47 protein-coding genes, 2 pseudogenes and 1 riboswitch are annotated in these 48,731 nt (G+C 67.6%); of the genes and pseudogenes, 27 read left to right on the forward strand and 22 right to left on the reverse strand.

The genetic code is table 11. The features are described from left to right. The first annotated feature begins 6 nt into the window (after nt 1-6). The 5 genes from ABDV69_RS09980 (at nt 7) to ABDV69_RS10000 (ending at nt 4,461) form a co-directional block, all read left to right on the forward strand. Nucleotides 7-291, forward strand: a complete 285-nt coding sequence (locus tag ABDV69_RS09980) for a DUF1490 family protein (RefSeq protein ID WP_343573808.1) — start codon at nt 7-9, stop codon at nt 289-291. 62 nt (nt 292-353) lie between these two features. Further along, the gene (gene ctpC, locus ABDV69_RS09985) at nt 354-2,462 is read left to right on the forward strand and encodes a manganese-exporting P-type ATPase CtpC (RefSeq protein ID WP_343573809.1); all 2,109 of its coding nucleotides are present in this window, start codon (nt 354-356) and stop codon (nt 2,460-2,462) included. A gap of 39 nt (nt 2,463-2,501) precedes the next feature. After that, the gene (locus ABDV69_RS09990; protein WP_343573732.1) at nt 2,502-3,290 is read left to right on the forward strand and encodes a heavy metal-binding domain-containing protein; all 789 of its coding nucleotides are present in this window, start codon (nt 2,502-2,504) and stop codon (nt 3,288-3,290) included. After that, complete coding sequence (locus ABDV69_RS09995) at nt 3,290-3,664, forward strand: DUF5073 family protein (RefSeq protein ID WP_343573734.1); 375 nt, start codon at nt 3,290-3,292, stop codon at nt 3,662-3,664. Before ABDV69_RS09990 ends, ABDV69_RS09995 begins: the two co-directional genes overlap by 1 nt. A gap of 59 nt (nt 3,665-3,723) precedes the next feature. Continuing rightward, the gene (locus tag ABDV69_RS10000) at nt 3,724-4,461 is read left to right on the forward strand and encodes an IucA/IucC family C-terminal-domain containing protein (protein ID WP_343573735.1); all 738 of its coding nucleotides are present in this window, start codon (nt 3,724-3,726) and stop codon (nt 4,459-4,461) included. A 504-nt stretch (nt 4,462-4,965) separates the two neighbouring features. Here the strand turns inward: ABDV69_RS10000 and ABDV69_RS10005 are convergent. After that, nucleotides 4,966-5,565 (reverse strand): cation transporter, encoded by a 600-nt coding sequence (locus ABDV69_RS10005; protein WP_343573810.1) that lies wholly within the window; start codon nt 5,563-5,565, stop codon nt 4,966-4,968. 231 nt (nt 5,566-5,796) lie between these two features. Here ABDV69_RS10005 and ABDV69_RS10010 point away from each other — a divergent pair, with 231 nt between their 5' ends. Then, nucleotides 5,797-6,696, forward strand: a complete 900-nt coding sequence (locus ABDV69_RS10010) for a class I SAM-dependent methyltransferase (protein ID WP_343573736.1) — start codon at nt 5,797-5,799, stop codon at nt 6,694-6,696. On the opposite strand, the gene ABDV69_RS10015 is transcribed toward ABDV69_RS10010, so the two are convergent. Beyond that, nucleotides 6,693-7,205, reverse strand: coding sequence for an N-acetyltransferase family protein (locus ABDV69_RS10015; protein WP_343573737.1), 513 nt, complete (start codon nt 7,203-7,205; stop codon nt 6,693-6,695). The two genes, ABDV69_RS10010 and ABDV69_RS10015, sit on opposite strands and share 4 nt — an antisense overlap. Nucleotides 7,206-7,212: 7 nt before the next feature. Next, complete coding sequence (locus ABDV69_RS10020) at nt 7,213-7,404, reverse strand: hypothetical protein (RefSeq protein ID WP_343573739.1); 192 nt, start codon at nt 7,402-7,404, stop codon at nt 7,213-7,215. Between the two features lie 31 nt (nt 7,405-7,435). Further along, a riboswitch (cobalamin riboswitch) is annotated at nt 7,436-7,626 on the forward strand. A 77-nt stretch (nt 7,627-7,703) separates the two neighbouring features. Here ABDV69_RS10020 and ABDV69_RS10025 point away from each other — a divergent pair. Both ABDV69_RS10025 and ABDV69_RS10030 read left to right on the forward strand, forming a co-directional pair. Continuing rightward, complete coding sequence (locus ABDV69_RS10025) at nt 7,704-9,389, forward strand: PPE family protein (RefSeq protein ID WP_343573740.1); 1,686 nt, start codon at nt 7,704-7,706, stop codon at nt 9,387-9,389. A 36-nt stretch (nt 9,390-9,425) separates the two neighbouring features. Then, on the forward strand, nt 9,426-10,205 hold the full coding sequence (locus tag ABDV69_RS10030; RefSeq protein ID WP_343573742.1) for a DUF2127 domain-containing protein: 780 nt from the start codon (nt 9,426-9,428) through the stop codon (nt 10,203-10,205). A 68-nt stretch (nt 10,206-10,273) separates the two neighbouring features. On the opposite strand, the gene ABDV69_RS10035 is transcribed toward ABDV69_RS10030, so the two are convergent. Genes ABDV69_RS10035 through ABDV69_RS10045 form a run of 3 tightly spaced genes read right to left on the reverse strand, consistent with a single transcriptional unit; the run spans nt 10,274 to nt 13,274 of the window. After that, complete coding sequence (locus ABDV69_RS10035; RefSeq protein WP_343573745.1) at nt 10,274-11,443, reverse strand: acyl-CoA dehydrogenase; 1,170 nt, start codon at nt 11,441-11,443, stop codon at nt 10,274-10,276. Nucleotides 11,444-11,479: 36 nt separating this feature from the next. Next, the gene (gene purE / locus ABDV69_RS10040) at nt 11,480-11,998 is read right to left on the reverse strand and encodes a 5-(carboxyamino)imidazole ribonucleotide mutase (RefSeq protein WP_343573747.1); all 519 of its coding nucleotides are present in this window, start codon (nt 11,996-11,998) and stop codon (nt 11,480-11,482) included. Between the two features lie 22 nt (nt 11,999-12,020). Next, entirely contained in the window at nt 12,021-13,274 is a 1,254-nt protein-coding gene (locus ABDV69_RS10045; RefSeq protein WP_343573812.1) for a 5-(carboxyamino)imidazole ribonucleotide synthase, read from the reverse strand. Between the two features lie 77 nt (nt 13,275-13,351). On the opposite strand from ABDV69_RS10045, the gene ABDV69_RS10050 reads away from it, so the two are divergent. Further along, nucleotides 13,352-14,008: a GtrA family protein gene (locus tag ABDV69_RS10050; protein WP_343573750.1), complete on the forward strand. Its 657-nt coding sequence runs from the start codon at nt 13,352-13,354 to the stop codon at nt 14,006-14,008. Here the strand turns inward: ABDV69_RS10050 and ABDV69_RS10055 are convergent. Together ABDV69_RS10055 and ABDV69_RS10060 are read right to left on the reverse strand one after the other, a co-directional pair. Then, a complete protein-coding gene (locus ABDV69_RS10055) occupies nt 13,963-14,493 on the reverse strand; it encodes a PH domain-containing protein (protein WP_343573752.1) in 531 nt (176 codons plus the stop codon). The genes ABDV69_RS10050 and ABDV69_RS10055 overlap by 46 nt on opposite strands. A 9-nt stretch (nt 14,494-14,502) precedes the next feature. After that, a complete protein-coding gene (locus tag ABDV69_RS10060; RefSeq protein ID WP_343573753.1) occupies nt 14,503-15,318 on the reverse strand; it encodes a biotin--[acetyl-CoA-carboxylase] ligase in 816 nt (271 codons plus the stop codon). 193 nt (nt 15,319-15,511) lie between these two features. Here ABDV69_RS10060 and ABDV69_RS10065 point away from each other — a divergent pair, with 193 nt between their 5' ends. The 8 genes from ABDV69_RS10065 to ABDV69_RS10100 all read left to right on the forward strand — a co-directional run bounded on the left by ABDV69_RS10065 (nt 15,512) and on the right by ABDV69_RS10100 (nt 22,377). Further along, a complete protein-coding gene (locus tag ABDV69_RS10065) occupies nt 15,512-17,152 on the forward strand; it encodes an acyl-CoA carboxylase subunit beta (RefSeq protein ID WP_343573755.1) in 1,641 nt (546 codons plus the stop codon). After that, on the forward strand, nt 17,149-17,391 hold the full coding sequence (locus ABDV69_RS10070; RefSeq protein WP_343573757.1) for an acyl-CoA carboxylase subunit epsilon: 243 nt from the start codon (nt 17,149-17,151) through the stop codon (nt 17,389-17,391). The genes ABDV69_RS10065 and ABDV69_RS10070 overlap by 4 nt, the downstream gene beginning before the upstream one ends. A gap of 62 nt (nt 17,392-17,453) precedes the next feature. After that, nucleotides 17,454-18,095, forward strand: a complete 642-nt coding sequence (locus ABDV69_RS10075) for a nucleoside triphosphate pyrophosphatase (RefSeq protein ID WP_343573758.1) — start codon at nt 17,454-17,456, stop codon at nt 18,093-18,095. Between the two features lie 37 nt (nt 18,096-18,132). Beyond that, nucleotides 18,133-19,023, forward strand: a complete 891-nt coding sequence (locus ABDV69_RS10080; protein ID WP_343573760.1) for a sulfurtransferase — start codon at nt 18,133-18,135, stop codon at nt 19,021-19,023. Then, a complete protein-coding gene (locus ABDV69_RS10085; protein WP_343573762.1) occupies nt 19,023-19,448 on the forward strand; it encodes a SufE family protein in 426 nt (141 codons plus the stop codon). The genes ABDV69_RS10080 and ABDV69_RS10085 overlap by 1 nt, the downstream gene beginning before the upstream one ends. A 103-nt stretch (nt 19,449-19,551) precedes the next feature. Continuing rightward, on the forward strand, nt 19,552-21,354 hold the full coding sequence (locus ABDV69_RS10090) for an acetyl/propionyl/methylcrotonyl-CoA carboxylase subunit alpha (RefSeq protein WP_343573765.1): 1,803 nt from the start codon (nt 19,552-19,554) through the stop codon (nt 21,352-21,354). Nucleotides 21,355-21,361: 7 nt separating this feature from the next. Further along, nucleotides 21,362-21,697 carry a hypothetical protein gene (locus ABDV69_RS10095; RefSeq protein ID WP_343573814.1) on the forward strand — a complete coding sequence of 112 codons (336 nt, stop codon included), beginning with the start codon at nt 21,362-21,364 and terminating at the stop codon, nt 21,695-21,697. Between the two features lie 224 nt (nt 21,698-21,921). Further along, nucleotides 21,922-22,377, forward strand: a complete 456-nt coding sequence (locus ABDV69_RS10100) for an STAS domain-containing protein (protein ID WP_343573768.1) — start codon at nt 21,922-21,924, stop codon at nt 22,375-22,377. Here the strand turns inward: ABDV69_RS10100 and ABDV69_RS10105 are convergent. From ABDV69_RS10105 to ABDV69_RS10115, 3 genes are all read right to left on the reverse strand, one after another. Then, a complete protein-coding gene (locus ABDV69_RS10105; protein WP_343573770.1) occupies nt 22,357-23,151 on the reverse strand; it encodes an RNA polymerase sigma factor SigF in 795 nt (264 codons plus the stop codon). The two genes, ABDV69_RS10100 and ABDV69_RS10105, sit on opposite strands and share 21 nt — an antisense overlap. Then, nucleotides 23,148-23,567, reverse strand: a complete 420-nt coding sequence (locus ABDV69_RS10110; protein ID WP_343573772.1) for an anti-sigma factor — start codon at nt 23,565-23,567, stop codon at nt 23,148-23,150. The genes ABDV69_RS10105 and ABDV69_RS10110 overlap by 4 nt, the downstream gene beginning before the upstream one ends. A gap of 222 nt (nt 23,568-23,789) precedes the next feature. Next, complete coding sequence (locus ABDV69_RS10115; RefSeq protein WP_343573774.1) at nt 23,790-24,173, reverse strand: hypothetical protein; 384 nt, start codon at nt 24,171-24,173, stop codon at nt 23,790-23,792. Nucleotides 24,174-24,433: 260 nt separating this feature from the next. Here ABDV69_RS10115 and ABDV69_RS10120 point away from each other — a divergent pair, with 260 nt between their 5' ends. The 4 genes from ABDV69_RS10120 (at nt 24,434) to ABDV69_RS10135 (ending at nt 30,886) form a co-directional block, all read left to right on the forward strand. After that, a complete protein-coding gene (locus tag ABDV69_RS10120; RefSeq protein ID WP_343573775.1) occupies nt 24,434-25,090 on the forward strand; it encodes a TetR/AcrR family transcriptional regulator in 657 nt (218 codons plus the stop codon). 54 nt (nt 25,091-25,144) lie between these two features. Beyond that, complete coding sequence (locus ABDV69_RS10125; protein WP_343573816.1) at nt 25,145-29,647, forward strand: ATP-dependent helicase; 4,503 nt, start codon at nt 25,145-25,147, stop codon at nt 29,645-29,647. 3 nt (nt 29,648-29,650) lie between these two features. Further along, entirely contained in the window at nt 29,651-30,406 is a 756-nt protein-coding gene (gene nei2, locus ABDV69_RS10130; protein ID WP_343573776.1) for an endonuclease VIII Nei2, read from the forward strand. A gap of 261 nt (nt 30,407-30,667) precedes the next feature. Then, the gene (locus tag ABDV69_RS10135) at nt 30,668-30,886 is read left to right on the forward strand and encodes a hypothetical protein (protein WP_343573777.1); all 219 of its coding nucleotides are present in this window, start codon (nt 30,668-30,670) and stop codon (nt 30,884-30,886) included. Here the strand turns inward: ABDV69_RS10135 and ABDV69_RS10140 are convergent. The 3 genes from ABDV69_RS10140 to ABDV69_RS10150 form a co-directional block, all read right to left on the reverse strand. Further along, nucleotides 30,883-31,752 (reverse strand): pseudouridine synthase, encoded by an 870-nt coding sequence (locus tag ABDV69_RS10140; protein ID WP_343573778.1) that lies wholly within the window; start codon nt 31,750-31,752, stop codon nt 30,883-30,885. The genes ABDV69_RS10135 and ABDV69_RS10140 overlap by 4 nt on opposite strands. Then, nucleotides 31,749-33,485: a glycerol-3-phosphate dehydrogenase/oxidase gene (locus ABDV69_RS10145; RefSeq protein WP_343573779.1), complete on the reverse strand. Its 1,737-nt coding sequence runs from the start codon at nt 33,483-33,485 to the stop codon at nt 31,749-31,751. The genes ABDV69_RS10140 and ABDV69_RS10145 overlap by 4 nt, the downstream gene beginning before the upstream one ends. Before the next feature lie 77 nt (nt 33,486-33,562). Then, the gene (locus ABDV69_RS10150) at nt 33,563-34,969 is read right to left on the reverse strand and encodes an NAD(P)H-quinone dehydrogenase (RefSeq protein WP_343573781.1); all 1,407 of its coding nucleotides are present in this window, start codon (nt 34,967-34,969) and stop codon (nt 33,563-33,565) included. Nucleotides 34,970-35,092: 123 nt separating this feature from the next. Between ABDV69_RS10150 and ABDV69_RS10155 the strand changes: the two genes are divergently transcribed. Continuing rightward, on the forward strand, nt 35,093-35,566 hold the full coding sequence (locus tag ABDV69_RS10155) for a gamma-glutamylcyclotransferase (protein WP_343573783.1): 474 nt from the start codon (nt 35,093-35,095) through the stop codon (nt 35,564-35,566). A 57-nt stretch (nt 35,567-35,623) separates the two neighbouring features. On the opposite strand, the gene ABDV69_RS10160 is transcribed toward ABDV69_RS10155, so the two are convergent. After that, nucleotides 35,624-36,796: a M20 family metallopeptidase gene (locus ABDV69_RS10160; RefSeq protein WP_343573784.1), complete on the reverse strand. Its 1,173-nt coding sequence runs from the start codon at nt 36,794-36,796 to the stop codon at nt 35,624-35,626. Continuing rightward, nucleotides 36,793-37,977, reverse strand: a complete 1,185-nt coding sequence (locus ABDV69_RS10165) for a M20 family metallopeptidase (RefSeq protein WP_343573786.1) — start codon at nt 37,975-37,977, stop codon at nt 36,793-36,795. Before ABDV69_RS10165 ends, ABDV69_RS10160 begins: the two co-directional genes overlap by 4 nt. A gap of 205 nt (nt 37,978-38,182) precedes the next feature. On the opposite strand from ABDV69_RS10165, the pseudogene ABDV69_RS10170 reads away from it, so the two are divergent. From ABDV69_RS10170 to ABDV69_RS10180, 3 genes and pseudogenes are all read left to right on the forward strand, one after another. After that, nucleotides 38,183-38,269: pseudogene (locus ABDV69_RS10170) on the forward strand (MarR family transcriptional regulator); the annotation flags it as partial. A 68-nt stretch (nt 38,270-38,337) separates the two neighbouring features. Beyond that, complete coding sequence (locus ABDV69_RS10175) at nt 38,338-39,117, forward strand: purine-nucleoside phosphorylase (RefSeq protein ID WP_343573788.1); 780 nt, start codon at nt 38,338-38,340, stop codon at nt 39,115-39,117. Nucleotides 39,118-39,188: 71 nt separating this feature from the next. Beyond that, nucleotides 39,189-40,760, forward strand: a complete 1,572-nt coding sequence (locus ABDV69_RS10180; RefSeq protein ID WP_343573790.1) for a phospho-sugar mutase — start codon at nt 39,189-39,191, stop codon at nt 40,758-40,760. Between the two features lies 1 nt (nt 40,761). Here ABDV69_RS10180 and upp read toward each other — a convergent pair whose 3' ends face one another. Together upp and ABDV69_RS10190 are read right to left on the reverse strand one after the other, a co-directional pair. Next, nucleotides 40,762-41,385: a uracil phosphoribosyltransferase gene (upp, locus tag ABDV69_RS10185; protein WP_343573792.1), complete on the reverse strand. Its 624-nt coding sequence runs from the start codon at nt 41,383-41,385 to the stop codon at nt 40,762-40,764. A gap of 70 nt (nt 41,386-41,455) precedes the next feature. Further along, a complete protein-coding gene (locus ABDV69_RS10190) occupies nt 41,456-42,838 on the reverse strand; it encodes a PE-PPE domain-containing protein (RefSeq protein ID WP_343573795.1) in 1,383 nt (460 codons plus the stop codon). 226 nt (nt 42,839-43,064) lie between these two features. On the opposite strand from ABDV69_RS10190, the gene ABDV69_RS10195 reads away from it, so the two are divergent. Beyond that, entirely contained in the window at nt 43,065-43,886 is an 822-nt protein-coding gene (locus ABDV69_RS10195; protein WP_343573819.1) for an alkaline phosphatase family protein, read from the forward strand. A 38-nt stretch (nt 43,887-43,924) separates the two neighbouring features. Continuing rightward, nucleotides 43,925-45,187: a primosomal protein gene (locus tag ABDV69_RS10200; RefSeq protein WP_343573798.1), complete on the forward strand. Its 1,263-nt coding sequence runs from the start codon at nt 43,925-43,927 to the stop codon at nt 45,185-45,187. Between the two features lie 61 nt (nt 45,188-45,248). On the opposite strand, the gene ABDV69_RS10205 is transcribed toward ABDV69_RS10200, so the two are convergent. The 4 genes and pseudogenes from ABDV69_RS10205 to ABDV69_RS10220 form a co-directional block, all read right to left on the reverse strand. Continuing rightward, nucleotides 45,249-46,076 carry an oxidoreductase gene (locus ABDV69_RS10205; RefSeq protein ID WP_343573801.1) on the reverse strand — a complete coding sequence of 276 codons (828 nt, stop codon included), beginning with the start codon at nt 46,074-46,076 and terminating at the stop codon, nt 45,249-45,251. Between the two features lies 1 nt (nt 46,077). After that, entirely contained in the window at nt 46,078-47,322 is a 1,245-nt protein-coding gene (locus ABDV69_RS10210) for a hypothetical protein (protein WP_343573804.1), read from the reverse strand. A gap of 8 nt (nt 47,323-47,330) precedes the next feature. After that, on the reverse strand, nt 47,331-48,512 hold the full coding sequence (locus tag ABDV69_RS10215) for a sulfotransferase (RefSeq protein WP_343573806.1): 1,182 nt from the start codon (nt 48,510-48,512) through the stop codon (nt 47,331-47,333). 4 nt (nt 48,513-48,516) lie between these two features. Then, nucleotides 48,517-48,731 (reverse strand): annotated as a pseudogene (locus ABDV69_RS10220) (nuclear transport factor 2 family protein); the annotation flags it as partial.

Raw genomic sequence — 48,731 nt, forward strand, 5'->3', positions numbered from 1 at the left:
TTTGCGATGGTTTTGTCAGGCCTAATTGGGAAGGCGGCCGGGACGGTGGTAACCGGCCTGGTCGGCGTCAGCGCCTACGAACTCGTTCGCAGGGGCCTGACCAAGGCCCCCGTCCACGAGGCCGCGGTGTCCGCGACCGAGTGGAGCCTGCGCGGCACCCGGCGCGCCGAGGAAGCCGCGGAATCCGCCCGGCTCAAGCTGGCCGACGTGGTGGCCGAGGCCCGCGAGCGCATCGGTGAGGAGGCACAGCCTCCGGCCATCGGCGACCTCGATCACGACCACGAGCACTGACCGCAGTGATTGATCGTCCGACACACTCGGATCTGCAGGTCATTTCCGACGCCGCCGGGCGCATGCGCGTCAAAGTGCCCTGGGTGCGCGCCAATTCGCGGCGCGCGGTCGCGGTGGAAGAGGCGGTGGACCGCCAGCACGGGGTGCGCGCCGTGCACGCCTATCCGCACACCGGCTCCGTCGTCGTCTGGTATTCGCCAAGGCGCTGCGACCGCACCGAAGTGCTCACGGCCATCGCCGAGGCCGAACACGTGGCCGCCGAGCTGATTCCGGCTCGCACGCCGCGATCCTCGGACATCCGCAACACCGAAGTACTACGTATGGCGATCGGCGGGGCCGCCCTGGCCCTGCTGGGCATCCGCCGCTACGGGTTCAACCGTCCCCCGCTGCTCGGTCCGTCCGGCCAGTTGGTCGCCACCGGCGCAACGCTATTCATGGGTTACCCGTTCCTGCGTGGCGCATTGCGCTCGCTGCGGTCTGGGCGCGCCGGCACCGATGCCCTGGTGACCGCGGCGACCGTCGCCAGTCTGGCACTTCGCGAGAACGTCGTCGCGCTCACCGTGCTGTGGCTGCTCAACATCGGTGAGTACCTGCAGGATTTGACGCTGCGACGGACCCGCCGCGCCATCTCGGATCTGCTGCGCGGCACCGCCGACACGGCGTGGGTCCTGATCACCGACGGTGATCAAAAAGGCACTGAAGTGCAGGTGCCGATCGACACCGTGCAGATCGGCGACGACGTGGTGGTCCATGACCACGTCGCGATACCGGTCGACGGCGACGTGGTCGACGGCGACGCCGTGGTCGACCAGTCGGCAATCACCGGCGAGACCCTCCCGGTCAGCATCGTGGCCGGATCGTCGGTGCACGCCGGTTCGGTGGTGCTGCGCGGGCGGTTGGTGATCCGCGCCCGCGCGGTCGGCAACCAGACAGCTATCGGGCGCATCATCTCCCGCGTCGAAGAAGCCCAGCACGACCGGGCGCCGATCCAGACCGTCGGCGAGAACTTCTCTGGTCGCTTCGTGCCGATCTCGTTTATCGTCTCCGCACTGACGCTGGCGCTGACTGGAGACGTGCGGCGGGCCATGACCATGCTGCTGATCGCCTGCCCCTGCGCGGTGGGCCTGTCGACCCCGACAGCGATCAGCGCCGCGATCGGCAACGGCGCGCGCCGCGGCATCCTGATCAAGGGCGGATCACACCTCGAGCAGGCCGGCCGGGTCGACGCGATCGTCTTCGACAAGACCGGAACCCTGACGGTAGGCCGCCCGGTCGTCACCAATATCATTGCACTGCACGATGACTGGCAGCCCGAACAGGTACTGGCCTACGCCGCGAGCTCTGAGCTGCACTCCCGGCACCCGTTGGCCGAGGCGGTGATCCGCTCCACTGAAGAACGTCGCATCATCATCCCGCCGCACGAGGAATGTGAGGTGCTGGTCGGACTGGGCATGCGGACCTGGGCCGACGGGCGGACGCTGCTGCTGGGCAGCCCGTCGCTGCTGCGCGCGGAGAACGTCGCTGTCTCCCAGGAAGCCTCCGACTGGGTCGACAAGCTGCGCCGCCAGGCCGAGACCCCGCTGCTGCTCGCTGTGGACGAGACTCTGGTCGGGCTGATCAGCCTGCGCGACGAGGTCCGTCCGGAAGCCCAGGAGGTGCTGAAACAGCTACGCACCAACGGCATCCGCCGCATCGTGATGCTCACCGGCGATCACCCCGACATCGCGGCCGTCGTCGCTGCCGAACTCGGCATCGACGAATGGCGCGCCGAGGTGATGCCCGAGGACAAGCTCGAAGTGGTGCGCCGACTCCAGGACGAGGGCTACATCGTCGGGATGGTCGGCGACGGCATCAACGACGCCCCGGCGCTGGCGGCGGCCAACATCGGCATCGCGATGGGTTTGGCCGGCACCGACGTCGCCGTCGAGACCGCTGACGTCGCGCTGGCCAACGACGACCTGCGGCGCCTGCTCGACGTCGGTGACCTGGGCGCCCGCGCGGTCGAGGTGATCCGGCAAAACTACGGCATGGCGATCGCCGTCAACGCCGCCGGCCTGCTGATCGGCGCGGGCGGCGCCCTGTCGCCGGTGCTCGCGGCAATCCTGCACAACGCGTCGTCGGTGGCCGTCGTCGCGAACAGTTCACGTTTGATTCGGTACCGCTTGGACTGAACGACGGCCCATCGGGCGTCGGCCTCGTACGATGTGCCCATGTCATCGACCCCACTCGACCCCGTTGCCAGCGAACGGCTCTCGCACGCCGACCGAGTCTTCACGTCGGACTTGTCCATCAACGAATTCGCGCTTTTGCACGGGGCCGGCTTCGAGCCGCTCGACCTAGTGATGGGCGTCTCGGTCTACCACGTCGGCTACCAATTCACTGGTATCCGGCAACAATCCGAGCTACCGGTGCTCACCGAGGCGACCTACCGGGCCCGCTGGAACGCGATGGCCCGCATGCAGGCCGAAGCCGACACCCTGGGCGCCGACGGTGTCGTCGGCGTTCGCCTGGAATGGCGCCAGCACGGCGCTGAGGCAGAGCATCTGGAGTTCATCGCGGTCGGCACCGCCGTGCGCTACACACCTAAACCCGGGTCGTTCAAGCGCAACAACGGTCAGGCATTCGCCAGTCACCTGAGCGGACAAGATCTGGCCACGCTGCTTCGATCGGGCTGGGCACCGGTGGCGTTCGTCATGGGCAACTGTGTCTTTCACATTGCCGCGCAAGGCTTTATGCAGACCTTGCGACAGATGGGCCGCAACACCGAGATGCCGCAGTGGACGCAGGGGAACTACGAAGCGCGCGAATTAGCGATGTCGCGCATGCAGGGTGAAGCCGAACGTGACGGCGCCAAAGGAGTCGTCGGGGTCCACTTCGCCATTCAGAACTACGCCTGGGGCTACCACACGGTGGAGTTCTACGCCGCCGGTACGGCCGTGCGCCGCAGCGGCACACCCGAAACCATCTCGCCGCAATTCGTGCTCGCCATGAACGACTGATGGCGGCTTTCGATGCCGAGAGGGTAAGCCGAACCGTCAGCCACGCATTGGCCGGACCGGGCGGAATCGGGTTGGTGGTCAACGTCTTTGCCGGGTTGCCGGGGGTTGCGCACACCGCCGCCCGTCGCGGGATGTTCAGGTCGCAGCCCGCACGAGTGCAGATCGGTGACTGGCGATACGAGGTGACGCCCGACGCCCGGTTGATGGCGGCCCACGTGGTGGGCGGCGTCGTGATCGGCGAGGAGGTGCTGCTGGCCGACGCGGTGGGGCCACACCTGGCCCGCTCCCTGGGCCAACTCGTCGCCCGCCACGGTCCAGCGGTCATCCCGACTATCGACGCGGCGGTGGAGGCGTTGAGCGCCGGCGCGGGCTGAACCGGGCGTGATGCGACAATCTCACACCTAAGGCGGTGACGACGTAGGGAGCCGGTGCGGTGGACTCTGTGTTCGGTTGCGCGGTAACACCGTCAGCTAATCCGGCCACCATCGAGGCGCTCGCCGAACTCCGCGATGTCAGCCCGTATTTCGCCCTGGGCACCGGACCGCTCAAGGACAGCTGGCGCCCGGTCGGACGGCTTTACGACGACACCGCACTGCTGGCCGAGACGGTCGACCGAGTCCAGGCCCGGATGGACGTCACCGAGTTGCGCGTCGCGGCCTCGACGTTCTTCTTGGGCTTCGCGGCGCGGCTGTGGTCGATCAGCGTGGGCAGCGTCGCCGGCTACGGAATGCTCGTCGACCTGCCGCCGGAGCGCCTGCTGTTTCGCGACGACGACGGCCGGATCGCGCTGCACCTCGAGCAGCCCGAAACTCGCCCGCGCAATGATCTCCCGGCCGCGCTGGCCGACATGGTGCTCGACCAGCATCTGACGCCGCTGGCGCTCGCGTTGCGCCGACTGGGCCCGATCTCGGAGAAATTGCTGCTGGGCAATACCGCGTCAGCACTGCTCGGCGCGGCGCGCGTGTTCGATCGCGACCGCGCGACGACGTCCGGGTGGGACCTGGCTCGCCGCATCTGCACTGATCCGCGATTGAGCGCGGCTGTCCGTATCGGCGATACCGACTATCGCCGCACCAGTTGCTGTTTGTATTACCGCACGCGTGATGGCGGCCTCTGCGGAGATTGCGCCCTTGACCGGGTGCCGGAAAGGAATCGCGATGATCGACTTTAGCCCTGCGGTCCAGACCACCGAAGACAATGGCCGGGAACAGGTTTGGGCCCTGCCGACCGATGAGGAAAGCCTTCTCGAACTCATCCGGCTGTGCTTCGAGGAGTACTGGGACGAAATATGGTTCGGCGTTCTGGTCGAGGGCGCGGCGTGGGAGGTCGCCGCCCCCAACCCGCCCCAGCGGATCTCCATGTACGACGGGTATGCGACCGTCGACTTCGGCCGCTGGCATTTTCACCTGTGCATCGGCGAGCACAAGGACAGCGGTCCCGAGCTCGGGCGGATCCGGCGGTGCTCGCGCGCCGAGCTGTATCGCCGCATCGGCAAGGACGGCTCACCGACCTCGTGGGGTGTGCGCCTGTTCAACGGACGCGACGATCAGTTGATGCCGCTGATGCTGCCCAGCCCGTTCCTGACCAACATCCAGCAGCTGCGCGCCGAGCCCGCCTTCGCTGCGCTGGAGCTGTGGGACCGCCTGCGGTCCAGCTTCCTCGGACTCGAGCATGGTCAGCAGCAGTCCTCGCCGCGCCACGATTTGACGCCCTGCCAGATCGCGGCGGCGGCGATGCCCAGCCCAATCGCCGGGTCGAACCACCAGATGCCCGGCCAGACCGCGGCGACAGCCAGACCGACCAGGACGGCCGCGGCCTGCGCACCGCACAGATAGTTCTGGGTGCCCTCGCCCGCGGTGGCCGCTGAGTGGAGCTGATCGGCCAGCGAATGCTTGGCCCGGCCCAGGATCGGCATCAGCACCAGCGAAGCGGCCGTCAACGTCATGCCGATCATCGAGGTCTCGGCGTCGTGCCGGTCGATGACATGATGGATGGATTCGGCGGCGATGTAGGGCGCGGTCAGCCAGAACGACCACGCGACCCCGATTTGCGCACGACGCTCGGCGGTTGCCGACGCGGTGCGCGCGCCGGAGAACCGCCAGGCGACCATTGCGCTGGCAAGCGCCTCCGGCAAGCTGCCCAAGGCCCACCCGGTCAGCGCAATCGAGCGGACCTCGAGGCCTTGCCACAGCCCGAGCACGCCCTCGGTGAACATCGCGGCCATGCTGACCCAGGCCAGCCGATACGCCCATTTCGCGCGGCGCTGCCACTGGATATCGTGGGCGCCACCCTGCCCGGGTCCGGGCGCGGCCGCGCAGCAGGCGTCGGCAACGAGCCCGGCCTGCTGGCTCGTCGGACGGGATTCGGTCACCCAGCAATGTTAATGCTGGACTCGACATAGAACTCGCCGCCCTCGTGGACATTGCCAGGCAGCGGTGTGGGGGCGCACCATCGCGGCGCAGCAGCACAAGGTATTTCCCAGCCTCGGAGCGCTACCCTGGCTGGCATGGCGCGCACCGAAAACGACACCTGGGATCTGGCAACGAGCGTGGGGGCCACCGCCACCATGGTGGCCGCGGGCAGGGGCCGAGCCACCCGAGCGGGGCTCATCGACGACCCGTTCGCCGAGCCGCTGGTGCGGGCGGTCGGCGTCGACTTCTTCACCCGCTGGGCCAACGGCGAGCTCAGCGCGGACGACGTCGACATCCCCGGCCATCCCTGGGGCATGCAGCCGATGACCGACCTGCTCGCGGTCCGCACCCGGCTGATCGACCACTTCCTCGACGACGCGACCACATCCGGTATCCGCCAGGTGGTGGTCCTGGCCTCCGGCCTCGATGCCCGGGGCTATCGACTGTCCTGGCCCGCCGAGACGGTGGTGTTCGAGATCGACCAGCAGCAGGTGACGGATTTCAAGACCGCGACGCTGTCCGCGACGGGAGCCGAGCCGACTGTCGATCTGCGCGCGGTGCCGATCGATCTGCGCGACGACTGGCCCGGGGCCCTGCGGCAGGCCGGCTTCCACGCAGACCGGCCTACCGCATGGGTTGCCGAGGGCCTGCTGGCTTTCCTGCCGCCGGAGGCTCAGGATCGCTTGCTGGACAACATCACTGAGCTCAGCGCAGCCGGCAGTCGACTGGTGGTGGAGATCTTCCTGAGCACTCCGGAGTCGCTGGACGCGATGCACGCGTCGTCGCAGAAGTGGTACCAGCACGGCCTGGACGCTCGCATCGACGACCTCTGGTACGGCGGCGAGCGTCATGACGTCGCGCCTTACCTGGATGCTCGCGGCTGGCAGACGACGCGGCACCGGTCCACCCAATTGCTGGCCGAGGCCGGCCTGCCGGTGCCGGAACGCAACGACGGCCGGACCGAAAACTACTACTGCACAGCGCAGCTCGGCTAGTCGTCGGACACGTCGGACAAGTTGCACTGCCACCAGCCGACGTCGTGCCAGGCGCCGTGTTTGTGGCCGGCCTCGCGCAGCCGGCCGACCGGTCGGAATCCGTGCCGCTCGTGCAGCCACACACTCGGCTCGTTGGGCAACGCGATCACCGCGATCGCACTGTGAAATCCCTGACGGCGCAGTCGATCGAGTAACTCGGCATAGAGCGCATCGCCGATGCCGCGGCGGTGCGTGGACGGGTCGACATAGATGGTGGATTCGACCGTCCACTGGTAGGCGGCGCGCTCATTCCACGGTCCCGCGTAGGCCGTGCCGACGACATCCTCGTCAATCGCGGCCACCAGCCAGGGGAACCGCCGGCGGCGCTGCGCCCACAGGTCGCGCACCTCGTCGATGCTCTGCGGCTCGGTCCGGAAATTGAAGACCGAGTGCTCGATGTAGTGGTTGACGATGTCGCGGACGCGCACCAGGTCTTCCTCGGTGGCCGACCGCACCTGCGGTGCGCTCAACGTCTCGTCACGATGCGGTCAGGCGGTCACCGTCGCTCACCGCATCGCGAGTGGCGTCGAGCGTCTCGTTCTGCGCGTCCAGCGCCGAGAAAGACGGATTATTTTGTTGCACAGGCCAATCCACCGCCTTGAGATCGATGCGCTTGCTCGGGGCTTCGAGCAGCAGGCCTGGCACGGCTTCAGTGGTGTTGCCCGTCATCCGGTCACCGTACATTTCGAACCGTTTGCCGGTACCGCGCTTAACCTGGTGTGGCAAAATTTCGCCGTTAGGCGATGACGACAGAGGAAGCCGGTGCGAATCCGGCGCGGTCCCGCCACTGTCATCGGGGAGCGACCCTCACCAGCCACGGCCGAAAGGTTGGAAGGCGAGGCAAGCAGCGATCCGAAAGCCAGGAGACTCACGTCGTCGCATCCTGCTACCCGGGGCGGTCGACCCCGGAAACGGAGTCCCCTCATGACGCTGCGTGCGTTGTTCTCGTCAATCTCCGGCGGCCTGCTGTGACCGCCCCCATCTGGATGGCGTCGCCTCCGGAGGTGCATTCGACCCTGCTGAGCAGCGGCCCAGGTCCTGGGTCGCTGCTGGCATCCGCGGCGGCGTGGACCGGTCTGAGCACCGAGTACACCGAGGTCGCCGATGAACTGACCGCCGTGTTGGATGCCGTGCAAGCCGGCGCCTGGGAGGGTCCGAGCGCCGAGTCCTACGCGGCCGCGCATGCGCCGTATCTGGCGTGGCTGCTCGAACAAAGCGCGAACAGTGCCGCGATGGCCGCCGAGCAGCAGACCGCGGCCGCCGCCTACACCGCCGCACTGGCCGCGATGCCCACCCTCGGCGAGCTGGCCGCCAACCACGCCATCCACGCGGTGTTGTCGGCGACGAATTTCTTTGGCATCAATACCATTCCGATCGCGCTCAACGAAGTCGACTACGCCCGGATATGGGTGCAGGCCGCCACCGTGATGAGCACCTACCAGGGCGTCGCGAGTGCGGCGGCCGCGGCGGCGCCGAAGTCCGAACCGGCGCCGACGATCGCGAAGTCCGCGGCAGCCGTCGACCCGTCGAATCCGCCCGCCTGGTTCACGGACTTGGAGAATTATCTACAGGGCCTGTTCCCGCAGCCCCCGTATCCCAGCACCGGTCCGCTATATCAGGAGATCTTGAACTTCTTCAACCAGATCGGCTTCACCGATTTCAACGATCCCATCGCAACGTATTTGCAGAGCCTGCCGACGTCGTGGTTCCCGCCCTACCCCCTGCCCGGGTATTACCTGGCCTACACCGGTGACCCGCTGAGCTATTTCACCCCCGAATCCATCGCCTACGTGTTGTCGGTGCCGCTTGACCCCGGGTCCTACGTCGCCTTCACCGGCATCGTGATCGTCGACGACTTGCTCGCGATCGTCTACACCGCCGCGGTCCAACCCCAGTACCTTTTCGTGGTCGCACCACTGGCATTCGTCGAGATCGTCGGGTCCACGATCGGCAACACCATCCAGGTGCTGCACTACGTACTGGATACGACGCTTGCCGTGGCGCTGCCGGCCCTGCTGCCGGTGGCGACCACTTCCCTGGTGCCGTTGGCGGCCGCGCCGGTCGGATTGGCCGGCCTGGCGGGCTTGGCGGGACTGGCCGGGCTGGCTCCAGCGACCGCACCGGTGCTGGCTCCGGCTTTCGCGATGGCCCCTACCCCACCGCCACCCGCTCCCCCGGTGCCGGCGCCCGCCCCGGTGACGCTGGCCCACGCCCCGGTCCCAGCGCCCGCGTCCCCTCCGCCGCCGCCCACACCGGCAGGGCCACCGGTGGTGACGGTGCCGGGATACATGTACCTGGTCGGCGATCTGGGCCTGGCAGCGCAGCAGGCGTCCAGTGTCGGCAAGCGCGCCAAGAACACTGCGGCCGACAGTGCCGAAGTACTGGCGGCTACAGCGCTTCCCGCCGATCGGCAACCGGCAACGCCGCGACGCCGGGCCAAGGCCACCATGATCGGCCGCGGCTACGAGTACATGGACCTGGAGCCGACGGCGATCGCCTCAGATCGCGCTGCCGGGCCCCTTGGGTTCGCCGGAAGCGCAGCCCGCGAGAGCGGTGCCGAGCCGGCCGGGTTGGCCACCCTGACGGGAGACCACTTCGGCGGCGACTCGACCGTGCCGATGCTGCCGACAACCTGGAACACGGATCTCGACTGAGGTCGGCCGCGAGCCACGCCGCTGTAGCGTGCATTCATGGTGGATTTTGCGCTGCGTTCGTGTGGATTGCGCGGACACGCGACATTTGCTCCCGATGAGCCGGAGCTGCGCGAGCGCCTGACGGTCGACACACCTGCCGGGGAAGCCTGGCGCTGCTTACGCTGCGAGACTTTCGTTGTCGGCCCCCCGCGCGACAGCGGCCCGGCGAACACCGCACCGGAAATCCCACGCGGACGGTTCCTGCGGGACCGCACCCTGATGCGCGCACTCGCAGTCGAACGTGCATTTCGCGCAGTCATTTTCCTGATGCTCTCAGCCGGTGTGCTCAAAGTCATGGGATCACGTGAACGCCTGCAGCAGGCCTTCGACAAAGACCTCCCGCTGTTGAGGCCACTGGCGAACCAAATCGGCTGGGACCCGGAGAGCTCGAAGATCTTTCACCAGGTCGCGCACGCCTTCTCGTTGTCGACGTCGACGCTGCAGTGGATCGCGATCGGCCTGGCCGGCTATGCGCTGATCGAACTCGTCGAGGCGGTCGGGCTGTGGTTGATGCAGCGGTGGGGCGAGTACTTCGCGGTGATTGCCACCAGCGTCTTCCTGCCCCTGGAAATCTACGAGCTAACCGAAAAGATCACCGCCCTGCGGGCTTTCGCCCTAATCGTCAACATCGTCGCGGTGGTGTGGCTGCTGTGGAGCAAACGGCTGTTCGGGCTGAACGGCGGCGCAAAGGCCTACCGCGAAGAACATGAAGCGGAGAGCCTGCTCGGTGTCGAGAGCGCGGGGCTGAGCGGAACCGCGGTCAGCGCAACGGCTTGACTACCCCGACGGCACTGCAGCCCGGTGCCGCAAGGCATGGGCGACGGGCCGCACGCGGCCGTCGGCGCTCAGCGCAGCAGCGCGCGTGACATGACCACGCGCTGAATCTGGTTGGTGCCCTCGTAGATCTGGGTGATCTTGGCGTCGCGCATGAAGCGCTCCACCGGGAAGTCGGTGGTGTAGCCGGCGCCACCGAACAATTGCACGGCGTCGGTGGTGACCTCCATCGCCACATCGGAGGCAAAGCACTTCGACGCCGCCGAGATGAAGCCCAGATTCGACTCGCCGCGCTCGGCGCGGGCGGCGGCGCTGTAGACCATCAGCCGCGCGGCCTCGACCTTCATCGCCATGTCGGCCAGCATGAACTGCACACCCTGGAAATCGCTGATCGACGTGCCGAACTGCTTGCGGTCCTTGGTATAGGCGATCGCGGCGTCGACGGCGCCCTGCGCGATACCCACAGCCTGCGCACCGATCGTCGGGCGGGTGTGGTCCAGCGTGGCCAGCGCGGTCTTGAAGCCGGTGCCCGGCTCGCCGATCATCCGGTCGCCGGGAATCCGGCAGTTCTCGAAGTACAGCTCGGTGGTGGGCGAACCCTTGATCCCCAGCTTGCGCTCCTTGGGGCCGACGGTGAAGCCCTCGTCGTCGATGTGCACGATGAACGACGAGATGCCGTTGGCGCCCTTGTCCGGATCGGTCACCGCCATCACCGTGTACCAGGACGACTTGCCGCCATTGGTGATCCACGCCTTCGCGCCGTTGAGAATCCAGTCATCACCGTCGGCCTTCGCCCGGGTCTTCATCGACGCCGCATCGCTGCCCGCTTCGCGCTCACTGAGCGCATACGACGCCATCAAGCCGTCGTTGGCCATCGTCGGCAGCACCTGCTTCTTCAGCTCTTCGGAGCCGCGCAGGATCAGCCCCATCGTGCCCAGCTTGTTCACCGCCGGGATCAGCGACGCCGACGCGTCGACCCGCGCCACCTCCTCGATCACGATGCACGCGGCCACCGAGTCGGCGCCCTGGCCGTCGTAGGCCTCGGGCACGTGCACGGCGTTGAAACCGGATGCGTTGAGCGCCTTGAGCGCCTCCTCAGGAAAGCGCGACTGCTCGTCCACCTCCGCGGCGTACGGCGCGATCTCCTTCTCCGCCAACCCGCGGATCGCCGCCCGCAACTCGTCGTGCTCCGCCGGCAACTGAAACAGATCGAACGACGAATCTCCGGCCCACTGAGCCATCTTGGCCTCCCTCTATGTCTGCCCGACCCGCGAGCACTACTCGCCGGTAATTTTACCTTGACGCTGTTTGAGAGCCGAATCCTTGGCCAGCACCGACTCGGCCAACTCCTTCTGAAAAGCCACGATCCGGCCGCGTAGCGCCGAATCCGACGTCCCCAGGATGCGCACCGCGAGCAGGCCGGCATTGCGGGCGCCGCCGATCGAGACCGTCGCCACCGGCACCCCGGCCGGCATCTGCACTATCGAGAGCAACGAGTCCAACCCGTCCAGCGTGGCCAGCGGTACCGGAACACCGATCACCGGCAGCGGTGTCGCCGAAGCCACCATGCCGGGCAGATGGGCCGCGCCACCGGCGCCGGCGATGATCACCTCGATGCCGCGGTCGGCGGCCCGCTGCGCGTAGTCCAGCATCCGCTGCGGGGTGCGATGCGCCGAGTACACCCCTATCTCGTGGGCAACACCGAACTCGGCCAGCGCATCGGCGGCGTCGGACATCACCGACCAGTCGCTGTCGCTGCCCATGATCACGCCGACACGAACAGGCTGGCTAGTCATGCGGGTCCCATCCGTCCGTCATCTAGCGCCGCTCCTCCTCATCACTGCGTTCTGCATCGTCGCCGGCGCGCCATTCCCCCTCCGACAACCAGTGTGCCGCGCGCTCGGCGCGTTGACGCAGGTTTGCCAACTCGGCCGCATCGTCGCCGAGGAAGGTGACGTGGCCGATCTTGCGGCCCGGCCGTTCGTCCTTGCCGTAGAGGTGCACCCGGGCGTCGGGCAGCCGCGCGAAAAGGTGGTGCAGCCGCTCATCCATGGACATCTGCGGCGTCCGCTGCGCGCCACCCAGCACGTTGGCCATCACCGTCACCGGGACGATCGCGTCGGTGTTGCCGAGCGGGTAGTCCAGCACGGCGCGAAGGTGCTGCTCGAACTGGCTGGTGCGCGAGCCGTCCATGGTCCAGTGCCCGGAGTTGTGCGGGCGCATCGCCAGCTCGTTGACCAGCAGCTTCCCCTCGACGGTTTCGAACAGCTCGACGGCCAGGACGCCGACGACCCCGAGTTCGGCCGCCAGCCCGAGCGCGAGCCGCTGGGCCGTGGCGCCGATGTCCTCAGGCAGGCCCGGGGCTGGAGCGATCACCAGCACGCAGATCCCGTCGCTCTGGACCGTCTCGGCCACCGGCCAGGCCGCGCCCTGCCCGAACGGCGAACGTGCGACCAGAGCCGAGAGCTCGCGACGCATCACCACCCGTTCCTCGACCAATACCGGCACACCGGAATCCACATATCGACCGGCGATCTCCCGGGCCTCGGCGGCATCGGCGGCCAGCTGCACCCCGCGGCCGTCGTAGCCGCCGCGGCCCGCCTTGACCACGAGGGGGCCGCCGACCAGTTGGGCGAACGCGGCGATCTCATCAAGGTCGTCGGGGCGCTCGATGGCCGCGTAACGCGGCACCGGCACGCCAAGGGCCTCCAGGCGGCGGCGCATGACGAGTTTGTCCTGCGCGTGAATTAACGCCTGCGGTGGCGGCGCCACGTTGACGCCCTCAGCGACCAGCTTTTCCAGCAGTTCAGCGGGCACGTGCTCGTGGTCGAAGGTGAGCACGGTCGCGCCGTCGGCGACCCGGCGAAGGGCGTCGAGGTCGGTGTGCGAGCCGATCAGCACAGTGGGACTGACCTGGGCGGCCGAATCGCCAGCGGATTCGGCCAGCACCCGCAGGCTCTGGCCCAGGGCGATCGCGGCCTGATGGGTCATCCGGGCCAGTTGGCCGCCGCCGACCATGGCGACCACGGGTGCGGCATCGGGAACGGAGCGGGTCTTCGGCACGGCAATCATGGTGTCATGGGCGCCGGCCGGGTCGCGTGACGCAGTCACAGAGCACCCTTATGCACTAATACGTAGACTGCGACATTGTGTCCTTCGCCGATGCCACGATCGCCCGACTGCCGGGGCCGATCCGCCCCTACGCCGAGCGCCATCACGAGCTGATCAAGTTCGCGATCGTCGGCGCGACCACGTTCGTCATCGATTCGTCCATCTTCTACACCCTCAAGCTGACGATCCTGGAGCCCAAGCCGGTGACCGCGAAGGTGATCGCCGGCATCGTCGCGGTCATCGCGTCCTACATTCTGAACCGCGAATGGAGCTTTCGTGACCGTGGCGGCCGGGAGCGTCACCACGAGGCGCTGCTGTTTTTCGCGTTCAGCGGCGTCGGCGTGCTACTGAGCATGGCACCGCTGTGGATGTCCAACTACATGCTGAACCTGCGGGTGCCGGCGGTGTCGTTGACCGCGGAGAACATCGCCGACTTCGTCTCGGCCTACATCATCGGCAACCTGCTGCAGATGGCGTTCCGCTTCTGGGCATTCCGCCGCTGGGTGTTCCCGGACGAGTCGGCCCGCAGCGGCGACAAGGCGCTGGAGTCGCTCACCGCGGGCGGTATCGCCGAGGTCCTCGAGGACGTCGAAGAGTCCGGCAATGTCACGCTGATGCGGGCTTGGCGCTCGCGCAGCGGCCGACCGAATCAGCTCGGCGATTCCTCGGATCCGAGGGTGTCGAAGACCTCGTGATACAGCAGCGCGTGGACCTGCTCCACGCGCGGAATGTCATAGAACTCCAACGGATTCTGTGACGCGGACTCGACGATCAGCGTGCCGGTGCGCAGTATCCGGTCGATCAGCCGGTGCCGGAATTCCACGTGCAGGATCCGGGCCAGCGGAATGTCGATGCCGCTGCGGCTCAAGACCCCGTGTCGGGACATCACCCGACGGTCGGTGATCACGAAATGCGTCGTGAGCCAGACGAGAAACGGCCACACCGTCAGCCAGCCGACCAGCACCAGCCAGATCGCGCCGATCACCCAGAAGACAACCTGCTTGGCGCTGTGGTCCCAGGCGGTGCCGTTGACCACCGCGCACCCGAACGACGCCGCCGCGCTCGCCAGGATCAGGACAACGACCGGCCAGAACAACCGCTTCCAGTGCGGATGTCGGTGTAAGACGACCTGTTCGCCAGCGGCCAGCACTTTGTCGGGATAGCGGCCGGGGTAGCCCACGCTGGCACTTTAGACGCATGCACGCAGGTGCGTGATGTCTCCGGCAGATATCGCCACAATCTCTGCACCGGTGTCGACGCACAGCCGCCCGGTCTCGTCGACGGATCGGGCGACGCCGACCACCTCGCGGCCGCCGGGCATGCTGGCCCGCACCCGCGAATTCAGGGTCAGGCTGTAGCGCTGATAGTCGGCGAGCAGCGCCGCATCGGCGCCGCCGGCGGTGCGCCAGGCGTCGATACGCTGCGCCAATTCGCGAAGTAGCGTGCGCGCCAGAGTGGTTCGATCGGTTGCCGACGATCCGATCATCAGCAGCGACGTGGCGACCGGATCCGGCGCCGCCTCGGCGGCCAGCGCCACGTTGAGCCCAAGTCCGACAACGATCACCGTGGTCGGCGCGGCCACCTCGGCGAGGATCCCGGCCAGCTTGCCGCCTTCCACCAGCACGTCATTCGGCCATTTCAGGCCGGCGTCGACGCCGACCGCCGCCAGCGCGTCCGCGACCGCGACCCCGGTCGCCAACGTCAGCCATCCCCAGCCGGGACGGGGCACCGACGCGGCGGCCACCCCCACCGACAGGGCGACCTGCGTCCGCGGCGGAGCCGACCACTGCCGGCCGTGCCGGCCCCGACCGGCGTTCTGGTACTCGGCGAGCAACACCGACCCGTCGATATCGGCGCCGGCTGCGGCGCGGGCGAGCAAATCGGCGTTGGTCGAACCGGTTTCGTCGACCACGTCGAGTTCACGCCACGCCATGCCGGGCCCGATCAGTCCGTCGCGCAAGGCCGCCACATCCAAGGGTGCGCGGTCTGTGGCGTCGGCTGACATGATGCCGTCCTCTTTTCGTCGAGCGGGGTCACCGAGTGTGCGTTCTGGGCTTCCACTGTGCGCTGACGGCGGGATTCCCGCAAAAATCCCGCCCCAGATGCACGCTCGGCGCCATCAGCGCACACTCGGCATGTCGGAGACGCGGCGCGCGGGGTGCGGGACGCAATTTAAGGGACCGCTAAGATCGGTAGCCATGACGAGCACTTCGGAGACCCACGTCGAGGCGCAAGCCGAGCACGAGATCGATATCCACACCACCGCGGGCAAGCTCGCCGAACTGCGTAAGCGGAGCGAGGAGGCGCTGCACCCGGTGGGTGCGGCTGCGGTGCAGAAGGTGCATGAGAAGGGCAAACTGACCGCGCGCGAGCGCATCTACGCCCTGCTGGACGAGGGATCGTTCGTCGAACTCGACGCGTTGGCCCGGCACCGCAGCACCAACTTCGGCCTGGCCGAGAAGCGCCCGCCCGGTGACGGAGTCGTGACCGGATACGGCACCATCGACGGCCGCGACGTGTGCATCTTCAGCCAGGACGCCACCGTGTTCGGCGGCAGCCTCGGCGAGGTGTACGGCGAGAAGATCGTCAAGGTGCAGGAGCTGGCCCTCAAGACCGGCCGCCCGCTGATCGGCATCAATGACGGCGCGGGCGCCCGCATCCAAGAAGGTGTGGTCTCGCTGGGCCTGTACAGCAAGATCTTCCGCAACAACATCCTGGCGTCCGGCGTCATCCCGCAGATCTCGCTGATCATGGGCGCCGCCGCGGGTGGTCACGTCTACTCCCCCGCGCTGACCGATTTCGTGGTGATGGTCGACCAGACCAGCCAGATGTTCATCACCGGACCGGACGTGATCAAGACCGTCACCGGTGAGGACGTGACGATGGAAGAGCTGGGTGGCGCGCACACCCACATGGCCCGCTCGGGCACGGCGCACTACGTCGCCTCCGGCGAGCAGGACGCCTTCGACTATGTCCGCGATCTGCTGAGCTACCTGCCGCCGAACAATTTCACCGACCCGCCGAAATACCCGGCGCCGCTGCCCGAGGGCGCCATCGAGGACAACCTGACCGCCGAGGACCTCGAGCTGGACACGCTGATCCCCGACTCGGCCAACCAGCCCTACGACATGCACGAGGTGATCACCCGCATCCTCGACGACGACGAGTTCCTGGAGGTGCAGGCCGGTTACGCCGAGAACATCGTCGTCGGTTTCGGCCGCATCGACGGGCACACGGTCGGCATCGTCGCCAACCAGCCGACCCACTTCGCCGGCTGCCTGGACATCAACGCCTCCGAGAAAGCCGCCCGCTTCGTTCGCACCTGCGACTGCTTCAACATCCCGATCGTGATGCTGGTCGACGTGCCGGGCTTCCTGCCGGGCACCGGCCAGGAATACAACGGCATCATCCGTCGCGGCGCCAAACTGCTCTACGCCTACGGCGAGGCCACCGTCCCCAAGATCACTGTCATCACCCGCAAGGCCTACGGCGGCGCGTACTGCGTGATGGGCTCCAAGGACATGGGTTGCGACGTCAACGTCGCGTGGCCGACGGCACAGATCGCCGTCATGGGCGCCTCCGGCGCGGTCGGCTTCGTCTACCGCCAGCAACTCAGCGACGCGGCCCGCAGCGGCGAGGATGTCGATGCGCTTCGCTTACAGCTGCAGCAGGAGTACGAGGACACTCTGGTCAACCCGTACATCGCCGCCGAGCGCGGCTACGTCGACGCGGTGATCCCGCCGTCGCACACCCGCGGCTACATCGGCACCGCGCTGCGGTTGCTGGAGCGCAAGATCGCCCAGGTGCCGCCGAAGAAGCACGGGAACATTCCGCTGTGAGCGCGGAACAGCAAGCCCCGCAGCCGCCCGCGCCGGCCATCCAGGTGCTCAAGGGCAACCCGACCCACGACGAGGTGGCGGCGCTGATCACGGTGCTGGCCGGCACCTCGGGCGGCGGCGGCACGCCAGGCGAGCCGGAGTTCTCCCGGTGGGGACTGCCCGTCGACAAGCTGCGCTATGCCGTCCACAGCTGGCAGCGGCTCTCGCTGGTGCAGCGCACCCACATGCGGGGGCGATGACGCGGACCGCCGACGATGATGCTGCTGCTGCTGCTGACGCAGTCGGGATCTGAGGAGCGGCGATGACCCGATTTGTCCTCGGATCGGCGTCCGAGGGGCGACGACGGGTGCTGCGACAGGCCGGGGTCGAGCCCTTGGTGGTCGTGTCGGGTGTTGACGAGGACGCGATCATCGCCACGCTGGGGCCAGACGCCGCCCCGGGCGACGTGGTTCGGAGCCTCGCCGAGGCCAAGGCGGAGCACGTCGCCGTCTTGCTCGATCCCACCGTCGCCGCGGATTGTGTTGTGATTGGCTGTGATTCGATGCTGTACATCGACGGTCGGCTGGTCGGCAAGCCCCCGTCCATCGACGCGGCGCGACGCGAGTGGCGGTCGATGGGCGGTCGGTCCGGTCAGCTGCACACCGGACACTGCCTGGTGCGGCTGGACCACGGCACAGTCACCCAGGCCGCCGAATCATTCTTCACCACAGTGCATTTCGCCACCCCGGCGCGGGTCGACCTGGACGCGTACCTCGCCAACGGCGAGTCGTTGGCGGTGGCTGGAGCGTTCACCCTCGACGGGCTGGGTGGCTGGTTCGTCGACCGGATCGACGGCGACCCGTCAAACGTCATCGGCCTGAGCCTGCCGCACACCAGGGCGCTACTGGCCCGAGTTGGCGTGTCGATCGCGCAATTGTGGGCGGCTAACCCGGTCTCGTCGTGAGCGCTGGGCTGCACTGACCGCCAGGTAGGCTCGCGGTGTGCCCCTACCAGCAGACCCCAGCCCCACGCTGAGCGCCTACGCGCACCCGGAGCGGCTGGTGACGGCCGACTGGCTGGCCGGCAACCTGGGTCGGCCCGGACTCGCCATCGTCGAGTCCGATGAAGACGTACTGCTCTACGACGTCGGCCACATCCCCGGCGCGGTCAAAGTCGACTGGCACACCGACCTCAACGACCCGCGGGTGCGGGATTACATCGACGGCAGACAATTCGCGGAATTGATGGACCGCAAAGGCATCTCGCGCGACGACACCGTGGTGATCTACGGCGACAAGAGCAATTGGTGGGCCGCGTACGCGCTGTGGGTCTTCACGCTATTCGGCCACCCAGACGTCCGGCTGCTCAACGGCGGACGCGACCTGTGGATGCACGACGGGCGCGACACCACCTTGGATGTTCCGAACCGAACCTCCTCGGGCTACCCCGTCGTGGAACGCAACGACGCACCGATCCGTGCCTACAAAGACGACGTGCTGGCCGCCCTGGGCACCGGGCCGCTGATCGACGTGCGCTCTCCCGAGGAATACACCGGCAAGCGCACCCACATGCCCGACTACCCCGAGGAAGGCGCACTGCGCGCCGGACACATCCCGACGGCACAGTCGATTCCCTGGGGCAAGGCTGCCGACGACAGCGGGCGGTTCCGCAAACGCGACGAGCTGGAACGGCTCTACGATTTTCTAGAGCCGGACGACAAGACGGTCGTCTACTGCCGCATCGGCGAGCGGTCCAGCCACACCTGGTTCGTGCTGACTCACCTGCTGGGCATTCCCGGCGTGCGCAACTACGACGGTTCGTGGACCGAGTGGGGCAACGCCGTGCGAGTGCCGATCGTCGCCGGTGAGAACCCGGGCGCCGTCCCCGCCTGATGAGCATGCCCGAGCCGCTGGCCGAGGTGCTCGCCGATTTCGGCGAGCTCCAGGGCCAGGACAAGCTGAACCTGCTGCTGGAGTTCGCCAACGACCTGCCAGCGCTGCCCGCCGACCTCGAAGAAGCCGCGATGGAGCCGGTTGTCGAGTGCCAATCGCCGCTGTTTTTGCACCTTGACGCCGAAGATCCGGGCCGGGTGCGGCTGTACTTCAGCGCGCCGGCCGAAGCTCCCACCACCCGTGGCTTCGCCTCGATCCTGGCCGCCGGCCTGGACAAGCAGCCCGCCGCCGACATTCTGGCGGTGCCCGAGGACTTCTACGTCGATCTGGGCCTGGCCGAGTTGATCAGCCCGCTGCGGCTGCGCGGCCTGTCGGCGATGCTGGCCCGAATCAAGCGTCGGCTGCGCGAGTCCGCGGAGAAGTAGACACCGGGTCTTGCCACTCACGGCGCGCCGCCTAAACTTCCCCCGAACCGGCTTGTAAGAATTTCTCTTAGACAACATGACGACGTGCGCACCAGGAGGCGAAGTGGCCAGTCACGCCAGCTCGACGATCTCGAAAGTTCTTGTCGCCAACCGCGGTGAGATCGCGGTGCGGGTCATCCGCGCGGCCAAGGACGCGGGTCTGCCCAGCGTGGCGGTGTACGCCGAGCCCGACGCCGACGCCCCACACGTGAAGCTCGCCGACGAGGCCTTCGCGCTGGGCGGCCAGACCTCGGCCGAGTCGTATCTCGACTTCGGCAAGCTGCTGGAGGCCGCCGAGAAGTCCGGCGCCAACGCGATCCACCCCGGCTACGGCTTCCTGTCGGAGAACGCCGACTTCGCCCAGGCGGTGATTGACGCCGGCCTGATCTGGATCGGGCCCAGCCCGCAGTCGATCCGCGACCTCGGCGACAAGGTCACCGCCCGCCACATCGCAGCCCGCGCGCAGGCCCCGCTGGTGCCGGGCACGCCCGACCCGGTCAAGGACGCCGACGAGGTGGTCGCCTTCGCCAACGAGTACGGCGTGCCGATCGCGATCAAGGCCGCCTTCGGCGGCGGCGGCAAGGGCATGAAGGTCGCCCGCACCATCGAGGAGATCCCCGAGCTGTACGAGTCGGCGGTCCGCGAGGCCACGGCCGCGTTCGGACGCGGCGAGTGCTTCGTCGAGCGCTACCTGGACAAGCCCCGCCACGTCGAGGCGCAGGTGATCGCCGACCAGCATGGCAACGTCGTCGTCGCCGGCACCCGTGACTGCTCGCTGCAGCGCCGGTTCCAGAAGCTCGTCGAGGAGGCGCCGGCGCCGTTCCTGACCGACGCGCAGCGCAAGGAGATCCACGAGTCGGCCAAGCGGATCTGCCGCGAAGCGCACTACTACGGTGCCGGCACGGTGGAGTTCCTGGTGGGCCAGGACGGCCTGATCTCGTTCCTGGAGGTCAACACCCGGCTGCAAGTCGAGCATCCGGTCACCGAGGAGACCGCGGGCGTCGACCTGGTGCTGCAGCAGTTCAAGATCGCTAACGGCGACAAACTCGACATCACCGAAGACCCCACCCCGCGCGGGCACGCGATCGAATTCCGGATCAACGGCGAGGACGCCGGTCGCGGCTTCCTGCCCGCCCCGGGCCCGGTCACCCGCTACGAGACACCCAGCGGGCCCGGCGTGCGGCTGGACTCCGGCGTCGAGGCCGGCTCGGTGATCGGCGGCCAGTTCGACTCGATGCTGGCCAAGCTGATCGTGTACGGCGCCACCCGCAAAGAGGCGCTGGCGCGTTCGCGCCGCGCGTTGGACGAATTCCACGTCGAGGGACTGGCCACCGTCATCCCGTTCCATCGGGCGGTGGTGTCCGACCCGGCCTTCATCGGGGACGATGACGGCTTTTCGGTGCACACCCGCTGGATCGAGACCGAGTGGAACAACACCGTCGAGCCCTTCACCGGCGGCGAGCCCATCCACGGGGAGGAGCCCCTGCCGCGGCAGAAGGTCGTCGTCGAGGTCGGCGGCCGACGCCTCGAGGTGTCGCTGCCGGGCGATCTGGCGCTGTCCAATGGCGGTGGCGATTCGGCCGGCGTCAGCGGCGTTATCAGGAAGAAGCCCAAAGCACGCAAGCGCGGTGCCGCCGGCGGCGCGGCGGCGTCCGGCGATGCCGTGACCGCGCCGATGCAGGGCACCGTGGTGAAGGTGGCTGTCGAAGAGGGACAACAGGTTTCGACCGGCGACCTGGTGGTGGTCCTGGAAGCCATGAAGATGGAGAACCCGGTCACGGCGCACAAGGACGGCGTCATCACCGGCCTGGCCGTCGAACCCGGGGCCGCCATCACCCAGGGCACGGTGCTCGCCGAGATCAAGTAGTCCGGTCATCGACCCGATCGAGATCAACGCCGGGCAGTGGTATCTGCGCGGCCTGCGTGCCGACGATCGCATCGACGACCGTCCCGCGTTGGCCGAACTCGGTGCAACCGATCCGGACCACGTCGCACGCAGTGTGGCCGAATGGTCTGCGGACTCGCGCTACTCGTGGGCAGTCTGCGAGCCCACGACCGGTGAACTGCTGGCCGAGGTGACACTTGATCGGGCGTCCGGAGACATCGTCAGCCATGCCCGCGCCGGGCATGACGACGCTGCCGGCGCGGCGGCCGAATCGGTTCGGCGATTCGCCGCCGCTATCGTTGTGCCATCACACAACTCGGACTGACTGCGAGCGTCTGCAGGCCGCTGACCAGGCTTCCTGAGAAAGACTCTGACAAGTTGTCGGCACCTAACAGCCGGAGTATTGTCGCATCAAGGTTGAGTTACCAGCCGCCCGGAACAGCGTTAATTGACGCATGGGAAGGCTCCAAATCCCGAGCTTTTCCTCGCGCGCGGCACCAAATCCGCTTGACGTGATCCACAGAACGCTTAGTCGACTGATGGAGTCGCATGATGGCTGTCGATTTTCCAAAGACCACTGCACCGGTTCGTGGAACCGGTGCGGCGCTACCACCACCCGGACGGGAGAACCACTCCGCCCGTTTCAGCGCGAAATGGGGCACAGACGGGGTGGTCGTCACCGCTGACGGTGAACTCGACGCATCCAATGCCACCGAGTTCGCCGATTACGTCGATCTCTGCATCGCCGATTCCACCCCGGTGGTGGTAGACCTCAGCGGACTGGAATTCTGTGGCACAGCTGGCTTTTCGGCGCTGCAGCTGATCAACGTCAGGTGTGCGGTCGCCAAGCTGCGCTGGGCCGTGGTGCCGAGCAGAGCGGTGACTCGGCTGCTTCGGATCTGCGACCCCGACAGCGCGCTGCCGTTGATCAGGTCGGTACGCGCAGTGCCGGCCGTCGACGACGAGGACCCAGGCCAGAACCGGCTATTCCAGCTCGTCCCGTAACCGGGCCAGCGACTTCGCCAGCAGCCGCGAGACGTGCATCTGCGAGATGCCGACTCGCTGGGCGATCTGCGTCTGCGTCATCGAGTCGAAGAACCTGAGCACCAGCACGGTCCGATCGCGTTCGGGTAATCCCTCCAACAGCGGTCGCAAGGCCTCACGGTTCTCGATGCGCTCCAGGCCGGTGTCGACATCACCCAGGGTGTCGGCGATCGCGCGCGCTTCCTCGTCGCCGGCGCTGCTGCCGCCGCTGTCGATCGACAGGGTGTTGTAGGAGCTGCCCGCGACCAGTCCTTCGACGACTTCGGTCCGGTCCATCTCGAGTTCGCGGGCCAGTTCGGTCGCGGTCGGCGCGCGGCCCAGCCGCTGCGACAGATCCGCGGTCGCGGCTCCAAGCCGCAAGTGCAGCTCTTTCAGCCGCCGCGGAACCTTGACCGACCAACTGTTGTCCCGGAAGTGCCGGCGAACCTCACCCATGATGGTGGGCACCGCGAAGGAGACGAAGTCGGAACCGGTTTCGACGTCGAATCGCTTCACCGCATTGACCAGTCCGACGCGCGCCACCTGAACCAGATCGTCGCGCGGTTCACCACGGCCTTCGAACCGGCGGGCGATGTGATCGGCCAGCGGCAGGCAGCGCTCGACGATTTTGTCTCGATGACGCTGGAAGTCCGATGAGCCGGCGTTGAGGGTCGCCAGCTCGCGAAACATGTCGGGAACGTCGGCGTATTCGTTGGGACGAGAAGTGGAAGAACCGCCGACAGCTCGCGCTGTCACCTGTGAGCGCCCGCCCGTCGGGTGGTCAGCGCGATACCGAAAACGCCTTTGCCATTTTGATGGGTCTGGACGTCGTCGGCCAGCGACGTCAGGACGTGCCAGCTGAAACTGCCCGGGGTCACCACATCGTCGGTGGTGCACGTCGTCGAGGCCTCGATCCGCAGTTCGTCGTCGTGCGGGTCGATCACTATCTCGAGGGTCGCGCAGGGCACGGCCGAGCGAATCAAGCGCGTACACACCTCGTCGACCGCAAGTCGCAGATCGGCGACGGCGTCTAAGTCCATATCCTCGAAAGTGCCGACCGCTCCGACCAGTGTCCTTAGCAGGGCCAGGTTCTCCAGCGTCGCCGCCACCCGCAATTCGATCGAGCGATCGCCGCGTTGCTGATCCTTTACCTGTTTCGCAGCAACGGTCATCGGGCCTCCCAGCATAGTTTGACCGACAGTACCCTCGCGCTCGAGCTGGTTAGTCATGATCGCGGCCTAGTGACCTTAGGGTTGATCGCGGTGGGCATCTGTGTCATCGCTTTCGTATTCGGTCCCCGATGATCGAGCGACCGATTCAGACCCAGTACCCACAAGCGTCGACGAATCAAACCAGACGGCGCCACCGTAAGTGTCATCTCGGTCTGCGCCAACTCACCCGGCGAGCACCGGTCCCGCGAGCGGAGCGCCCACGGTCAGCGTGACCACCATCAGCGTCATCAGCAGCCATCCCGCCCCCTGCCAAGCCCACCAGGTTCCCTCGTTACGCCAGACGCGATAGGTACGGATGAAAGCCCATACGCCAGCCGCGAACAGGATCAACGGTCCGCCGAACGCCAAGATCGTCAGTTGAGGAACGCCACAGGCCGCGGTATCGACTGACATCGCACCCTTGCAGGTGCTGTCCCACAACGCGGCGACGATGACATACCCCACACCGGCCATGCCGGCCAGCACGGCATACCGCACTGCGTGGTGCACATCGTTGTCTACTTGCCCGAGGCGGTCGCCCGGCGAAGGGTGCTGTTGAGTCTGCATCGAAGGTCCTTTGTCGCTGTCACACGCCCACCGGCGTTAGTGACGTGTACCCAGCGCGGCGCGGGCGCCAAACCAGCTCAGGCGTGTTCGCCTGCGCCCGCAGCGCAGACCGATGACAAGGACGGCCTCCGCGGCGATTTCGTGATACCGCAGCACTGGACTCGCCGCGGCCAGCGCCGCCCGCCCAGCCGCAAACAAGATTGCAGGGCTTCGAGAGCGTTGCCGGCCTGCACAGTGGATCGACAAGTAAAGTCTGCTGTATGCGAACGCCAAGGCGCCGGTTATCGCCGGACGACCGTCGCGCCGAGCTGCTCGCGTTGGGCGCGGAAGTCTTCGGTCAACGGCCCTATGACGAGGTCCGCATCGACGAGATCGCGGAACGTGCGGGCGTCTCGCGGGCCTTGATGTACCACTACTTCCCGGACAAGCGGGCATTCTTCGCGGCAGTCGTCAAGGGGCAGGCCGACCGGCTTTTCGAGACCACGAATACGTTTCCGACCCCTGGTCAGAACCTCTTCGAGGAGGTCCGAGATGGCGTGTTGGCATATATGCAATACCACCAGGAGCACCCGCACGCGGCCTGGGCGGCCTACGTCGGAATCGGTCGCTCCGACCCGGTCCTGCTCGGCATCGACGACGAGGCCAAAGACCGCCAGATGGAACACATCATGGGCCGCATCCTCGAGGTCGACGGGTCCGGAAGCCAAATCGACGACGAGGTCGAACGCGACCTGCACATCGTGATCCACGGTTGGTTGGCGCTGACCTTCGAGGTCTGCCGGCAACGCATCATCCACCCGGAGACCGACGCGGGCCAGCTCAGCGATTCCTGCGCTCACTCGCTGCTCGACGCGATCATCCGGGTGAAGAACATTCCCGAGGCGTTAGCCAAGGCGGTCGCGCCCGACCAACGCTGACCGGCCCGAACGCACTGTGTCGTACCCCGTTGTCATGATGACTGGGTGACCCCTGTGCCTGACAATCCCTTGGCGGCGCTGGGGCTTTTCAGCGTCGTCACCCGCGACTGGTTCGCCGGTACGTTCGCCGCACCGACGCCCGCGCAGGCCGCTGCGTGGTCGGCGATTGCCGACGGCCACCACACCCTGGTTATCGCCCCGACCGGTTCGGGCAAGACGCTGGCCGCCTTCTTATGGGCGATCGACGCGCTGGCCGGTGCGCCGCGCCGCGAACGTAATCCCGGCACGCGGGTGCTCTACATCTCGCCGCTCAAGGCGCTGGCTGTCGACGTCGAGCGCAACCTGCGCACGCCGCTGGCCGGGATGGCGCGCGTCGCCGCACAACAAGGTCTGCCCGCGCCGGAGATCACCGTCGGCCTGCGATCCGGCGACACGCCGCCGGCCCAGCGTCGGCAACTGGTCAGCAACCCGCCCGACGTGTTGATCACCACGCCCGAGTCGCTGTTTTTGATGCTGACCTCGGCGGCCCGGCAGACTCTGGCCGGGGTACAGACTGTGATCGTCGACGAGGTGCACGCCATCGCCGGTACCAAACGCGGTGCGCACCTGGCCCTGTCGCTGGAGCGGCTCGACGACATGCTGCCCAGGCCGGCGCAGCGGATCGGGTTGTCGGCGACCGTGCGCCCACCCGAAGAGGTGGCCCGCTTCTTGTCGGGATCCTCCCCCACGACGATCGTCTGCCCGCCGACGGAGAAGACGTTCGAGTTGTCGGTGCAGGTCCCGGTCCCCGACATGGCCAACCTGGAGAACGGCAGCATCTGGCCGGACGTCGAGGCGCAACTGGTCGACCTGGTCGAGACCCACAATTCGACGATCGTGTTCGCGAATTCGCGACGGCTGGCCGAACGATTGACCGCCCGGCTCAACGAAATTCACGCCGAGCGCACCAGCGCGGCCGAGCCCGGCGCGGCGGGTCGCCACCCAGCCGCGCCATTGGCCCGAGCTCACCACGGCTCGGTCAGCAGGGAACAGCGCGCCATCGTCGAAGAGGACCTGAAATCGGGGCGACTCAAGGCGGTGGTGGCAACCTCGAGTCTGGAACTCGGCATCGACATGGGCGCCGTCGACCTCGTCGTACAGGTGGAGGCACCGCCGTCGGTGGCCAGCGGCCTGCAGCGCATCGGCCGCGCCGGACACCAGGTCGGCGAGATCTCACAAGGGGTGCTGTTCCCCAAGCACCGCACCGATGTGATCGGGTGCGCGGTGACGGTACAGCGCATGCTCAGCGGCCAGATCGAGACGACGCGGGTGCCCACCAACCCGCTCGACATCTTGGCCCAGCACACCGTGGCCGCGTCGGCGTTGGAGCCGCTAGACGTCGACCGCTGGTTCGACACCGTCCGGCGCAGCGCGCCGTTTGCGGCGCTGCCGCACAGCGCATTCGAAGCGACACTGGACCTGCTGTCCGGTAAGTACCCGTCGACGGAGTTCGCCGAATTGCGGCCACGTCTGGTGTACGACCGCGACAACGGCACCGTGACGGCCCGGCCGGGCGCGCAGCGGCTCGCGGTGACCTCCGGCGGCGCCATCCCGGACCGCGGCCTGTTCACCGTTTACCTGGCCACCGACTCCGAAAGTCCTTCTCGGGTAGGCGAACTCGACGAAGAGATGGTCTACGAGTCGCGGCCGGGCGATGTCATCGCGTTGGGCGCCACCAGTTGGCGAATCACCGAGATCACCCACGACCGGGTACTGGTGATCCCGGCGCCGGGCGAGCCGGCCCGGCTGCCGTTCTGGCGCGGCGACGATTCCGGGCGCCCCGCCGAACTCGGTCGCGCGGTCGGTGCATTCACCGGCGAGCTGGCCGCCCTGCATCGAGGCCCGTTCGAAAGCCGTTGCGCAGATCTCGGATTCAACTCCTATGCCACCGAGAACCTGTGGCGCCTGCTGGACGACCAGCGCACCGCCACGAACGTGGTGCCCACCGACGTCACGCTGCTGGTCGAGCGGTTCCGCGACGAGCTGGGCGACTGGCGGGTGATCCTGCACTCCCCCTACGGATTACGGGTGCACGGCCCGCTGGCGCTGGCGGTGAGCCGGCGGCTGCGCGACCGCTACGGCATCGACGAGAAGCCCACCGCCTCCGACGACGGCATCGTCGTGCGGCTGCCCGACACAGTCTCCGAATCGGGGCTCGAGGCACCCCCGGGTGCCGAGCTGTTCGTCTTCGACGCCGACGAGATCGACCCGATCGTCACCGCCGAGGTCGGGGGTTCAGCGTTGTTCGCCTCGCGGTTCCGGGAGTGCGCGGCGCGTGCGCTGCTGCTGCCGCGGCGGCACCCGGGCAAGCGGTCCCCGCTGTGGCATCAGCGCCAGCGGGCGGCTCAGCTGCTCGACGTGGCCCGCAAGTATCCGGATTTCCCGATCGTGCTGGAGACGGTCCGCGAGTGCCTGCAGGACGTGTACGACGTGCCGACGCTGACCGGGCTGATGGGCGACATCGCCGCCCGCAGGATCCGCGTCGTCGAGACCGAGACCGCGACGCCGTCGCCGTTCGCGACCTCGTTGCTGTTCGGCTACGTCGGGGCGTTCATGTACGAGGGCGACAGCCCGCTGGCCGAGCGTCGCGCGGCGGCGCTGGCACTGGACCCCACGCTGCTGGCCGAGTTGCTGGGCCGGGTCGAGCTGCGCGAGTTGCTCGACCCCGACGTCGTCGCCGGCACCGGCCGGCAGCTGCAGCATCTGACGCCGGACCGGGCAGCCCGCGACGCCGAGGCGGTCGCCGACCTGTTGCGGCTGCTCGGCCCGTTGACCGCCGAGGAGGTGGCCGCCCGCGCCGGCGGCGCCGATGTCGGCGGCTGGCTGGAAGCGCTGTACGCCGCCAAGCGCGCGCTACCGGTGTCGTTCGCCGGAAGCAGTTGGTGGGTGCCGATCGAGGACATCGGCCGACTGCGCGACGGGGTCGGGGTCGCGGTGCCGGTCGGGGTGCCGGCCAGCTTCACCGAAGCGGTCGCCGACCCCCTGGGTGAACTGCTGAGCCGATATGCACGCACCCGTGCGCCGTTCACCACCGCCGACGTCGCGGGCCGATTCGGGCTGGGGCTGCGCGTCGCGGCCGACGTGCTCGCCCGGCTGGCAGCCGACGGCAAGCTGGTTCGCGGCGAGTTCTCCACCGACGCGGCAGGCGATGAATGGTGCGACGCCGAGGTGCTGCGGATTCTGCGGCGTCGATCGCTGGCGGCGCTGCGGGCGCAGGTGGAGCCGGTCAGCACCAGCGCCTATGCGAGGTTCCTGCCAGCCTGGCATGGCGTCGGTCCCGGCTCGCCACCCAATTCCGGGCTGGACGGCCTGCTAGCCGTCATCGATCAACTCGCCGGTGTCCCCCTGCCGGCGTCGGCGATCGAATCACTGGTGCTGGCGCCGCGGGTCCGCGACTATTCCCCCGCTCTGCTCGACGAGCTGCTGGCCTCCGGGGAGGTGCTGTGGTCGGGTGCGGGATCGATCTCCGGCAGCGACGGCTGGGTCGCGTTCCACTGCGCCGACACCGCGCCGCTGACGCTGGCCGCAGCTTCGCAGATCGAGTACACCGCGGCCCACCGCGCGATCCTGGACACGCTCGCCGGTGGTGGCGCCTTCTTCTTCCGGCAGCTGGCGCAACACGGCATCGGCGAGACCGAGCTCAAAGCCGCGCTGTGGGAGCTGATTTGGTCCGGGTCGGTCACTGGCGACACATTCGCGCCGGTGCGCGCGCTGTTGTCCGGGACACCGGGCCGCAAACGTTCCGCACCCGCACACCGCCCGGGCCGTGCCAAGCGCCCGCCGCGGCTGAGTCGCTTTCAGGTGGCAAACCCGCAGGCGCGGGCCGCCGATCCGACCGTCGGCGGCCGCTGGTCCGCGCTGCCGGCACCCGAGCCGGATTCCACCACTCGTGGCCACCACCAGGCGGAGCTGCTGTTGAGCCGGCACGGTGTGCTGACCAAGGGTGCGGTCGCCGCCGAGGGAGTGCCCGGCGGCTTTGCCATGCTTTACAAGGTTCTGACGGCATTCGAGGACTCCGGCCGATGCCAGCGCGGCTACTTCGTGGAGTCGCTCGGCGGCGCTCAGTTCGCGGTGTCATCAACCGTCGACCGGTTGCGCAGTTACCTCGACGGCGTCGATCCGCAGCGACCGGAATACCGTGCGGTGGTGCTGGCCGCCGCCGACCCGGCCAACCCCTATGGCGCCGCACTGCCCTGGCCGTCGCGCTCGACCGAGGACAGCGCCGCCCGGCCGGGCCGCAAGGCCGGTGCGCTCGTCGTCCTGGTCGACGGTGAACTGGTGTATTTCCTGGAGCGCGGCGGGAAGTCGATATTGAGCTTCGCCGACCACACCGCGGAGGCCAACCACGCCGCGGCGGTCGCACTCGCCGATTTGGTCGCGGCCGGGCAGGTCAACTCGATCCTGATCGAGCGCATCAACGGCGCATCGGTGCTGGCGTCGGAGGTAGCTGCGCCGGTGGCCACGGCCTTGACCGACGCCGGGTTCTCCCGCACGCCGCGCGGGCTGCGACTGCGATAACCCATGCCTGAGGGTGACACCGTCTATCGCGCCGCGGAGAAACTGCGGACCGCGTTGGTCGGTCACACCCTGACCCGCTGCGATGTGCGGGTTCCTCGCTACGCCACCGTCGACCTGACCGGCCAGGTCGTCGACGAGGTACGCAGCCGTGGCAAGCACCTGTTCATCCGAGTCGGACCCGCCAGCATCCATTCGCATTTGAAGATGGACGGCGCCTGGCGGATCACATCGAAAGGCCGACGAGTCGACCACCGGGTTCGAATCATCCTGGAAGTCAGTGACATTCGGGCAATCGGCATCGATCTGGGCATCTTGCAGATCCTGCAGCGCGATCACGACGACGACGTCGTCGACCACTTGGGACCCGACCTGCTCGGCGAGGATTGGGACGCGCAGGTAGCCGCGGCCAATCTGACCGCAGACCCGGATCGGCCGATCGCCGAGGCGCTGCTCGACCAGCGCCTGCTGGCCGGTATCGGCAACGTCTTCTGTAACGAACTGTGTTTCCTCAGCGGGCACCTGCCCACGGCGCCCGTCAGCGCCATCGCCGACCCGCACCGTCTGGTAGTCCGCGCGCGTGACATGTTGTGGGTCAATCGTTTACGGAAAAATCGCCGCACCACCGGCGACACCCGACCCGGTCGGCAGGTGTGGGTGTATGGGCGTCGCGGGCAGGCTTGCCGTCGCTGTGGCACACCGATCAACTATGACGACAGCGGCGAACGGATAGCGTATTGGTGCCCTGGCTGCCAACGCTAAATGCCCGGCACCCCACCGACGGTCGGTGCGCCGAGAAGGTTCACCCGAAAAGGTTCACCCAGTGTTGACGGCTGCCTCCGACATAGATGACGCGCGACGCATACCGTGGAAGCAACGCCGGGATCGATGTTGCAGATGACGTGACTTGGGTCGCACGCCGTCAGATGAGATGAGCTTGATCACAAAAACCGCTAGGTAGCGCCAAAAATGGCTACCCAAACGTTGAACTTTGTGCCCGGTACTTTCTCAAGGACGGACGACATGAAAACACTGCAAGACTTCGTCAGCGCACGCTTCGCTGATCTGACCGCCGCCACCGGTCGGACCGACTGGGCGCGTCAGGCGCGCAGCGCGGTCACCTCGGCGGCCTCGTCGGTACGGCTGACGCCCGCTCCGGCGCCCGTCGCGTCGGCGCGGCCCGGCCACGTCCTGGTCGGTCACGACCTGTCGCTGATCAGCCCCGGCGTCGAGCGCTGCTAGCGACAGGAACCCAACCGTCGCGCACTGACGAACCGGCGCCGGGCTCCGGTCAGCGGATCCTCGAACTCGATGCGCTGAGCCAGCAGCTGCAGCGGCGTGCAGAAATCATCGGCGGCGACGTCGATCACCTCTGGATAAAGCGGGTCGCCATAGATCGGTGTGCCCAGCGCGGCCATCTGCACCCGAAGCTGGTGAGTCCGACCGGTCCGCGGTGTGAGCCGGTACAGCCCATCGACCGACAACAGCTCCACCAGGGTCTGCGCGTTCGGTTCGCCCGGTTCGACGACGGCTTGTAACTGGCCGCGGCGCTTGACGATTCGACTTTGCAGTTCACGCGGAAAAGCCAGGTCCGGGTCCGTCGCGGCGCGGGCCAGATACGTCTTGTGGACCGCACCTCGGGCGAACAGCGTCTGATAAGCACCGCGAACCTCGCGGCGAGTCGTGAACAGCAACACCCCGGCGGTCAGCCGATCCAGCCGGTGAGCCGGGCTGAGCTCGGGTAATCCCAATTCCCGGCGCAACCGCACCAGTGCGGTCTGCGCGACGTGGCGCCCGCGCGGCATGGTGGCCAAAAAGTGCGGCTTGTCGACAACCACGATGTTCTCGTCCCGGTACAGCACCGGGATGTCGAAGGGCACCACGACCTCGTCGCGCAGTTCGCGGTAGAGGTAGACGACCGCACCGGCCGGCAACACGGTGGCGGGATCCAGCACCGCGCCATGCTGGTCGACCACTTCGCCGACGGCTGCTTTGGCAGCGACTTCAGGGCCGAACCTGCTGGTCAGCTCCTCGCCCAGCGGCCCGCCGCGCACCCGCAGCCGCGCCGGTCCCAGTCCGTCGCGGGGCGGCAGCGGTGGCGGCCTCAATTCAGGGGCACCGGCTCGAGGATCTCGGCGCGGGCCTCCGGAGCACTGGCCCGCAGTGCGTCGGCGGACGCGTCGTCGGGCTGGGTCTGCGACAGCACCTCGGCCTCGACCCGCGCGGTGTACATCTGGACCTCGCAGTCGACGTCGGCTGCGGTCCAGCCCAGGATGGGCGCGACGATGTCGGCCACCTCGCGGGCGCAGTCGACGCCACGGTGGGCGTACTCGATGGCGATGCGGGTACGGCGCGCCAGGATGTCTTCCATGTGCAGCGCGCCCTCGGCAGCCACGGCATAGGCCGCCTCGACCCGCAGGTAACCGGGGGCGGCGGCGATCGGGGCGAGCAGGTCGCGGCGGTCGGCGGCCAGCGCCAAGACTTCGTTGATCAGCGAGCCGTAACGGTCCAGCAGATGACGCACCCGGTACGGGTGCAGCCCCTCCAGCGCGCCGACGTGCTCGGTCTGGTTGATCAGCGCGAAGTAGCCATCGGCGCCCAGCAGCGGCACCTTCTCGGTGATCGACGGCGCGACCCTGGCCGGAATATATTGCGCCGCAGCGTCAATCGCGTCGGCGCCCATCACGCGGTAGGTGGTGTACTTGCCGCCGGCGATGGCGACCAGACCCGGTGCCGGCACCGCGACCGCATGCTCGCGGGACAGCTTGGAGGTCTCCTCGCTCTCCCCCGCCAGCAGTGGCCGCAAGCCCGCGTACACGCCGTCGATATCGTTGTGGCTCAACGGATTAGCCAGCACGGTGTTGACGGTGCCGAGGATGTAGTCGATGTCGGCCTTGGTGGCGGCCGGGTGGGCGAGGTCCAGATTCCAGTCGGTGTCGGTGGTTCCGATGATCCAGTGGTTTCCCCACGGGATCACGAACATCACCGACTTCTCGGTGCGCAGGATGATCGCGACGTCGCTGACGATCCGGTCCCGCGGGACGACGATGTGCACGCCCTTGGAAGCGCGCACCTGAAATCGCCCGCGCTGCTTGGACAATGCCTGAATCTCGTCGGTCCAGACCCCGGTCGCATTGACCACCACGTGGCCGCGCACCTCGGTCACCGCGCCGTCCTCGGAATCGCGGACCCGCACGCCGGTGACCCGGTCGCCTTCGCGCAGCAACGACACCACCTGAGTCGACGACCGCACCACGGCACCGTAGTGGGCGGCCGTCCGCACGACAGTCAGCGTGTGCCGGGCGTCGTCGACGACGGTGTCGTAGTAGCGGATACCGCCGATCAACGCACTGCGCTTCAGGCCCGGCGTCAACCGCAAAGCGCCGGCCCGAGTCAAATGCTTTTGCGCGGGAACAGATTTCGCGCCGCCGAGTTGGTCGTAGAGCATGATGCCAGACGCCACATACGGGCGCTCCCACCAGCGCTTGGTCAACGGGTAGAGGAACGGCAACGGCTTGACCAGGTGCGGCGCCAGGGTGGTCAGGGACAATTCGCGCTCGAACAGCGCCTCACGCACCAAACCGATTTCCAGTTGCTCGAGATACCGCAGCCCACCGTGAAACATCTTCGACGACCGACTCGACGTGCCGGAGGCGAAGTCACGGGCTTCCACCAAGGCCACTTTCAGCCCGCGGGTTGCAGCATCCAGGGCGGATCCCGATCCCACCACGCCGCCGCCGATCACCACGACGTCGAACTGCTCGCTGCCGAGGCGCTGCCACGCGGAGGCGCGTTGTTCGGGGCCCAAAAAGCTCGCCGGGACGCGATTCGGGTCGCTCACGACACAAGTCTCCTGTCGGTTACTCACCAGTAGGTCGCTGGCCCCCAGGCTACCTGACCTGGTCTAACTGCCACGGGTCAGTCCAGGTCGTCGTGCGCCATCAGCCGCCGTGCCGCCTCGGTGATCGAACCCGACAGCGACGGGTAGACGCTCAGCGTCTGGGCCAGATGGTTCACGGTGAGCCGGGTCTGCACAGCCATCGCGATCGGCAGGATCAGCTCCGAGGCGATCGGTGCCACCACCACGCCGCCGATCACCACCCCGCTGGCCTGCCGACAGAAGATCTTGACGAATCCGTGCCGTAGCCCGGACATCTTGGCCCGCGCATTGGTCCGCAGCGGCAGCATGATGGTTCGAGCCTGCACCGACCCGTCGTCGATGGCCGATTGCGGAACTCCTACCGCCGCCAACTCGGGCCGGGTGAACACCGCGGCGGCGACCGTGCGTAGCCGGATCGGCGTGACGGCCTCGCCGAGCGCGTGCCACATCGCGATCCTGCCCTGCATCGCGGCGACCGAGGCCAGCGGCAGCAGGCCGGTGCAGTCGCCGGCGGCGTAGATGTTGGACACCGACGTGCGGGAGACGCGGTCGACGGTCAGGTAGTTGCCACCCCCGAGTTCGATGCCGACCCGCTCCAGGCCCAGGTTGCCGGTGTTGGGCACCGAGCCGATCGTCATCAGCGCGTGGCTGCCCTCGACCGTGCGGCCGTCGGCCAGAGTCACCAGCACGCCGGTATCGGTGCGGGTCACCGAGTCGGCGCGGGCATTCTTGACGAGCTTGACGCCGCGCTCGGCGAAGATCCGCTCCAGCACCGCGGCCGCGTCGGCGTCCTCGTAGGGCAGGATCTGGTCGCGGCTGGCCACCACCGTCACATCGACGCCCAATTCGGTGTAGGCGTGCACGAATTCGGCACCGGTAACACCGGAGCCGACCACGATCAGGTGTTCGGGCAGCGCGTCCAGGTCGTAGAGCTGACGCCAGGTCAGGATGCGCTCACCGTCGGGCCGCGCGGTCGGTAGCTCGCGGGGGCTGGCACCGGTCGCGATCAGCACCACGTCGGCGTGATGGGTACTGGTGCTGCCGTCCGGGGCGGTCGCCTTGACCAGATGAGTAGCCAGACCCAGCGCGGTATCGACGAACTCCCCGTGCCCGGCGATCACCTCGACGCCCGCGCTGAGCAGCTGCGTTTTGACGTCGGCGGACTGGTCGGCGGCCAGCCGCTTGACGCGCTGATGGATCTCGGGCAGCGAGATCTTGGCGGCTTCGATGTCGATGTCGAAGCCCAGATGTGGCCCGCGGCGCAGTTCGGTGCGCACGCCAGTCGATGCGATGAAGGTTTTCGACGGCACACAGTCGAAGAGCACCGCCGCGCCGCCGATTCCGTCCGAGTCGATGACGGTGACGTGGGCGTTGCGTGCCGCCGCGACCAATGCGGCCTCGTAACCGGCCGGTCCTCCCCCGATGATCACGATGCGGCTCGCCACGTCACATAACCTAGTCCGGCTCCGGCGACGATGCAGCCGCGGCGGCCGGGCAGGAGCGGGACCATGACACCGCGAACATTGCGGATATGCCCCGCGCCAGCAGCCGCCGTTTAAGATTCCTCCGTGCCGCTTTACGCCGCCTACGGCTCGAACATGCATCCCGAGCAGATGCAGCAGCGTGCACCCCATTCACCGATGGCCGGAACCGGCTGGCTGCACGGATGGCGACTGACCTTCGGCGGCGAGGACATCGGCTGGGATGGCGCCCTGGCCACCGTCGTCGAGGATCCCGGCTCGAAGGTCTTCGTCGTGCTCTACGACATGACCTCAGCCGACGAGAACAACCTGGACCGCTGGGAAGGCTCTGAGCTGGGCATCCACAAGAAAATCCGCTGCCGGGTGGAACGCCTGTCGTCGGACACGACCACCGATCCGGTGCTGGCCTGGCTGTATGTGGTGGACGCCTGGGAAGGTGGGTTACCGTCGGCGCGCTACATCGGCGTGATGGCCGACGCCGCCGAAATTGCCGGTGCACCAAGTGAATACGTGCACAAAATTCGCACTTGCCCGGCTCGTAACGTCGGCCCGGGAACCTAGACCGCTCTCCGCGGGAATGCGTGTTTGGCATTGTGCGCACGCTCGCACGGGACAAAGTCAGCCCAGCACGGCGGACTGCTCGACGATGTTGACCATCAACCGCACGCCGATTCCCAAAGCGCGCTCGTCGAGGTCGAAGTCCGGCTGGTGCAGGTCCGATTGCGGGCCGTGACCCGACCACACGCCGAGGCGGGCCATCGCGCCCGGCACTTCCTCCAGATACCAGGAGAAGTCCTCGCCGCCGCCGGATTGTTTGGTGTCGGCCAGGGCATCGGGCCCGATCGCCTCGATGGCGTGGGTGAGGATGCGGGTCGACACCTCCTCGTTGACCACCGGTGGAACGCCGCGGTTGTACTGCAGGGTGTGCTCGATGCCCAGCGGCGCCAACAACGCCGCCACCGTCTCGCGGACGACGTCTTCCATGCCCAACCAGGTCTCGCGGCTGGCGGTGCGGACCGTGCCGGACAGCGTGCCGCTCTGCGGAATCGCATTGGCCACCACGCCGGCATTGACTGCGCCCCACACCATCACGGTGCTGTTGCGCGGATCGATGCGGCGGGACAGCACGCCGGGCAGCCCGGTGATCAGCGTGCCCAGCCCGTAGACCAGGTCGCCGGTCAGGTGCGGCCGCGAGGTGTGCCCGCCCGGCGACGTCAAGCTGATGTGGATCATGTCGGCGGCCGAGGTGATCGGGCCTGCCTTCACCGCGATCTTGCCGACCTCCAGCCGGGGGTCGCAATGCAGCGCAAAGATCCGGCTGACGCCCGACATCGCACCCGCGGTAATCGTGTCGATCGCCCCGCCCGGCATCAGCTCCTCGGCGGGCTGAAAGATCAACCGGACCCCGACCGGCAACTCCGGCGCACCGGCCAGAGCCAGCGCGGTCCCCAGCAGGATCGCGGTGTGCCCGTCGTGGCCGCAGGCATGCGCGGCATTGGGCATCGTCGAGGTGTACGGAGCTCCGGTCCGCTCGGCCATCGGCAGCGCGTCCATGTCGGCTCGTAGTGCGACGCGCGGCTCCCCATCGGGGCCGAGATCGCACGTCAGGCCGGTGCCACCGGGCAGCACCTTCGGGTTGAGCCCGGCCGCGGCCAGCCGCTCGGCGACGAACTGCGTGGTGACGAACTCCTGACGACCCAACTCCGGGTAGCGGTGGATGTGTCGGCGCCAGCCGACGAGGTCATCGTCGTGCGCGGCCAGCCAGGAAGCGGCGATGTGGCGCAGGCTCATGACGCCGCCCGCTGCGCGTGTGCGGCCAGCACCCGGTCGCGTTGTTCCGGCGCTTCGGCGAGCTGAACAACTGTGCGCGCCAAGATGATTGCGCCATCGACGACCGCCCTGTCGGCGGACGGCCCGGCGGCGGCCGCGGTGAAGTCGGGCTGATGCAACGACGCACCGCCGGCGTCGACGGCGACCATCGGGTGGATGCCGGGCATCAGCTGGGTGACGTTGCCCATGTCGGTGCTGCCCAGCGGGACCGCCGCCTCGTATTCCTTCGCAAGAGGCGAGCGACCGAGCCGGACCATCTCGGCGCGGACAGTCTCGGCCAGCCAGGGGTCGGGCTTGAGCGCGTCGTACATCGGCTCGGTGTGCTCGATGTGAAAGTCGCAGCCGGTAGCCACCGCGCCGGCCAAAAAGCAGTCGCCCACTTTGGCTTCCAGGTCAGCCAGCGACGACGCGTCGGTCGCCCGCATCGTGTACTGCAACTCGGTGTGCGCGGGGATGACGTTGGCGACCTGCCCGCCTTGGGAGACGATGCCGTGCATCTGCTGCCCGGGTGCCAACTGCTGGCGCAGCAACCCGATCGCCACCTGTGCGACGGTGACCGCGTCGGCGGCGTTGACACCCAGGAACGGCGCGGCCGATGCGTGAGATTCCTTGCCGCGGTAGACCACCCGGATCGCAGACAGGGTCAGCGAGCGGGCGGCCGCGATATCCACCGGGCCCGGGTGCACCATCACCGACACCGCCAGATCGTCGAACACCCCGGCGTGCAGCAGCAACACTTTTCCGCCACCGAATTCTTCGGCGGGAGTGCCGAGCAACGACACCCGAAGACCCAGCTCGTCGGCGACATCGGCCAGTGCCAATGCCGCGCCGACCGCCGACGCGGCAATGATGTTGTGGCCGCACGCATGACCGATGCCGGGCAGCGCGTCGTACTCGGCGCAGATGCCGACGGTCAGCGGACCGCTGCCGAAGTCGGCACGAAACGCGGTGTCCAAACCGCCCGCCGCCGCGGTGACCTCGAAACCGCGCTCGGCCACCAAGGTTTGCGCTTTCGCGCAACTGCGGTGCTCGGCAAACGCCAACTCCGGCTCGGCGTGAATCGCGTGCGACAACTCGACGAGGTCGCCGCTGCGGCGCCGCACCGTGTCGTCGACGCGATCCGGCGCCGGGGTTGAAACCATCGTCGCAGTATCTCACCGCCCGTCGCCGGCGGTCACAACGACTAGTTCCGGTCGGCCGCCACGACGGACGGCTCCCACCGCGGCGAGCGGCCGAGATGAGCCAGGATGCGGTCGAGACCACCGGTCTGCTCGGACGACGTGATCGCCGGGCCGAACGGCGCGTCGTCGACCGTCGGGCACGGAAAACGCCTGGTTTGTCGATGGGGGCTACATCGTTCTCAACGCTTTGGATCGCTCGCCGATCCGTACTCGAGCGGCACTGGCCGAGGCGATCGGCGCCGACAAGACGCGAGCGACCGTGACGTCTTGCTGCGCGTGCTGGACCAGCTCAGCCGACGGGGTGCCGATTAGGCTCCGTCTGTGCACGCAGACACCGCAGCGCAGTTCATCACCGACAAGTTCGGCGTCGGCGAACACGACGTGGCGATCGTGCTGGGTTCCGGCTGGGCGCCGGCCGTGGCCGCACTGGGCCAGCCGATGGCGATCCTGCCGATGGCCGACGTGCCCGGATTCACCCCGCCGTCGGCGGCCGGCCACACCGGCCAGGTGCTCTCGGTGGCCATCGGTGGGCACCGCGTGCTGGTGCTAGCCGGGCGGGTGCACGCCTACGAAGGCCACGACCTGCAGCACGTCGTGCATCCGGTGCGCACCGCGTGCGCGGCGGGTGCACGCGTCGTCGTGCTCACCAACGCCGCCGGCGCGGTATGCGAAGACCTCGCCGTCGGCGAGCCGGTGTTGATCAGCGACCACCTGAACCTGACCGCGCGGTCACCGTTGGCCGGAGCCCAATTCGTCGACATGGTCGACGCGTACGCCCTGCGACTGCGGGCGCTGGCCCGCGAGGTCGACCCGGGGCTGGCCGAAGGCGTGTACGCCGGACTGCCCGGCCCGCATTTCGAGACGCCTGCCGAGATCCGGATGTTGCGCTCGCTCGGGGCCGACCTGGTCGGCATGTCCACCGTGCACGAAACGATCGCGGCGCGGGCCGCCGGCGCCGAGGTACTCGGCGTCTCGCTGGTCACCAACATGGCCGCCGGGATCACCGGCGAGCCGCTGAGTCACGTCGAGGTGCTCGAGACCGGTGCCGCCTCGGCGGCCCGGCTGGGTTCGCTGCTGGCCGACCTGGTCGCACGGCTGTAGCGGGTAGGCGTGACACGCGCCGGCGACGATAGCAGGGCAGTGCGACCCGGAAAGGCAGGAGGAGCGGCGCCATGACACCGCAAGACTGGATAGCGCACGACCCCGACCCGGTGACGGCAGCCGAACTCGCCCGCTGCGATCGGGCCGAGCTGGCGAAACGGTTTTCCGGTCCGCTGACCTTCGGCACCGCGGGTCTGCGTGGGCCGGTGCGCGGCGGCCCGGATGCGATGAACCTCGCGGTGGTGATCCGCGCAACCTGGGCGGTGGCGCAAGTTCTCGACGGCCGCGGGCTGGCCGGCTCGAGCGTGATCGTGGGCCGCGACGCCCGGCACGGGTCAGCCACCTTTGCCGCAGCGACCGCCGAAGTGCTTGCCGCCGCTGGATTTTCAGTGACCATGCTGCCATCGCCGGCGCCCACACCGGTGCTGGCATTTGCGGTGCGCCACACCGGCGCAGCGGCCGGCATCCAGATCACCGCGTCGCACAATCCACCCGCCGACAATGGCTACAAGGTGTACCTGGACGGTGGAATCCAGATCGTCTCCCCCACCGACCGCGAGATCGAAACGGCCATTGCCGCAGCACCATTCGCCGACGAAATAGCCAGGACACCGGTGCAGCCCGTCGGCTCCACGCTGGTCGAGCAGTACATCGACCGGGCCGCCGGCGTACGACGCTCGAGCTCGGGCCCGATTCGCGTGGCGCTGACGGCTCTGCACGGTGTCGGCGGCAACGTGGCTGTCGAAACACTGGGCCGCGCCGGCTTCACCGACGTGCACACGGTCACCAGCCAGCTCGCCCCAGACCCCGACTTTCCCACCGTCAGCTTCCCCAATCCCGAAGAGCCGGGTGCCACCGACGCACTGCTCACCCTTGCCGCCGAGGTCGACGCCGGCGTCGCCATTGCGCTCGATCCCGACGCGGACCGGTGCGCCGTCGGCGTACCCACACCGGCCGGCTGGCGGATGCTTTCCGGTGACGAAACCGGTTGGTTACTAGGCGATTACATCTTGTCGCAGACCCAGACCGCCCACCGCGTGGTGGCCAGCACAGTGGTGTCGTCGCGGATGCTGGCGGCGATCGCCGCGCACTGGGGTGCACAACACGTCGAGACCCTGACCGGTTTCAAATGGCTGGCCCGAGCCGATGCCGACCTGCCCGGCAGCACGCTGGTGTACGCCTACGAGGAAGCCATCGGGCACTGCGTCGACCCCGCTGCGGTGCGGGACAAGGACGGCATCAGCGCCGCGGTGTTGTTCTGCGATCTGGTCGCAACGCTCAGGCAATCGCAGCGCTCGGTGCTCGACGCGCTCGATGATTTGGCTCGGCGCTTTGGGGTGCACAGCGGCGCTGCCGTGCCACGTCAGATCTCCGACGCCCACGAGGCCGCGGCGCTGATGCGCCGACTGCGGGCCAAGCCGCCGGGCACCATCGCCGGTTTCGACACGGCCACAACGGATTTGCTGCCCAGAACCGACGCGTTGATTTTCACCGGCGGTGACACCGGCACGACGGCCCGAGTCGTCGTCCGACCGTCGGGGACCGAGCCGAAGGTCAAGTTCTACATCGAGGTCCGCTCCGGCGACCGAGCCCGCGCCGACGCGCTGCGCGACGAGCTAGCCGAAGCTGTCCGACGTTGGTAGGTCAGCGCGGTCCGAACTGCCGATCGCCGGCGTCACCGAGACCGGGCACGATGTACGCTTTGTCGTTGAGGCCGTCATCGATGGCGGCAGTGAACAGGCGTGCCTGCGGCACCGTTTTCTCTAGTGCCGCAATACCTTCCGGGGCCGCGACGACACACACCACAGTGACGTCGACCGCGCCCCGGCTTTGCAACAAGCCGACGGCATGCGTCATCGAGCCGCCGGTGGCCAGCATCGGGTCGAGCACGATCACCGGCCGGCCGCGCAGGTCGTCCGGCAGTGACTCCAAATACTGTGTGGGCAGCCCGGTTTCCTCGTCGCGGGCGACGCCGACGAACCCCACCGACGCTTCCGGCAGCAACACTTGGGCCTGATCGACCATGCCCAGCCCGGCTCGCAGCACTGCCACCAACAACGGCGGCCTGGCCAGCCGCGCACCGGTAGTCTCGGCCAACGGGGTACGCACGGTGACGCTTTCGTGCGGCACGTCGCGGGTCGCCTCGTAGACCAGCATCAGCGACAGCTCACCCAACGCGGCGCGGAATCCGGCGTTGTCGACGGTCTCGTCGCGCAGCGTGGTCAGCCGCACCGCGGCCAACGGATGGTCAACGACACGCACGTCCACGCGACAAGACTCTAGCCCGCCGACGATGCAGTGGGGGCACCTCCCAGCCGCGCAGCGGCGAGGGGGACGCTCAGGCGCCGAAGAAGTTGAAGATGTCGAACCCGTAGCCGACTAGGTCGATCAGCGGCTGCCCGGAGATCAGCGGCGAGCCGTTCAAAATGGCGTCCGGGCCCAGCGACGGAACGCTAGCCGTCGCGTCGGTCCACGCGGTGAGCAGCGACGCGTCCAGCTGGTTGGTCAGGTGGTAGCCCGACATCAGCGAGTCGACGAACGACGCCGGCAGCGGCAACTGACCGGCATCGGCCAGCAGGGCGTTGATCGGGCCGATCACCGTCTGCGCCGCGGCATATTCCATGCCGGCCAGCATCTGCAGCGGATCCATCTTGGGGATGAAACCGTCGACACCGGAGGCCACCAGCTGACCCGTCGCGTCGACCGTCCAGGGACCGGCAGCGCCGATCGGGTCGACACCGTTGACGTCGATGCCGGCGCCCGGATCACCGGGGTTGCCGTAACCCCAGTCGTCGAACAACGTCGCGAACGGGGCGAAGGAATCGTAGAAGAACTGCCCGGCAGGCCCGCCGTCGTACATGAACGCCAGGGTCGGCAGCGGCGCGGGAATGTCGTAGAAGGTGGTGTTCCCGATGCTGCCGAGATCGATCATGTTGGTGGTGTCCAAGTTCACGCCGGGGGTCGGGTCCGGGTAATAGGGGTGCACCGTCTCGATACCGATCAGGGCGTTGAGGTCGGCGAACAGGTTAGAGGGGTCTTCGGGAAAGTCGGCGTAGCCGTCGTACTCACCGGTGTAGATGTCGGTCGCGATCCCGGTGGTCGGGGTGTCTGCCAAACTCAGCGGGATGTCGAGGAACGGCACCTGTTGGGGCTCCGGGCTCAGGCTGAATTGCCCGACGCCGTCGGGGAATGGGAAGCGGTCCAGGATGCCGCCGATCGGGCTGTTGGGGTCGCCGAGCAGCGTGACGCTCAGGTCGTGCAGGTTCACGCCGGCCGGCGTGTGGTTGAGCAGGTCGTTCATCTCGATGGTGGCGATGGTGGCGCTCTGCGAGTAGCCCAACACCGCGACATCATTTCCGGCTTGCAGTGCCGGGACGATCGTGCTGTTCAGATCGCCGATTCCGGCGTTCAGCGACTCGCCGAAACCCAAATCCGGCTCGGTGGAACTGCACACGATCGGGCAAAACTGCTCCGGTGTGGTCAGGGCCTGGAAGGTGTAGCCGCTGTCCTGGCTGAGGTACAGCGATTCGACTGAGCTGAGGTAATCGGCGTCCGGGGTGGGATCTCCGGTGCCGCCCATGATCCAGCCCTCGTCGGCGAGCAGCCTGGCTTCGGCGATCAGCGCTGTCACCTCAGACGGGAAGGCCCACAGTCCGATCGACATCGCACCCGTGACGGCGGCGCAGCCGATCGCCAAAGCACGCAAACCCGGTACTGCCATCCCGTCCTCCCCGGTGATGGCAGACATCATGCGCCGATCGGGCGCCGGTCATCGCGCAATCCGCAACTTTGTCGCCGCGCGCTTCCCCGCTCGACACGCGGACGCGTGGACCAAGGAGTGCGAGCGGGACTCCTATACTGCGGGCATGCGGCGCCGAGGATGGCGATATGACAAACCACATCGGGCGGTCAGCCTATTCGGCGTACTGGCGGTCTCCACGGTGTTGATGTCGTGGCCGTCGGCTCATCACGGCCCCGAATCCGCTCCGGTGGACTTCAGAGCGGCCGCGGTTCCGACCCCTGCGCACGTCGTCGTGGTGGTCGAAGAGAACCGCTCGCAAACCAACATCATCGGTAACAAGGCAGCGCCCTATATCAACCAGTTGGCGGCAAACGGTGCCATGATGGCGCAGTCCTTCGCCGAAGCGCACCCCAGCGAACCGAACTACTACGCGTTGTTCGCCGGCAACACATTGGTCAACGACAACGTCTGCCCGGTCAATGCGGGCAACACGCCCAATCTCGGCTCGCAATTGCTTGGCGCCGGTTACACCTTTGTGGGCTACGCGGAGAGCCTGCCCGCGCCGGGGTCGCAGGACTGCCGGGCGGGCAAATACGCCCGCAAGCACGTGCCCTGGGCCAGCTTCACCAATATCCCCGCTACGCGGTCGCTGCCGCTTACGGCGTTCCCGGCTCCGGCGAATTACGCCAGCCTGCCGACCGTCTCGATGGTCATCCCCAACCTCGACAACGACATGCACGACGGTTCGATCGCACAGGGCGACCAGTGGCTCTATCAGAACCTGTCGCAGTACGCGTCCTGGGCACGAGCCAACGACAGTCTGCTGATCCTGACCTGGGACGAGGACGACAACACGTCCCGCAATCAGATACCGACGGTGATCTACGGCGCCGGCGTCCGCCCCGGCACCTACGACCAGCCGATCAGCCACTACAACGTGCTGTCCACCCTCGAGCAGATGTACGGGCTGTCCAAGCTCGGCTACGCGACCAGAGCGCCCGCGATCACCGGCATCTGGGGTGCCTGACCCCGGCGCTGTTCGCGATCGTCGCTATTGTGTGCCGCATGGCTGCTGACCTCGTGCCAATCCGTTTGAGCCTGACCGACGGCGACCGCTACACCGTATGGGCGCCCCGCTGGCGCGACGCCGGTGACGAGTGGGAGGCGTTCCTCGGTAAGGACGAAGAGCTGTACACCTTCGAGGCCCCGGCCGACCTGGTCGCGTTTGTGCGCACCAACACCGACAACGACCTCGTCGACCACCCGGCGTGGCAGGGGCTGACCGAGGCGAATGCCCACAAGTTGGAGCCCGCCGACGACAAGCATTTCGACCTGGTTGCGGTCGAAGACGTGGTCTCGGAAAAGCCGACCGAGGAGTCGGTGGCCACGCTGGCCAACGCGTTGACGATCGTCTCGTCGATCGGATCGGTGTGCGAACTCCCGGCGGTGATGAAGTTCTTCAACGGCAACCCGACGCTGGGCACCCTCAGCGGCGGCATCGACCACTTCACCGGCAAGGCCGGACTCAAGCGCTGGCACGCCATCGCCGACATCGTCGGGCGCAGTTGGGATGACGTGCTCGGCGCCGTCGACAAGATCGTCAGCATTCCGGACGTGGACAGTAAGGTGTCGGAGGCCGCCGCGGCCGAGTTGGCCGAACCGGTCGAAGAGGAAGAGCTCGAGCCAGAGGCCTCCGACGGAGAATCAGAGCCCGAGGCCGTTGCCGACGAGGCCGCCGCCGTCGAACGGGCAGCCGGCGACGAGGTGGTGCTCGGCGGTGACCAAGACTTCTGGTCGAAGGTCGGCATCGACCCGATCACGATCATGATCGGTACCAGCACCTTCTACACCTTGCGCTGCTACTTCGACGATCGCCCAATCTTTTTGGGCCGCAACGGTAGAATCAGTGTGTTCAGCTCGGAGCGCGCGCTGGCCCGCTACCTGGCCGACGAGCACGACCACGACCTGTCCGACCTGAGCACCTATGACGACATCCGCACGGCGGCCAATGACGGCTCGTTGCACGTCGACATCACCGACGACAACGTCTATGTGCTGAGCGGGCTGGCCGACGACTTCGCCGCCGGCCCGGACGCGGTCGACCACGAGCAGCTCGATCTGGCCGTCGAGTTCCTGCGCGATCTCGGGGTTTACTCCGAAGACAGCACGGTGGACAAGGCGCTCGGGATCGATGAGCCGTTGGGCAAACTGGTCGCCTACGCGCTGGACCCCGACTCGACGGGCAAGCCCACCGCCCCTTACGCCGCAGCGGTGCGGGGCTGGGAAGACCTGGTGCGGTTCGCCGAGTCGCGGCTGCGGCGCGAATAGCGCCGCACGCCTGCGACGATTTTCGGTACCGGCGTCGCGGCTGCGGCGCGAATAGCGTTGACTAGGCCGGGAAGTTCACGTCTTTGGTGACGGCTTTCCACTCCTCGATCGACGCCGACGTCGCGGCGATCTTGTCCCGCATCGCCTTGAGCACGTCGCGACCCAGCAGCAGCCGCAGCGGGGGCTCGTCGAGCTTGGTCACCATCAGCACCGCCTCGGCCACCCGGCGCGGGTCGCCCGGCAGGTGGTCGGCGAACTGCTTGATCAGATCCTTACGCGCTGCCACGTCTTCGTAGTCGGCGATCGGGGTGGCCGACTCTTTCATCGATCGCGAGGCCCAGTCCGTGCGGAACGCACCCGGCTCGATCGCGGTGACCTTGATACCCAGCGGGCGGACCTCGGTGGCCAGCGCCTCGGTGACCGCCTCCAGAGCGAATTTCGTCGACGAGTAATAGGCGTTGGGCGGATTGGCCACCAAGCCGGTCATCGACGAAATGTTGACGATATGCCCCGACCGGCGGGCGCGCATCGCAGGCAGCACCGCCTTAATCATGTCGACCGAGCCGAAGTAGTTGACGTCGAACAACTTTCGGACCTCGAGATCCTCGCCTTCCTCGACTGCGGACAGGTAGCCATGCCCGGCGTTGTTGACCAGCACGTCGATGCCGCCGATCGCCTGCTCGGCCGCCGACACCGCGGCGGCGATCTGACCGGCATCGGTCACGTCGAGGGCCACCACCACGGCCCGGTCGCCGAACTCGTCGGCGAAGTCCCGCACCGCCTCGACCCGCCGCGCCGTCACCATCACGCTGTTGCCGTCCTGCAAAGCGGCAAGCGCAATTTCACGGCCAAAGCCGGTGGAGCAGCCGGTGATCAACCAGCGCGCCATCTCAGGCCGTCCCTTCCGGCAGGCGCCGCAGGTACGCCTGACGCCGGTCGGCCAGTTGACTCGCCCGCTCCTGGGTGCTCATCCGCGGCAGATGCGGCACTTCATCATCGAGCCGGTCCAGCTTGATCACTCGCCCTCGGGCGCCGAGATCCGCACGCGGCCCGTCCTTCCCGAACTCCGCCATCCGCAGCGTCAGGATGCCTTCGGTCAACCCGTCGGCGTCGATCCAGTTCGCCACGCCCGGGTCGACGGGTGAGATCACGTAGCTGTAGCTGCCGTCGTCGTTGGGATGAGACTGCGCCTTGTTGAGGCTGCCGGTGCGATCGACCAGCTCCAGTGTGGTGCCCCAGATGTTGCTCAGCGGAACGGTGAAATATTCGGCACCGCCATCGCTGACATCGACGACGAACGCTTCATCCTCTCCCAAGTCGAACCGGCCCATAACATAAACCTGATTGCGCATTGCGCCGGCCTTGTCGGCGGACCAGGCCAGGTTGAAATGATTGGGCGGCATCTTGTACACGCCGTGACTGAGCTTTCCGGTGAAGTTCGCGAAATACGCCATCATCGACGCGGTCGCCTCGGCCTGCTCATCTAAGGTACGTGCGTGCGCTCCGCTCGGTCCACCGAGTCGTTGTATCTCATAGTGATTCGGGTCATCGCGGGACCAGTCCAGCAGCACATCGCGGATGTAGAACTCGTGCGCGGCGGCGGTGCTGCGCACATGGTTGGGCCGCCCGTCGGCGGGATCGGCATCGACGGTGATGGTGAAGCTGCCGTCGGAATCCACCTGCATGGTGCGGCCATTGAGCACGTCGACGGTGCCCATCTGCGCGTCCCACAGCGTGAAGTAGTTCTCGGTCATGCGGTGCTTGCCGACCCGTCCGTGAATTTCGTACCGCTCGTCGCCGGAGATCGGAATGACTCGATACACGCTGTCGGGATTGTCTATGCCCCAACGTGATCCAGGTATGCGATGGCCATCCACCGGGTGCGCCAGCCGGGTGATGCAACTAACCTTGGGCCGCAACTTGTCCTGATTGGACGACCACACCGCTGCCGAGAACATCACCTCGGCGAACGCGTCGTCGAACCGCTCACGCATCGCCGGTGACGCCTTGGCCCGGCCCAGCCAGGTTTCGGCGACGGTGCGATAGGCCGCTTTGACGGTCGGATGCTCGATCAGCTCGAGCGCGGCCAATTCTTGTTCGTGTTGAGCTGCCGTGGCGACCGGGTCGTCGTGCATGACTCTCCTCACTTCCCGATGTACTGTTCGAAATGCTTGTGGTACAACGCAAACCGTTCATCGACGTCCTCCGGCCGCAGGCCGTAGTCGTCCAGGGTGTAGGCCGGGCGTGCCGCCTCGCGGGGACGCTCCCGCAGCCAGCGCCGCATCGCCGACTCCGCCTCGCCGGTCAGCGGCAGGTCGATGGCGTCGTAGACACGGGCCACTTGCCCGATCGGGTCGTCGACCGCATCGTCGAAGCCGATGTCGGTGACCCGGGTCGCACATTCTTTTTCGGAGGTCCAGTGGTTGCGCACCGCGATCGCGCGGTCATTCGTCCAGCCCATCCGCTGCAGCCACTGAGCGCCGACTCGATGCGCATCGACGCGGTCGGCATGCATCGCGTGCAGGGTGGCGTTGAGGCTGGCACCCGAGGCGATGGTGGCGCACGGGTCGCGGTGCATGTGGACGACGTGCAGGCCGCCGAACCGGTCCCGCAGGGCGTCCAGATAACCGAGGTGAGCCGGTGACTTGAGCACCCAGCGCATCGCAGACTCGCCACGTCGGCGTTTCTGCCACTGCAGAAACTGCAGCATCCGGTGCAGGTAGTCGTAGGCGGGCGTGAAGTCCTGCCCGTCGAGCCAGGCTCGGTAATTCGGCAGGTGGGCGCCGGACTCCGGCACATGCGACAGGAACGCATCGGCCAGGAACACGATCTCCTCCTCCGCCTCGCGCGCGTACATCGGATGGATGACGAACAAATCCGGGGCCAGTTCGCGCGACTTCGCCTCGCGCGCTTCGCTGATCGCGATGCGCGGGTCATCCTTGCCGCACCGCTGGTCGAGGCGCGGCGCCACCTCGACGACCTCCCAGCCGTAGGCACAGTGAAAGCGCGGGTCCGCGGCCAACAGTCGCTGCAGCAGCGTGGTGCCGCTGCGCATCATCCCCACAACGACCACCGGATCGTCGATCCGCTCCTGGAGAATCTCGGGATGGCGACGGATCCACTCTTGGGCGCGCAGTCGCATCCGCAGGCTGTGCACGATGCCCGAGCGCAGGATGTGCCCGCCGACCACAGTCAGCTCGGCGGCCGCGTAATCGTCCAGCAGCACACCCAACGGCGGCTCGAATTCCCCGGGCCCCCAGTCGGTCAAGGCCTCTTTGCGGATAGCGTCGGCCTGCACACCGGCCAGGTCGAAGGACTGTGTCACGCGATCAGAACTTCAAGTGCTGGCTGACATCACCGACCTGGTCGACGAACATGGTCCGGCTGTCGAACCACCACACGCCGTCCAGTCGGTGAAAGGTGTCCTTGTAGTGCCCGGTGACGATCACCTGCAGCGGCAGCGTGTCGGTGGCCTGCGTGACGCAGTAGTACGACCTGCTGGCCGCGCTGCCGTCGGCTTCGTCGATCTCCAACTGCACGTTGC

The organism is Mycobacterium sp. (genome assembly GCF_039583785.1).
Lineage (GTDB): Bacteria > Actinomycetota > Actinomycetes > Mycobacteriales > Mycobacteriaceae > Mycobacterium.

Coding starts and splice junctions, on each gene's coding strand:
- ABDV69_RS10135 (WP_343573777.1), top strand. CDS start 30,668: ATGAAAACACTGCAAGACTTCGTCAGCGCACGCTTCGCTGATCTGACC.
- ABDV69_RS10020 (WP_343573739.1), bottom strand. CDS start 7,404: ATGACGGGCAACACCACTGAAGCCGTGCCAGGCCTGCTGCTCGAAGCC.
- ABDV69_RS10100 (WP_343573768.1), top strand. CDS start 21,922: ATGATGGCTGTCGATTTTCCAAAGACCACTGCACCGGTTCGTGGAACC.
- ABDV69_RS10085 (WP_343573762.1), top strand. CDS start 19,023: ATGAGCATGCCCGAGCCGCTGGCCGAGGTGCTCGCCGATTTCGGCGAG.
- ctpC (WP_343573809.1), top strand. CDS start 354: ATGCGCGTCAAAGTGCCCTGGGTGCGCGCCAATTCGCGGCGCGCGGTC.
- ABDV69_RS10045 (WP_343573812.1), bottom strand. CDS start 13,274: ATGATTGCCGTGCCGAAGACCCGCTCCGTTCCCGATGCCGCACCCGTG.
- ABDV69_RS10120 (WP_343573775.1), top strand. CDS start 24,434: ATGCGAACGCCAAGGCGCCGGTTATCGCCGGACGACCGTCGCGCCGAG.
- ABDV69_RS10165 (WP_343573786.1), bottom strand. CDS start 37,977: ATGGTTTCAACCCCGGCGCCGGATCGCGTCGACGACACGGTGCGGCGC.
- ABDV69_RS09995 (WP_343573734.1), top strand. CDS start 3,290: ATGGCGGCTTTCGATGCCGAGAGGGTAAGCCGAACCGTCAGCCACGCA.
- ABDV69_RS10205 (WP_343573801.1), bottom strand. CDS start 46,076: ATGGCGCGCTGGTTGATCACCGGCTGCTCCACCGGCTTTGGCCGTGAA.
- ABDV69_RS09980 (WP_343573808.1), top strand. CDS start 7: ATGGTTTTGTCAGGCCTAATTGGGAAGGCGGCCGGGACGGTGGTAACC.
- ABDV69_RS10035 (WP_343573745.1), bottom strand. CDS start 11,443: ATGGCTCAGTGGGCCGGAGATTCGTCGTTCGATCTGTTTCAGTTGCCG.
- ABDV69_RS10195 (WP_343573819.1), top strand. CDS start 43,065: ATGTCGTGGCCGTCGGCTCATCACGGCCCCGAATCCGCTCCGGTGGAC.
- ABDV69_RS09990 (WP_343573732.1), top strand. CDS start 2,502: ATGTCATCGACCCCACTCGACCCCGTTGCCAGCGAACGGCTCTCGCAC.
- ABDV69_RS10110 (WP_343573772.1), bottom strand. CDS start 23,567: ATGACCGTTGCTGCGAAACAGGTAAAGGATCAGCAACGCGGCGATCGC.
- purE (WP_343573747.1), bottom strand. CDS start 11,998: ATGACTAGCCAGCCTGTTCGTGTCGGCGTGATCATGGGCAGCGACAGC.
- ABDV69_RS10190 (WP_343573795.1), bottom strand. CDS start 42,838: ATGGCAGTACCGGGTTTGCGTGCTTTGGCGATCGGCTGCGCCGCCGTC.
- ABDV69_RS10060 (WP_343573753.1), bottom strand. CDS start 15,318: ATGTCAGCCGACGCCACAGACCGCGCACCCTTGGATGTGGCGGCCTTG.
- ABDV69_RS10030 (WP_343573742.1), top strand. CDS start 9,426: ATGGTGGATTTTGCGCTGCGTTCGTGTGGATTGCGCGGACACGCGACA.
- ABDV69_RS10075 (WP_343573758.1), top strand. CDS start 17,454: ATGACCCGATTTGTCCTCGGATCGGCGTCCGAGGGGCGACGACGGGTG.
- ABDV69_RS10065 (WP_343573755.1), top strand. CDS start 15,512: ATGACGAGCACTTCGGAGACCCACGTCGAGGCGCAAGCCGAGCACGAG.
- nei2 (WP_343573776.1), top strand. CDS start 29,651: ATGCCTGAGGGTGACACCGTCTATCGCGCCGCGGAGAAACTGCGGACC.
- ABDV69_RS10115 (WP_343573774.1), bottom strand. CDS start 24,173: ATGCAGACTCAACAGCACCCTTCGCCGGGCGACCGCCTCGGGCAAGTA.
- ABDV69_RS10210 (WP_343573804.1), bottom strand. CDS start 47,322: ATGCACGACGACCCGGTCGCCACGGCAGCTCAACACGAACAAGAATTG.
- ABDV69_RS10010 (WP_343573736.1), top strand. CDS start 5,797: ATGGCGCGCACCGAAAACGACACCTGGGATCTGGCAACGAGCGTGGGG.
- ABDV69_RS10200 (WP_343573798.1), top strand. CDS start 43,925: ATGGCTGCTGACCTCGTGCCAATCCGTTTGAGCCTGACCGACGGCGAC.
- ABDV69_RS10160 (WP_343573784.1), bottom strand. CDS start 36,796: ATGAGCCTGCGCCACATCGCCGCTTCCTGGCTGGCCGCGCACGACGAT.
- ABDV69_RS10180 (WP_343573790.1), top strand. CDS start 39,189: ATGACACCGCAAGACTGGATAGCGCACGACCCCGACCCGGTGACGGCA.